This is a genomic window from Martinezella tropici (assembly GCF_003287875.1).
In the GTDB taxonomy this organism is placed as follows: domain Bacteria; phylum Pseudomonadota; class Alphaproteobacteria; order Rhizobiales; family Rhizobiaceae; genus Rhizobium; species Rhizobium tropici_C.
The window spans coordinates 114637-172307 of the sequence record NZ_QMKK01000054.1 but is presented as its reverse complement, the minus strand read 5'-3'; the positions used below and the strand labels follow the sequence as shown (position 1 = coordinate 172307).

Annotated in this window: 51 protein-coding genes (2 of these 51 only partly in view); 29 read left to right on the top strand and 22 right to left on the bottom strand. The window is 60.4% G+C overall.

Going from position 1 to position 57671, the window contains the following annotated elements:
- On the bottom strand, window positions 1-1003 hold the 5' portion of the coding sequence (locus DQ393_RS26105) for an MFS transporter (protein WP_112344604.1). Its footprint begins 317 nt before the window's first position; 1003 of the gene's 1320 nt are visible here — the first part of the coding sequence; it begins with the start codon at window positions 1001-1003; its stop codon lies off the left edge, out of view.
- A gap of 239 nt (window positions 1004-1242) precedes the next feature.
- On the opposite strand from DQ393_RS26105, the gene DQ393_RS26100 reads away from it, so the two are divergent.
- Entirely contained in the window at window positions 1243-2127 is an 885-nt protein-coding gene (locus DQ393_RS26100; RefSeq protein ID WP_112344603.1) for a LysR substrate-binding domain-containing protein, read from the top strand.
- An 80-nt stretch (window positions 2128-2207) separates the two neighbouring features.
- Here DQ393_RS26100 and DQ393_RS26095 read toward each other — a convergent pair whose 3' ends face one another.
- Window positions 2208-2672, bottom strand: coding sequence for an Lrp/AsnC family transcriptional regulator (locus tag DQ393_RS26095; RefSeq protein ID WP_112344602.1), 465 nt, complete (start codon window positions 2670-2672; stop codon window positions 2208-2210).
- Window positions 2673-2796: 124 nt separating this feature from the next.
- Between DQ393_RS26095 and alr the strand changes: the two genes are divergently transcribed.
- Window positions 2797-3927, top strand: coding sequence for an alanine racemase (gene alr, locus DQ393_RS26090; RefSeq protein WP_112344601.1), 1131 nt, complete (start codon window positions 2797-2799; stop codon window positions 3925-3927).
- A gap of 31 nt (window positions 3928-3958) precedes the next feature.
- Entirely contained in the window at window positions 3959-5209 is a 1251-nt protein-coding gene (locus tag DQ393_RS26085) for a D-amino acid dehydrogenase (protein WP_112344600.1), read from the top strand.
- A gap of 61 nt (window positions 5210-5270) precedes the next feature.
- On the opposite strand, the gene DQ393_RS26080 is transcribed toward DQ393_RS26085, so the two are convergent.
- A complete protein-coding gene (locus DQ393_RS26080; RefSeq protein WP_112345175.1) occupies window positions 5271-6467 on the bottom strand; it encodes an MFS transporter in 1197 nt (398 codons plus the stop codon).
- A gap of 119 nt (window positions 6468-6586) precedes the next feature.
- Here DQ393_RS26080 and DQ393_RS26075 point away from each other — a divergent pair, with 119 nt between their 5' ends.
- From DQ393_RS26075 to DQ393_RS26050, 6 genes are all read left to right on the top strand, one after another.
- A complete protein-coding gene (locus DQ393_RS26075; protein WP_112344599.1) occupies window positions 6587-7423 on the top strand; it encodes an AraC family transcriptional regulator in 837 nt (278 codons plus the stop codon).
- A 64-nt stretch (window positions 7424-7487) separates the two neighbouring features.
- Window positions 7488-8264, top strand: coding sequence for a precorrin-6A synthase (deacetylating) (cobF, locus tag DQ393_RS26070; protein WP_112344598.1), 777 nt, complete (start codon window positions 7488-7490; stop codon window positions 8262-8264).
- Window positions 8265-8332: 68 nt separating this feature from the next.
- Entirely contained in the window at window positions 8333-9754 is a 1422-nt protein-coding gene (gene cobG, locus DQ393_RS26065; protein WP_112344597.1) for a precorrin-3B synthase, read from the top strand.
- A gap of 2 nt (window positions 9755-9756) precedes the next feature.
- Entirely contained in the window at window positions 9757-10389 is a 633-nt protein-coding gene (locus DQ393_RS26060) for a precorrin-8X methylmutase (protein ID WP_112344596.1), read from the top strand.
- On the top strand, window positions 10386-11123 hold the full coding sequence (locus DQ393_RS26055) for a precorrin-2 C(20)-methyltransferase (protein ID WP_112344595.1): 738 nt from the start codon (window positions 10386-10388) through the stop codon (window positions 11121-11123). The genes DQ393_RS26060 and DQ393_RS26055 overlap by 4 nt, the downstream gene beginning before the upstream one ends.
- Complete coding sequence (locus DQ393_RS26050; RefSeq protein ID WP_112344594.1) at window positions 11120-11884, top strand: precorrin-3B C(17)-methyltransferase; 765 nt, start codon at window positions 11120-11122, stop codon at window positions 11882-11884. Before DQ393_RS26055 ends, DQ393_RS26050 begins: the two co-directional genes overlap by 4 nt.
- Here DQ393_RS26050 and DQ393_RS26045 read toward each other — a convergent pair.
- Window positions 11848-12618, bottom strand: coding sequence for a cobalt-precorrin-6A reductase (locus DQ393_RS26045; protein ID WP_112344593.1), 771 nt, complete (start codon window positions 12616-12618; stop codon window positions 11848-11850). The genes DQ393_RS26050 and DQ393_RS26045 overlap by 37 nt on opposite strands.
- Between DQ393_RS26045 and cbiE the strand changes: the two genes are divergently transcribed.
- The 3 genes from cbiE (at window position 12617) to nikR (ending at window position 15135) form a co-directional block, all read left to right on the top strand.
- Complete coding sequence (cbiE, locus tag DQ393_RS26040) at window positions 12617-13843, top strand: precorrin-6y C5,15-methyltransferase (decarboxylating) subunit CbiE (RefSeq protein WP_112344592.1); 1227 nt, start codon at window positions 12617-12619, stop codon at window positions 13841-13843. The genes DQ393_RS26045 and cbiE overlap by 2 nt on opposite strands.
- A gap of 19 nt (window positions 13844-13862) precedes the next feature.
- Window positions 13863-14621, top strand: coding sequence for a precorrin-4 C(11)-methyltransferase (gene cobM / locus DQ393_RS26035; protein WP_112344591.1), 759 nt, complete (start codon window positions 13863-13865; stop codon window positions 14619-14621).
- 76 nt (window positions 14622-14697) lie between these two features.
- A complete protein-coding gene (nikR, locus tag DQ393_RS26030; protein ID WP_112344590.1) occupies window positions 14698-15135 on the top strand; it encodes a nickel-responsive transcriptional regulator NikR in 438 nt (145 codons plus the stop codon).
- A 53-nt stretch (window positions 15136-15188) separates the two neighbouring features.
- Here nikR and DQ393_RS26025 read toward each other — a convergent pair whose 3' ends face one another.
- Both DQ393_RS26025 and DQ393_RS26020 read right to left on the bottom strand, forming a co-directional pair.
- Entirely contained in the window at window positions 15189-16001 is an 813-nt protein-coding gene (locus DQ393_RS26025) for a TIM barrel protein (RefSeq protein WP_112344589.1), read from the bottom strand.
- A 159-nt stretch (window positions 16002-16160) separates the two neighbouring features.
- Window positions 16161-17189 (bottom strand): LacI family DNA-binding transcriptional regulator, encoded by a 1029-nt coding sequence (locus DQ393_RS26020; protein ID WP_112344588.1) that lies wholly within the window; start codon window positions 17187-17189, stop codon window positions 16161-16163.
- A gap of 150 nt (window positions 17190-17339) precedes the next feature.
- Here DQ393_RS26020 and DQ393_RS26015 point away from each other — a divergent pair, with 150 nt between their 5' ends.
- The 5 genes from DQ393_RS26015 to DQ393_RS25995 all read left to right on the top strand — a co-directional run bounded on the left by DQ393_RS26015 (window position 17340) and on the right by DQ393_RS25995 (window position 21652).
- A complete protein-coding gene (locus DQ393_RS26015) occupies window positions 17340-18428 on the top strand; it encodes a fatty acid desaturase family protein (protein WP_112344587.1) in 1089 nt (362 codons plus the stop codon).
- Between the two features lie 27 nt (window positions 18429-18455).
- Complete coding sequence (locus DQ393_RS26010; protein ID WP_112344586.1) at window positions 18456-18767, top strand: MocE family 2Fe-2S type ferredoxin; 312 nt, start codon at window positions 18456-18458, stop codon at window positions 18765-18767.
- Window positions 18768-18777: 10 nt separating this feature from the next.
- Window positions 18778-20004 (top strand): NAD(P)/FAD-dependent oxidoreductase, encoded by a 1227-nt coding sequence (locus tag DQ393_RS26005; protein ID WP_112344585.1) that lies wholly within the window; start codon window positions 18778-18780, stop codon window positions 20002-20004.
- Window positions 20005-20075: 71 nt separating this feature from the next.
- A complete protein-coding gene (locus DQ393_RS26000) occupies window positions 20076-20636 on the top strand; it encodes an NADPH-dependent FMN reductase (protein ID WP_112344584.1) in 561 nt (186 codons plus the stop codon).
- A gap of 128 nt (window positions 20637-20764) precedes the next feature.
- Window positions 20765-21652: a DMT family transporter gene (locus DQ393_RS25995; protein ID WP_112344583.1), complete on the top strand. Its 888-nt coding sequence runs from the start codon at window positions 20765-20767 to the stop codon at window positions 21650-21652.
- Window positions 21653-21657: 5 nt separating this feature from the next.
- On the opposite strand, the gene DQ393_RS25990 is transcribed toward DQ393_RS25995, so the two are convergent.
- The 8 genes from DQ393_RS25990 to DQ393_RS25955 form a co-directional block, all read right to left on the bottom strand.
- Complete coding sequence (locus DQ393_RS25990) at window positions 21658-24000, bottom strand: polysaccharide biosynthesis tyrosine autokinase (protein ID WP_112344582.1); 2343 nt, start codon at window positions 23998-24000, stop codon at window positions 21658-21660.
- 83 nt (window positions 24001-24083) lie between these two features.
- Window positions 24084-24989, bottom strand: coding sequence for a UTP--glucose-1-phosphate uridylyltransferase GalU (gene galU / locus DQ393_RS25985; RefSeq protein ID WP_112344581.1), 906 nt, complete (start codon window positions 24987-24989; stop codon window positions 24084-24086).
- Window positions 24990-24993: 4 nt separating this feature from the next.
- A complete protein-coding gene (locus DQ393_RS25980) occupies window positions 24994-26019 on the bottom strand; it encodes a glycosyltransferase family 2 protein (protein ID WP_112344580.1) in 1026 nt (341 codons plus the stop codon).
- Window positions 26016-26954, bottom strand: a complete 939-nt coding sequence (locus DQ393_RS25975; RefSeq protein ID WP_112344579.1) for a glycosyltransferase — start codon at window positions 26952-26954, stop codon at window positions 26016-26018. Before DQ393_RS25975 ends, DQ393_RS25980 begins: the two co-directional genes overlap by 4 nt.
- Entirely contained in the window at window positions 26951-27949 is a 999-nt protein-coding gene (locus tag DQ393_RS25970; protein ID WP_112344578.1) for a glycosyltransferase family 2 protein, read from the bottom strand. The genes DQ393_RS25975 and DQ393_RS25970 overlap by 4 nt, the downstream gene beginning before the upstream one ends.
- Complete coding sequence (locus tag DQ393_RS25965) at window positions 27946-29154, bottom strand: glycosyl transferase family 1 (RefSeq protein WP_112344577.1); 1209 nt, start codon at window positions 29152-29154, stop codon at window positions 27946-27948. Before DQ393_RS25965 ends, DQ393_RS25970 begins: the two co-directional genes overlap by 4 nt.
- A gap of 106 nt (window positions 29155-29260) precedes the next feature.
- On the bottom strand, window positions 29261-30064 hold the full coding sequence (locus DQ393_RS25960) for a glycoside hydrolase family 16 protein (protein WP_112344576.1): 804 nt from the start codon (window positions 30062-30064) through the stop codon (window positions 29261-29263).
- A 4-nt stretch (window positions 30065-30068) separates the two neighbouring features.
- A complete protein-coding gene (locus DQ393_RS25955; protein ID WP_210260442.1) occupies window positions 30069-31154 on the bottom strand; it encodes an acyltransferase family protein in 1086 nt (361 codons plus the stop codon).
- Window positions 31155-31872: 718 nt separating this feature from the next.
- On the opposite strand from DQ393_RS25955, the gene DQ393_RS25950 reads away from it, so the two are divergent.
- Both DQ393_RS25950 and DQ393_RS25945 read left to right on the top strand, forming a co-directional pair.
- Window positions 31873-32832: a glycosyltransferase family 2 protein gene (locus tag DQ393_RS25950; protein ID WP_112344575.1), complete on the top strand. Its 960-nt coding sequence runs from the start codon at window positions 31873-31875 to the stop codon at window positions 32830-32832.
- 87 nt (window positions 32833-32919) lie between these two features.
- The gene (locus DQ393_RS25945) at window positions 32920-33864 is read left to right on the top strand and encodes a polysaccharide pyruvyl transferase family protein (protein ID WP_112344574.1); all 945 of its coding nucleotides are present in this window, start codon (window positions 32920-32922) and stop codon (window positions 33862-33864) included.
- A 117-nt stretch (window positions 33865-33981) separates the two neighbouring features.
- On the opposite strand, the gene DQ393_RS25940 is transcribed toward DQ393_RS25945, so the two are convergent.
- Together DQ393_RS25940 and DQ393_RS25935 are read right to left on the bottom strand one after the other, a co-directional pair.
- Window positions 33982-34992 carry a glycosyltransferase family 2 protein gene (locus tag DQ393_RS25940; RefSeq protein ID WP_112344573.1) on the bottom strand — a complete coding sequence of 337 codons (1011 nt, stop codon included), beginning with the start codon at window positions 34990-34992 and terminating at the stop codon, window positions 33982-33984.
- 113 nt (window positions 34993-35105) lie between these two features.
- Window positions 35106-35327: an exopolysaccharide production repressor protein gene (locus DQ393_RS25935; RefSeq protein WP_432422031.1), complete on the bottom strand. Its 222-nt coding sequence runs from the start codon at window positions 35325-35327 to the stop codon at window positions 35106-35108.
- Between the two features lie 810 nt (window positions 35328-36137).
- Between DQ393_RS25935 and DQ393_RS25930 the strand changes: the two genes are divergently transcribed.
- The 4 genes from DQ393_RS25930 (at window position 36138) to DQ393_RS25915 (ending at window position 40483) form a co-directional block, all read left to right on the top strand.
- Entirely contained in the window at window positions 36138-36818 is a 681-nt protein-coding gene (locus DQ393_RS25930) for a sugar transferase (RefSeq protein WP_112344571.1), read from the top strand.
- A gap of 84 nt (window positions 36819-36902) precedes the next feature.
- Entirely contained in the window at window positions 36903-38177 is a 1275-nt protein-coding gene (locus DQ393_RS25925; protein ID WP_112344570.1) for a polysaccharide biosynthesis/export family protein, read from the top strand.
- Window positions 38178-38186: 9 nt separating this feature from the next.
- A complete protein-coding gene (locus DQ393_RS25920; protein ID WP_112344569.1) occupies window positions 38187-39482 on the top strand; it encodes an O-antigen ligase family protein in 1296 nt (431 codons plus the stop codon).
- On the top strand, window positions 39479-40483 hold the full coding sequence (locus DQ393_RS25915) for an acyltransferase family protein (RefSeq protein ID WP_112344568.1): 1005 nt from the start codon (window positions 39479-39481) through the stop codon (window positions 40481-40483). The genes DQ393_RS25920 and DQ393_RS25915 overlap by 4 nt, the downstream gene beginning before the upstream one ends.
- A 33-nt stretch (window positions 40484-40516) precedes the next feature.
- Here the strand turns inward: DQ393_RS25915 and DQ393_RS25910 are convergent, their stop codons facing one another.
- The 4 genes from DQ393_RS25910 to DQ393_RS25895 form a co-directional block, all read right to left on the bottom strand.
- Window positions 40517-41488: an ABC transporter permease gene (locus tag DQ393_RS25910; RefSeq protein WP_112344567.1), complete on the bottom strand. Its 972-nt coding sequence runs from the start codon at window positions 41486-41488 to the stop codon at window positions 40517-40519.
- 34 nt (window positions 41489-41522) lie between these two features.
- Window positions 41523-43073: a sugar ABC transporter ATP-binding protein gene (locus tag DQ393_RS25905; protein ID WP_112344566.1), complete on the bottom strand. Its 1551-nt coding sequence runs from the start codon at window positions 43071-43073 to the stop codon at window positions 41523-41525.
- 94 nt (window positions 43074-43167) lie between these two features.
- On the bottom strand, window positions 43168-44157 hold the full coding sequence (locus DQ393_RS25900) for an ABC transporter substrate-binding protein (RefSeq protein WP_112344565.1): 990 nt from the start codon (window positions 44155-44157) through the stop codon (window positions 43168-43170).
- Window positions 44158-44330: 173 nt separating this feature from the next.
- Window positions 44331-45350, bottom strand: a complete 1020-nt coding sequence (locus tag DQ393_RS25895; RefSeq protein ID WP_112344564.1) for an aldo/keto reductase — start codon at window positions 45348-45350, stop codon at window positions 44331-44333.
- 246 nt (window positions 45351-45596) lie between these two features.
- Between DQ393_RS25895 and DQ393_RS25890 the strand changes: the two genes are divergently transcribed.
- Window positions 45597-46508: a GntR family transcriptional regulator gene (locus DQ393_RS25890; protein ID WP_112344563.1), complete on the top strand. Its 912-nt coding sequence runs from the start codon at window positions 45597-45599 to the stop codon at window positions 46506-46508.
- Between the two features lie 21 nt (window positions 46509-46529).
- Here DQ393_RS25890 and DQ393_RS25885 read toward each other — a convergent pair whose 3' ends face one another.
- The gene (locus tag DQ393_RS25885; RefSeq protein WP_112344562.1) at window positions 46530-48773 is read right to left on the bottom strand and encodes a glycoside hydrolase family 2 protein; all 2244 of its coding nucleotides are present in this window, start codon (window positions 48771-48773) and stop codon (window positions 46530-46532) included.
- A gap of 196 nt (window positions 48774-48969) precedes the next feature.
- Window positions 48970-49872, bottom strand: coding sequence for a helix-turn-helix transcriptional regulator (locus tag DQ393_RS25880; RefSeq protein ID WP_112344561.1), 903 nt, complete (start codon window positions 49870-49872; stop codon window positions 48970-48972).
- A gap of 211 nt (window positions 49873-50083) precedes the next feature.
- On the opposite strand from DQ393_RS25880, the gene DQ393_RS25875 reads away from it, so the two are divergent.
- The 5 genes from DQ393_RS25875 to DQ393_RS25855 form a co-directional block, all read left to right on the top strand.
- Window positions 50084-51550, top strand: coding sequence for an alpha-glucosidase/alpha-galactosidase (locus DQ393_RS25875; RefSeq protein WP_112345173.1), 1467 nt, complete (start codon window positions 50084-50086; stop codon window positions 51548-51550).
- Between the two features lie 135 nt (window positions 51551-51685).
- Window positions 51686-53773 (top strand): ABC transporter substrate-binding protein, encoded by a 2088-nt coding sequence (locus DQ393_RS25870; protein ID WP_112344560.1) that lies wholly within the window; start codon window positions 51686-51688, stop codon window positions 53771-53773.
- Window positions 53774-53931: 158 nt separating this feature from the next.
- Window positions 53932-54942: an ABC transporter permease gene (locus DQ393_RS25865; protein WP_112344559.1), complete on the top strand. Its 1011-nt coding sequence runs from the start codon at window positions 53932-53934 to the stop codon at window positions 54940-54942.
- The gene (locus DQ393_RS25860; protein ID WP_112344558.1) at window positions 54942-56069 is read left to right on the top strand and encodes an ABC transporter permease; all 1128 of its coding nucleotides are present in this window, start codon (window positions 54942-54944) and stop codon (window positions 56067-56069) included. The genes DQ393_RS25865 and DQ393_RS25860 overlap by 1 nt, the downstream gene beginning before the upstream one ends.
- A 13-nt stretch (window positions 56070-56082) precedes the next feature.
- On the top strand, window positions 56083-57671 hold the 5' portion of the coding sequence (locus tag DQ393_RS25855; RefSeq protein WP_112344557.1) for an ABC transporter ATP-binding protein. Its footprint extends 82 nt past the window's final position; 1589 of the gene's 1671 nt are visible here — the first part of the coding sequence; it begins with the start codon at window positions 56083-56085; its stop codon lies beyond the right edge, outside the window.

Below are 57671 nucleotides of genomic sequence, written 5' to 3'. Positions count from 1 at the left end.
AGCCCATATAGAGCGCGGCCGGAATGCTGAATGCGCCGATCAGAGCCGGAATGCCGATATGCCGCGGCCGAACGCCACGCCTGGAGGCATCGCGGCTCCAGAAGAACAGCGCAACCGCCGCCGGCAGGTAGGGAATGGCCGTGATCAACCCCTTGTCGAAGACATCGAATTTGGTGCCGAACTTCGCCTCGAAACCGGCAATGATGGTCGGCAGGAAGAAGGCCAGCGCATAGAGGCCGTAGATCAGGCCGAAATAGATCACCGACAGCAGCCACACGCGGCCATCCGTCAGGGCGAGACCGGTCATCTTGCCATGAGCGGCCACCTTGGCCTTTTCCTCGCCGGCAAGCTCGCGGTTCAACCAATCCTTTTCCGCCTGCGTCAGCCACTTGGCGTCGTCGGGTCGATCCGCGAGATAGAACCATGCGACGATGCCGATGACGATGGCGGGAACGGCAACGCCGAAGAACATGACGCGCCAGCCTTCCAAGCCGAAGAGACCGTGCATCTGTATGAGCATCGCCGCAAAGGGCGCGCCGATGACCGTTGTCAGCGGCTGGGCGAGATAGAACAATGCCAGGATCTTGTTGCGGTGCTTGGCGGGCACCCACATGCTTAGGAAAAGGATCGCGCCCGGAAAGAAGCCGGCTTCGGCAACGCCGAGGAGGAAACGCAGCACGTAGAGCTCCGTCGCGCTCGATACCCAGGTGAACAAGAGCGCCACGATGCCCCAGCTCACCATGATGCGGGCAAGCCAGCGGCGGGCGCCATATTTGTGAAGCGCCAGATTGCTCGGAATCTCCAGCACGATATAGCCGAAGAAGAAGATGCCCGCCGCGAAGCCGAACTGCGCCGCCGTCAGCGCCAGATCCGTCGTCATGCCGTTCGGGCCGGCAAAGGAAATTGCGGTACGGTCAAGGAAGTTGATGAAGAACATCAAGGCGATGAACGGCACCAGCCGCTTCGATACCTTTGATATGGCCGAGCGTTCGACCTGTGACATTTCCTGATTAGCAGGCTGCAATAGAAATCCTCCCCAGTCCTGAAATTCCTCCGCAGCGCAGCGATCAGCTTGCGTCGCTGACAGAACGGAAACTCCGATTTCCCCTCCAGTCCCTGCCTTCAGCCGCATGCGCCTTCGAATGACCTTGATCTCTAGCGGTATGGACAAGCCGCAAGCAAACGATTTAATCTCCTTGTCATGTGAGTAAAAATCACATCACATTATCGCAGGACTGGACAATGAGCGGCCCTCTTCCATCGTTGAATGCCCTGAAGGCTTTCGAAGCGACCGCGCGGCACAGATCGATGACGCTGGCTGCCGACGAGCTTTGCGTCACGCACGGCGCGATCAGCCGGCACATTCGCGGTCTCGAACAGGCTTTGGGCGTCATTCTCGTCAACCGCCGGGCCCATTCCACCGAGCCGACGCTAGAAGGGCTGCGGCTGGCCGAGGGGCTGGCAAGCGCCTTCGGCTTGATGCAGGCGAGTGTCGAGCGTGTTCGCCCCGGTCCGCTGACGCTTTCCTGCTCCTCATCGATTATGATGGGATGGATCATTCCCCGCATCGGTCAATTCCACGAGCGCCATCCCCACATCGCCCTTCAATTCAACATGAACTACGATCAGGTCGATTTCGTCCGGGACAAGATCAGCCTCGCAATCCGCTCGAGCGTCATCGAACCGCCGAAGGATGCGATCATCCGCGAATTGGGCGGGGAGGCGATCGGCCCGGTCTGCTCGCCGGAGTATCTGAGCCGCTCCGGCATTCTTTGCCCAGGAGACATGGAGAATGCGGCGCTCCTGTCCACGCGCACGCGTCCCCAGGCCTGGAGCGACTGGCAGGCGATTGCGGGCAGAACGGATCTGCGGCTCGTGTCGCAATCCGCCTTCGACCACTTCTACCTACTGATCCAGGCTGCCGCCTGCGGTCTCGGCATTGCCGTCGTCCCGCAGATGCTGGTGCTCGATCAGCTTGCCTCGGGGCGGCTGGTGGCGCCATTCGGTTTCCTGCCTGGACCCCGACGCATGGTGCTCTGGATCGCCCCGCACATTGCAGGCAGGCCAGACGCATTGGCGCTCGAGCGATGGCTGACGGCCGAGATGCATGCAAGGCCGGACACCTGACGGCCTTAGCCTGAAAGACATTGAAACCAGCGGAATTCTGGCGGCCGAGCTGAACGGTCAGGTCAATATCAGCCGCTTCTTCAGCGCGGATTTTTCGGCCGCGTCGCAAGCACATTGCGGATCGAGAAGCTCGAATGGATTCGCAGCACGCCCGGCATGGTCGAAAGAATATCCTTGTGGATGCGCTCGAAATCGCCGGGATTGGCGACCTCGACGCGCAGAAGATAATCGGATCCGCCCGTCATCAGGAAACACTCCTTGATCTCCGGATGCTTGCGCACCGCAGCCTCGAAACGATCGAGGTGATCCTCCGTCTGCCGCTCGAGCGTGATGTTGATGATGACTGCGATCGCGGCTTCCGCCTGGGAGGTATCCACCAGCGCCGTATAGCCTCTGATGACACCAGCCTGCTCCATGAGCTTGATGCGTCTGAGGCAGGCCGACGGCGACAATCCCACCTCTCCCGCCAGCCTTGCATTGCTGACGCGGGCATCGAGCCGAAGCAGGCGGAGAATATTGCGGTCGATCGCATCGAGAGCCGGCATGTGAATTCTTTCAAAAATTCGCAGTTCGTTTCAATATCTACGCAACTACACAATAATCAATCGCTGTTTGATAGGCAATTTCGCGATCATTTCAATAATCTGCACTTGAACAGCGAGGGCGGACATGGACGGCATAACGGATTTGCGGGCGCCAAAATCGGCGATCGACAGCGGGGCTTGTGGTTATCTGACGATTGATCTGGCAGCCCTTTGCCGGAACTACGACAAACTGTCCGCGGCCGTCGCACCGGCGTGCACAGCCGCTGTCGTGAAGGCCGACTCCTATGGGCTCGGCGCCAATCAAGTGTCAAAAGCGCTCTATGCGCGCGGTTGCCGGCATTTCTTCGTCGCCCACTTCATCGAAGCGCTACGGCTGCGTCCGCAACTGCCCGGCGACGCCACAATCTTCGTGCTGAATGGCCTGCTGCCCGGCAACGAGGCAGCATGTGCCGATGGCGGCATCGTACCTGTGATCAATTCGCTCGATCAGCTGCAGCAATGGGGTGGTATCGCATGCGCGCTTCAGCGCAGGCTGCCGGCGGTTCTGCAATTCGATACCGGCATGTCGCGGCTTGGCATACCCCCTGAAGACAGGGCCGCCGTCGCTGCCCATCTGCAGACATCCGACGATCTCGACATCCTGTTCGTCATGAGCCATCTCGCCTCCGCCGACGAAGCCGACAGCCGGCAAAATGCCGATCAGCTTGCCGAAATGCGCCGCGTCGCAGCGGAATTCCCGAGCTACGATATCTCCTTTGCGAATTCCGGCGGCATCTTCCTCGGTGGCGATTTTCACGGCGTGTTGGCACGGCCGGGCATCGCCCTCTACGGCGGTGCGCCGACACGCGGTGTCGCCAATCCTATGGAAGTCGTCGTCCGGCTCGATGTCGCAGTGGTGCAGACCCGAACCGTCCCGGAAGGCGCGCGTGTCGGCTATGGCGGCGTGCATGTCACGAAAGGCCGGACCCGGCTTGCGACGATCGCTGCCGGCTATGCCGACGGCCTGCCGCGCAGCCTCAGCGATCGCGGCGCGGTCTACTATGATGGCGTGCGCCTGCCGATCGTCGGTCGCGTGTCGATGGACAGCACGACAATCGATATCAGCGCCCTGCCCGAAGGCGCGCTCACCTTCGGCAGCATGGTGGAAGTTCTCGGAGATCATCAAACCGTGGATGATCTTGCACACGACGCCGGCTTGATTTCCTATGAGATCCTGACCAGTCTCGGCCATCGCTTCCACCGTCAATATCGCTGACCTTCCCATCTCTCGAGTCTCTGAGGACATCATGAAAGTCGTCGTTCTGGGTGCCGGCATCATCGGCGTGACGTCAGCCTATCAGCTTGCCAAGGCGGGCCACGAAGTCACGGTCATAGACCGACAACAGGGGCCGGCGCTGGAAACGAGTTTTGCCAATGCCGGCGAAGTCTCCTTCGGCTATTGCTCGCCCTGGGCGGCACCCGGCATTCCCGCAAAGGCGATCAAGTGGCTGTTCATGAAACATGCCCCGCTCATTTTGCGACCGAAGGTCGATGCCGCCATGCTCTCCTGGATGGTCAGGATGTTGTCCAACTGCACGTCGGAACGCTACGCGATCAACAAGAGCCGGATGCTGCGCCTTGCCGACTATAGCCGCATCTCGCTGGCTCAGCTTCGCCAGGAGACCGGCATCGCCTATGACGAGCGCATGCAGGGCACGCTGCAGCTGTTCCGCACGCAGCAGCAGCTCGATGCATCGGCCAAGGACGTCAAGGCTCTTGCGGCCGACGGCATTCCCTATGAGGTACTGGATCGCGACGGCTGCGTTCGTGTCGAACCGGCGCTCAAGCACGTTCGCGAGAAGATCGTCGGCGGCCTGCTGACGCCGAAGGACGAGACAGGCGACTGCTTCAAATTCACCAATGCGCTTGCTGCGAAGACGATCGAGCTCGGCGTAAAGTTCCAATACGGCACGATGATCAAGGGGCTCGACGCTGAGGGCGGTCAGGCGCGCGCCGTCATAACCGATCGCGGGCGAGTGGATGCGGATGCGATCGTTGTTGCGCTTGGCAGCTATTCGCCACTCCTGCTGAAACCGCTCGGCATCAGCCTGTCCGTCTATCCGGTCAAGGGCTATTCGCTGACGATCCCGATCACCGATGCCTCGCGCGCACCGGAATCGACCGTCATGGACGAAACCTACAAGATCGCCATCACCCGGCTCGGCGATCGCATCCGCGTCGGCGGCATGGCGGAAATCTCCGGCTATACCAATGATCTTGGCCTTGCGAGGCGCCGGACGCTTGAGCATTCCGTGACCGATCTCTTCCCCGGCGGCGACGTTGCCAAGGCCTCCTTCTGGTCGGGCCTGAGGCCGATGACGCCGGACGGCACGCCGGTCATCGGACCGACGAAGGTCAAGGGGCTTTATCTCAATACAGGTCACGGCACGCTGGGATGGACCATGAGTTCCGGCTCGGCGCGCGTCATCAGCGATCTCGTCAGCGGCCGCAGGCCTGATATCGACGCGACGGACCTCGCCATCAGCCGCTACGCCTGACACGCAGGCTCGCGCATAAGCGCTCCAGAAAAGCGGCGGGCTGATTGCCCGCCGATTTCGATCAATGCCGCGGGATTCGTGGCAGGAAGATCGTGAATAATCCCAACAACGGCAGATACGAGCAGAGCGTATAGACGAAGGGGATGCCATGCGTGTCGGCAAAATCTCCGAGAGCAGCAGCCCCCAGTCCGCCCGCGCCGAAAGCGAAGCCGAAGAATATGCCGCCGATCAGTCCGACACGGCCGGGGATCAGCTCCTGCGCAAAGACGACGATCGCCGGGAAGGCCGAGGCAAGCACGAGGCCGATGACGACAGTGAGGACGCAGGTCCAGAACAGGTTCGCATAGGGCATCAGCAGCGCAAACGGGATGACGCCGAGGATCGAGAACCAGATCACGAAACGCGCGCCCAGACGGTCGCCCACCGGACCGCCCATGATCGTGCCGACGGCGACCGAGCCAAGGAAGAGGAACAGCATCAGCTGCGCATCGCGGACATCGAGATGGAACTTGTCGATGACGTAGAAAGTGAAATAGCTCGAAATGCTCGCCATATAGACGTTCTTCGTCGCCGTCAGCAGGATGAGGATGGCGAGCGCCCACATCGCCCTGTTGCGCGAAATCGGCAGAGCGCGGCTCGGCGCGGGACGCGCCGACTGCTGGCGACGGTGATTGATGAACCAGTTGCCGACCCAGCTCAGAACAATGAAGCCGATGACGGCCAGCACCGAAAGCCAGGCGACACTCTTCTGGCCATGCTGGAGGACGAAGAACGCGGCAATCAGCGGTCCGATGGCCGAGCCGGCATTGCCGCCGAGCTGGAACAGCGATTGCGCCAGGCCGTGGCGCCCGCCCGAAGCGAGACGTGCAACACGCGACGCCTCCGGATGGAAGACGGCCGAACCGAAGCCGATCAGGCTCGCGGCGATCAGGAGCACGCCGAAACTGCCGGCATAGCCGAGCAGCAGCAGACCTGAAAAGGTGCTGACCATACCGACCGGCAGCGAGTAAGGCATCGGCCATTTGTCGGTGACGATGCCGACCACCGGCTGTAGCAGCGAAGCGGTGATCTGGAACATCATCGTCAGCAACCCGATCTGCACGAAATCGAGCGCATAATTCTCTCTGAACATCGGATAGAGCGATGTCAGAAGCGACTGCATCGTATCGTTCAGCAAATGGCAGGTGCTGACCGCCATAACGATCGATATCGTCGTCTTTTCATATCGGGCCTGTGTACCCGAGAATGCCGCAACCATGGGAGATTCCTCGCCTGTGTCGGCTGCCTTGCCGACCATATTGTTTCTTCCGCCTTTAACACGGCTTGCGTGTGTCCTTCTTTCGTGTTCTGGTCCAATAGTTTCTCGATCGGGCCAAAATGGAAAAGCTATCGAAACAGTTGCTGGCAACCCTCGACAATGACCATGTGCAGAACATGCGCTGGATGGAGGAATCGCCCGCGGATGTGCTTGTCCATAGCGCCGAGCCGCCGCAGGGCTATACCGTTCCGTGGCACCATCATCGCCGCACCCAATTGCTGTGCATCTTTGCCGGCGTCGCCCTGATCATGACGGCGCGCGGCCGCTGGATGGTCCCGCCCGGTCATGCCCTTTTCATCCCTGTCGGGCTGGAACATTCGATCGAGATCCTGAGCGATGTCAGCATGAAATCCGTCTACGTGACGCCACGCGGCCAGCCGCCGAAGGATGAGGCACCGCGCGTCGTCGAAGTCACGGATCTCGCCCGCAGCCTGCTGTTGGAAGCTATTCGGCTGCGGGAGGCACCGGTCAGTCATCGAAAGGCAAGGCTGGTCCTGTCTCTGCTCGTCGAGGAAATCGCGACGCTGCCGGAACGGCCCCTCGGTCTCCCCTTCCCGTCCGACCGTCGGATGGCCGCGCTCTGCCGCGACTATCTGTCCAATCCGTCGCCCAACGCCAGACTGGACGATTGGGCCGAGAAGCTTTCGGTGAGCCGCCGGACGTTCACACGGCAGTTTCGCAAGGAAACCGGCATCAGCTTCACCACATGGCGCCAGCAGGCGAGCGTCTTTGCCTGCCTGCCGCAGCTCGCCGAAGGCCAGCCCGTCACCAATGTCGCGCTCGAAGCCGGCTACGAGAGCGTGGCCGCCTTTACCACCATGTTTCGCCGTATGCTCGGCACCTCGCCGCGCAGCTATATGGCCAGCCGCTGGACCTTTGAGCGGCAATCGGCGTGAACGCTTCCCCTTGAAATGATGCTGCGCTTCCGGCAAACAGCGCTGAAGAGCGAGGGCAAAGCATATGCGGCACATCCATATCGTCGGTATCGGCACGGGAAACCCCGAACATCTGACCGTGCAGGCGATCAATGCGCTGAACGCGGCCGATGTTATCCTCATCCCCAGCAAGGGCGCGGCCAAGAGCGAGCTTGCCGACGTCAGACGCGAGATCTGCCAGCGCTATGTCACCAATCCAGCCACGCGTTATGTTAGCTATGACGTGCCCTCGCGCCAGACCGCGGACCGCAGCTATGTGCAGAGCGTCGACGACTGGCATGACGCGATTTCCGCGACCTATGAGCGGCTGTTTCTGGAACACCTGACGGAGAGCCAAAGTGCTGCCTTCCTCGTCTGGGGCGATCCGTGCCTTTATGACAGCACCTTGCGCATTCTCGAGCGCGTGGTCGCACGCGGCAAAGTCGCTCTCGATTACAGCGTTGTACCCGGCATCACCAGCATTCAGGCGCTGACGGCAAGCCATCGCATCCCCCTCAATCTCGTCGGCAAGCCGGTGCAGATCACCACCGGCCGGCGGCTGGCTGAAAGCTTCCCGGGAATTGTCGAAACGGCCGTCGTCATGCTCGACGGCGAGCAGGCCTTCAGCAAGATCGACGACCCCGATGCCTATATCTATTGGGGCGCCTATCTCGGCACGAAGGACGAGATTATCATCGCCGGCAGGCTGGCGGAGGTTTCCGAGCGCATTCTTGCGACCCGTGCCGAAGCCCGCGCGCGGCACGGGTGGATCATGGATATCTACCTCATGCGCAAGGGACAGGATTTCGACGATCGCGACTAAGGTGCGACTAAGAGCCCGTCGCCAAAACGTTTGCCCGCCGATCCGGATTGTGCAAGGAAATGTCCCTTATGAAGGGCAGTTTTATGGTTGCGGCCGATGCTGAGACGATGACGGGTCACACGTGCCTCTCACAGGAGACGGCCGATCATGACCCTTTGGCATCATCACCCCTGCCCTCCATGGTTCGCGGCGCCTGCCCCTCCTTGAGCGCACCGATGCAGACGGGCGACGGGCTGCTCGTGCGCCTGCGGCCATCGACGCCAGGTCTGACGGTTGCCCAGTGTCGCGCTCTGGCCGAGGCCGCTCAAAGGCACGGAAACGGTCTGATCGAAATCACGGCGCGCGGCAATCTTCAGCTGCGCGGAATGACGCCGGACAGCATGGCCGGACTGGCTGCCGATATCGATCGTGCCGACATCGTGCCGGAGAGCGGCATTGCGATCGAAGTTCCGCCGCTCAGCGGCCTCGATCCATCGGAAATCGCTGACGCGCGCTTGCTTGCCGAACGTTTGCGGAGCGCGATTGATTCAATCGATCCCAAGCCGCTCCTGGCTGCCAAGCTTGCCATTATCGTCGATGGCGGCGGCCAGCTGGTTCTCGATGAACTCTCGGCGGATATCAGGCTGAAGGCCGGCGACGGCCGCCAACTGTGGAGGCTCGCGATTGCCGGAACACAGGCGACGGCCACGCCGCTTGCCGACTTGACCGGCGACCAAGCGATTCCCGGTGTCATAACGCTGCTGAAAACCTTGGCCGCAATCGGACCCCGCGCCCGGGGTCGCGATCTGGATGCCGCGTCACTGCAAGCACAATTTCCCCTCTCTCCGGACCTCGCCAGCAGAGAAACCATCCGGCCGGCCCCTGCCGTGGGCGTCATCCCGCTCGATGGCGAACGCTCCGTGCTCGGACTGCGCCCCGCCTTCGGTCAGATCTCCGCACAGTACCTCATTCGCTTTCTTGGCATCGCGGAGGCAGCGGGTGTCCGTGAAATCCGGACGGGACCGGAACACAGCCTGCTGCTGCTTGGCCTTCCACTTGTTCGGATCGAAAGTATCCAGACTGCCGCAGCCGCTTGCGGCTTTCAGACACGCATCGACGATCCGGCTAATTATGCAATTCCCTGTGCCGGCGCCGGCGCATGTGCTTCCGCATATTATGCGACGAGAGAGGCCGCCGCCGATCTGGTCGAAGTGGGGGCGGACCTGCTTGACGGCTCACTCAAGGTGCATTTGTCCGGCTGCGCGAAAGGCTGTGCCCATCCCTCCCCGACAATGCTCACCATCGTCGGGGCTGCGACAGGCTATGCTATTGTCGTAAATGGGTCATCATCATCGGAGCCCGTGGCTTACATCCATAAGGAAGACCTGAAATCGGCGCTGGCTGCGCTCGGGGAACTGGTAAGGGAACACAAAGCTGCTGGCGAATCGGCGCAGCAGTGTCTTAAACGGCTTGGCCGGGACGCAATCGCGACGGCTTTACGACAGGGATAGAAATGCCTGATTATGACTATATCCGCGAAGGGGATGCGATCTATGAACGCTCCTTCGCGATCATCCGCAGCGAAGCCGATCTCCAGCGTTTCCCCGAAGCCGAGGCCGATGTCGCAATCCGCATGATCCATGCCTGCGGACTGGTGGAAGCAGCAGAGCATTTCCTGTTCTCCCCCGATTTCGTCGCATCCGCCCGCAAGGCGTTGTCTGGCGGCGCGCCGATTTTCTGCGATGCGGAGATGGTTGCCCGCGGCGTGACCCGCGCCCGGCTGCCGGCCGCCAACGAGGTGATCTGCACCTTGCAGGATCCGCGCACGGCGGAGATTGCGAAGTCCATCGGCAACACGCGCTCGGCCGCTGCCATGCATCTTTGGACAGACCGTCTTGCCGGCTCGGTTGTCGCCATCGGCAACGCCCCGACCGCCCTTTTCCACCTTCTGGAAATGCTGCGCGATGGCGCGCCCAAACCAGCCGCGATCATCGGCATGCCCGTCGGCTTTGTCGGCGCGGCGGAATCGAAAGATGCACTTGCCGAGAACTCCTACGGCGTTCCTTTTGCCATCGTGCGCGGCCGGCTGGGCGGCAGCGCCATGACGGCAGCCGCCCTTAACGCTCTCGCGAGGCCGGGCCTATGAGCGCACCATCCAATGGAAGCCTGATCGGCGTCGGCACCGGCCCCGGCGATCCCGAACTGCTGACGGTCAAGGCCGTCAAGGCTTTGGAGCGCGCCGATGTCGTCGCCTATTTTGCCAAGCAGGGCAAAGGTGGCAACGGGAAAGCGATCGTCGGCGAGTTTCTGAGAACAGACGTAAAGCTGCTGCCGCTCTACTATCCGGTCACGACCGAGATCGACAAGGACGCGCCGGAATATCTCCGTCAGATTACCGCCTTCTATGACGCCTCAGCCGAAATGGTAGCGGCACACTTGCGGGAAGGAAAGACGGTTGCTGTCCTCAGCGAAGGCGATCCCCTGTTTTACGGCTCCTACATGCATCTGCATGTCCGCCTTGCCGATCGCTTCCCGACCGAGGTCATACCAGGCGTGACGGCGATGTCCGGCTGCTGGTCGCTCGCCGGATTGCCGATGGTGCAGGGAGACGACGTGCTCTCCGTGCTCCCCGGAACCATGGCGGAAGCCGAGCTTGCCCGCCGCCTGGGCGACACGCAGGCCGCCGTCATCATGAAGGTCGGCCGCAACCTGCCGAAGATCCGCCGCGCGCTCGATGCTGCCGGCCGAGTGGAGGAAGCGATCTATGTTGAGCGCGGCACGATGGCGAACGGTGCCATGACGCCTCTTGCCAGCCGCGATGATGCCGAAGCGCCCTATTTCTCCCTTGTGCTGGTTCCCGGCTGGGAAAGCCGGCCATGAGCGGGCGTCTTTATGTGATCGGCACGGGCCCCGGCAATCCCGCGCAGACGACGCCGGAGGCATTGGCGGCCGTTGCCGATGCCCATGAATTCTATGGGTATGGCCCTTATCTCGACCGCCTGACGCTGCGCAGCGACCAGATCCGTCAGGCATCCGACAATCGCGAGGAGCTGGACCGCGCCAAGGTGGCGCTGCAGCGGGCGGCAGCCGGCGTCAATGTCTGCGTTGTTTCCGGTGGCGATCCGGGCGTCTTTGCCATGGCAGCTGCCGTTTGCGAGGCGATCGACCACGGCCCGGCTGACTGGCGTGCGGTGGACCTAATCGTCGTGCCCGGTATCACGGCCATGCTTGCCGTTGCGGCCCGCATCGGCGCGCCGCTCGGGCATGATTTCTGTGCAATTTCGCTATCGGACAATCTGAAGCCTTGGCCGCTGATCGAAACCCGTCTCCGCGCCGTCGCCGAAGCGGGCTTTGTGATCGCGCTCTACAATCCGATCAGCAAGGCGCGGCCCTGGCAACTCGGCACGGCCTTCGAGATTGTGCGGGACATTTTGCCTGCGGACACGCCAGTCATTTTTGGCCGGGCCGCCGGCCGGCCGGACGAGCGCATGACGGTGGTGCGGCTTGGCGATGCCGAGGCGTCGCAGGCGGATATGGCGACTTGCGTCATCATCGGCTCGGCCGAAACCCGCGTCATTGCCCGCGAAGGACGCCCGGATCTGGTCTATACGCCGCGCTTCATCAGGGAAGAGACGAAATGATCGATCCGATCGAGCGCAGCCTCCACTGTTTCGACCACTGGCAAGCCGGCAGTCTCCGCGCGCTCGACCATAATCACCTTGATTCCGAGCTGCCTTGCCGCCTCGATCTTCCCGTAGGTCGCGTCACCGCCGCTGTTCTTGGCGACGACCACCTCGATTGCGTGGCGTCGCAGCATCTCCAGCTCACCCTCCAGGCGGAACGGACCCCGGCTGTGGATGTAGCTGACGTCAGGTACCGTCAGCGGCGGCTCGACGGGATCGACGCTGCGGACCCAGTAATGATGATGCGGCGCCGCATTCGCCTGATGCGCCTCCTGCCGGCCGGTCGCGAGGAAGACACGCAAAGGCTTGGCGCCAAGTGCAGCGATGGCTTGCGAAACGCTATGTACGGAAAGCCAGTCGTCGCCTTCGACCGGCATCCACGCGGGACGGCGCAATGCAAAGGCCGCCACAGCGCATTGAGTGGCCGCCTGGGCAGCATTGGCGGAGATGCGGGCCGCGAAGGGATGGGTGGCATCGACCACCAGATCGATCTTTTCATCGCTGACATAGCGGGCAAGCCCCTCTGCGCCACCGAAACCGCCGCTGCGCACCGGAACGGGCTGCGGCGCCGGATCGGCAGTCCTGCCGGCAAGCGACAGGACAGTGTCGAGATCAGCGCGCGAGGCAAGGGCTGCCGCCAGCGCGCGGGCCTCGGTCGTACCGCCGAGGATCAGAATGCGGGCCTTGCCCATGGCTGAGACACCTTCAATTCAACGCTGGCTCACTCTTATCGGCATCGGCGAAGACGGTCTAGCCGGCATCGGCGACGAGGCCAAACGGCTGATTGCCGCAGCGCCTATCGTCTTCGGCGGAGCGCGTCATCTCGAATTGATGGGTCCTGTCATCACCGGAGAGACCCAGACGTGGCTCTCACCATTCGAAAAATCCGTCGAGACGCTGCTTGCCCGGCGCGGTGAGCCGACCGTGGTTCTTGCCTCCGGCGACCCGTTCTTCTACGGCGTTGGGGCGACGCTTTCACGACGCGTTGCGGCTTCTGAAATGACCGTCATTCCGGCGCCCTCCTCCTTCAGTCTCGCCGCATCGCGCTTCGGGTGGCCCTTGCAGGACACCACGGTTCTGTCACTGCATGGACGGCCCATCGATCTCATCCGGCCGCATCTGAACCCAGGCCGTAAGATCCTGGCGCTGACATCCGATGGCAAAGGTCCTGCCGAATTGGCCGTCCTGTTGCAAAGTTCAGGGTTTGGTCAATCTCGCCTCACGGTTCTGGAGGCGCTGGGCGGCCCGAATGAAAAAATCTCTCGGCAGAGCGCGGCCGAGTTTTCCCTCTCCGGTATCAACGATCTCAATATCTGTGGCATTGAAGTCAAAGCCGACGCCGGCGCGCGGATTTTATCGCTGAGTACGGGCCTCGCCGACGAGCTTTTCGAGCATGACGGGCAGATCACCAAGCGGGAGATACGCGCAATCACGCTATCCGCGCTGGCGCCACGTTATGGTGAGCTGCTCTGGGATATCGGCGCCGGGTCCGGTTCGATCGGCATCGAATGGATGCTGGCCGATCCATCGCTACGCGCCATTGCCATCGAGGCTTCCGTTGAACGCGCCGCTCGAATACGCCGAAACGCAGCGAATTTCGGTGTACCGGGCCTGACCGTTGTCGAAGGCGAGGCGCCGGCTGCTCTTACCGGCCTGCCGGCACCGGATGCGATTTTTATCGGCGGCGGCGGCAGCGATGCCGGCGTGCTGGAGGCCGCCATCGGCCAATTGAAAAGCGGCGGCAGGCTGGTCGCCAATGCCGTCACGACCGAAATGGAAACCCTTCTGCTGACCGAACAGGCACGCCGGGGCGGTTCGCTGATCCGCATCGATATAGCACGCGCCGCGCCCGTCGGCCGCATGACCGGCTGGCGGCCGGCCATGCCAGTGACGCAATGGTCGTGGATCAAGCCATAATTCAGAACGAGGTAGAGCGATGACAGTGCATTTCATTGGCGCAGGCCCAGGAGCCGCCGACCTGATCACGGTGCGCGGCCGCGACCTGATCGGAAAATGCCCGGTCTGCCTCTATGCCGGCTCTATCGTCTCGCCGGAACTGCTGCAGTATTGCCCGCCGGGCGCGCGCATCATCGACACTGCACCGATGTCGCTTGACGAAATCGAGGCGGAGTATCTGAAGGCTGCAGCCGCCGGCGAAGATGTCGCGCGCCTGCATTCCGGCGACCTCTCGGTCTGGAGCGCGGTTGCAGAGCAGATTCGCAGGCTTGAGCGGCATGGCATCGACTATACGCTGACCCCAGGCGTTCCCGCTTTCGCGGCTGCCGCCTCGGCGCTCGGCCGCGAACTGACCATACCAACCGTCGCGCAAAGTCTGGTTCTGACCCGCGTTTCCGGCCGTGCCTCGCCCATGCCGAATAACGAGACGCTGGAAAAATTCGGCGCCACCGGCGCGACGCTCGCGATCCACCTGGCGATCCACGCGCTCAAAGACGTCGTCGAGGATCTGACGCCGCTTTATGGCGCGGACTGCCCGGTTGCGATCGTCGTCAAGGCATCATGGCCCGATGAACGGATCGTTCGAGGCACGCTTGCCACGATCGAGGCAAAGGTCGCCGCCGAACCGATCGAGCGCACCGCGCTGATCTTCGTCGGTCCATCACTTGGCGCCAGCGATTTCCGCGAAAGCTCGCTTTACGACCCGGCCTACCAGCGTCGTTTCCGCGGCCGGCAATAAAGCCGGACACCGTTGCAAATCGCCTCGAAATTTCCTCTAGTCGATACCAACCGCTGCGTGGAACGAGGATCAGGATATGCAACGCATAACCATCACCATCGATGACGATCTTCTGGAGACGATAGACAAGATCAGCGCGCAGCGGGGCTATGCCAGCCGCTCGGAAACCTTGCGCGATCTCGTTCGCGACGCCGTCACGCGCGCGCAGCCGACGGTTGACGGGGAGGCCAGATGCTATGCGACGCTGACCTATGTCTATGAACACGAAACCCGCGACCTGTCGCGCCGGCTGACGACGGCGCAACACCACCACCATGATCTTTCAGTCTCGACGCTTCATGTCCATATCGACGGGCATGATTGCCTCGAAGTTTCCGTGCTGAAGGGCAAGGCGGAAGAGGTAATGACCTTCGCAGACAGTGTGATCACGCAGCGCGGCGTGCGCTTCGGGAACCTGCACATCATCCCAACGGACCATGCCGGGGAGCACTCCGAAACCCATTCGCATGACTGAGCGAGTGGGGCAGTAGTCCGCGGAAATGAGTTGCCCGCGGACCACTGCATCGATCAGAGCCGGCCCGCAATATAGGCCATGCTTTCCTTGAGAGCGGCAATCGGCTCATTCAGAGCATGGACTGTCGGAGCGAAAGGCTCAAAGGATGCCGGGCCGGCATAGCCGGCAGCGATCAACGCGCGCAGCTGACCGACATTGTCGAGGCGATCCCTGGCATCGACGAGAACGCGATGCGGGTCGCGCATATCGGCGACCGAAACATCGGGATCGCTGACGCCGGAAATATGGATGAGCCCCGTCAACTCCGGGAAAATCGCGGCCTCGCCGGCAAGATGATGATGGAAGGTATCGTGAACCAGGCAGAAGGTAGATTTCGCGCCCAGTTCCTCGATCGCGGCGGCCGCCTCGCTCTTCAGGCGCAACGAACAGATCTCGAAGCCGAGCGGTTCGACAAGACCGATGATGCCGGCTGCTTCCAGCATCGGCTTCAGGGCCGACAGCGACTTGCGGAGATTGGCACGCCGCACCTCGGGCTCGCGGCCGCTGCCGTCATTGACCGGAACAAGGACGAGCGCCCTGGCACCGCAATCGCGCGCATAATCGATCAGCCCCGCCGCCTCGCGAGCGCGCTCGTCGTTCCATTCATTGAAGCGCTGCAACGCGTTGATGGAGATGATAGCCACGCCTTCGCGCGCCGCGAGTTCCTTGACAGCCATTGCCGGCGTACCGTCCAGGATCGGGTTTCCGGCGAGATCGTTGCGGATCTCCACCTTATCGATGCCGAGCTCTTTTGCGACGGCAAAGAACGCTTCCAGCGTCAGGGACGGCGCGCACATATGATTGAGCGCGAAGCGAATGGAACTCATGATAAGCACTCCTCCTCAAGACGTCCGGCCGCAAGAAACATTCCTCATCGCCGCGCCTGTTTCTCGAAGGACTAGCGACATTCATGTCTTTCTTCCATCGGGCCTAGCCATCATTCTTGATAGAATTCTCGGCGAAATGATGAAACTCCATCATAAATGCTAGATGTTTTCCGAGACGAAGATTTCAAAGGGCAGAAAGCTCTGTCCAGGCACGGCCGCCTCATCGCTCTCGAGGGACCTGATCATCAGGCTCATCAGCTCCTTGCAGAGTGCCGGCAATGGCGTGCCGATTGCCATGGCGACGACGTCGTCGGCAAGTGCTGCCCTCGATTCCGGCGTCAACTCGTTGACGACGGCGATCAGTTTGCCCGATAGCTGCTCCTCGCGAATGGCGGAAATGGCGCCCTCCATGCCGCCACCGCAGACATAGAAGCCGATGAGATCAGGGTGCTTCTGCAGGAGATCGAGCGTCGCCTCATGAGTGATCTCGGGCGTATCGAGATTGATGAGCGTATCCAGCACCTCGAATTCGGGGGCATTTTCGCGGAAATAGGAGCGAAAGCCGATTTCGCGCAGCTCATGGCCGAGGAAGCGGTGGCTGCCGACGAAGCAGGCGACCTTCCCCGGACGCCGTGCAGAGCGCGCGATGATCCAGGCGGCCGTGCGCCCGACCTTGCGGTTGTCGACACCGATATAGCCCTGGCGCGCCGTCGTGGAGAAATCCGACAGCAGGGAAAAAACCGGAATACCTTTTTCCTTCAGCCCCTCGATAGCCGCCGTGACGGCCGGATAATCCGGCGCGACGAGGGCAACGGCCTGGCTGCGGCCAGCCATCGCCTTCAACTTCTCGACGATCGCCGTCGGTGTCGACGCAGTGACGAAGTCGACCTGCGCGTTAATGCGCGCGGTCGTGACGGCCTGCGCGGATGTGGCGATTTCTTTGGCAAAAGATTGGTAGAAAGCCTGAACCGGCTTCTGCAGGACGAAGCCCAATCGATATTGCGGCAGATCCTCGAAGACCCGCTGACGCAGGAGTCCCACGGCATGATAGCCGATTTCCTGCGCTGCCTCATAGACCCGCCTTGCCGTCTCCTCACGCACGCGATGACGTCCGTTCAGCACGCGATCGATCGTTGCAACGCTGACGCCGGATGCCTTGGCAAGATCCGCTATGGTGGGGCGACGCATGGCTACTCCTGAAATATGTCATCATTCATGACGTCAGAATTTGATATATTTTGATAGATTCCATCATTCATGCATTGAGGCAAGCAAAAAGTCGATCTATCGTTTTCGGCATCAAGGGCGGTGCGCTGTTGCACATCGCGGGAGGCAGGAATGACGACAATAATCAAGCGTGACTACGATCTGCTTGGCGAAAGCGGCAGGCTGGCAGTGGAAACGGGGCTCGCGGCCGCCGAATGGTATCATACGGCTGTGTCACGCAAGGACATGAAGGCGCTGATGCAGCGCTCGGACGCGCCCGCGATCCGCGATACCATCATCTGGCTTGGCAGCATGGTGATATTCGCCGCACTTGGCGTCTACTTCTGGGGATCCTGGATCTCTATCCCCTTCTTCCTGGCCTATGGTGTGCTCTACGGCTCTGCCTCGGACAGCCGCTGGCATGAATGCGGGCATGGTACGGCATTCAAGACGCGCTGGATGAACGACGCGGCCTATCAGATCGCCTGCTTCATGATCATGCGCAATCCGGTCACCTGGCGCTGGAGCCATACGCGCCATCACACCGATACCGTCATCGTCGGCCGCGATCCGGAAATCGCCGTCATGCGGCCGCCGGATCTTCTTCGCCTGGTCCTGAATTTCTTCGGCATCCTCGATGCCTGGCACGCCATCGTCGACATGCTGCGCAATGCTGGCGGTGTCGTCAGCCCTGCGGAAAAGACCTTCATTCCCGAGATGGAGCAGCCGAAGGCGATCCGCATCGCCCGCATCTGGCTTGCCATCTATGTCGCGACCATCGTAGCCGCGATTGCCATGGGCTCGATCCTGCCGCTGATGCTGATCGGGCTGCCGCGGCTTTACGGCGCCTGGCATCATGTTCTGACCGGCCTGCTGCAGCATGGCGGCCTTGCCGACAATGTCATCGACCACAGGCTGAACAGCCGCACGGTCATGATGAACCCGATTAGCCGCTTCATCTACTGGAACATGAACTATCATGTCGAACATCACATGTTCCCGATGGTGCCCTATCACGCGCTGCCGAGGCTGCATGCGATGATCAAACATGATCTGCCGGCAGCCAATCCGTCCATATGGTCCGGCTATCGCGAGATGATCCCGGCATTCCTGCGACAATTGCGCAATGAGGATTATTTCCTGAAGCGCGAGCTGCCGCCGACGGCGCGGCCCTATCGCGAAGAATTCCACGGCGAGCTACCGGCTGCCGCCGCTCAATAAAACCAGACGTGCAAAGGGAGGAAAAACATGAGCAACTGGATCGAAGTCTGCGCCGCCGATGCGATCGACGAAGAGGATGTCATTCGCTTCGATCATGACGGGCGAACCTTCGCCGTCTATCGCAGCCCCGAGGACGATTATTTCGCCACCGACGGCCTGTGCACGCATGAGAAGATCCATCTCGCCGACGGCCTGGTCATGGACAACATCATCGAATGTCCCAAGCACAATGGCCGCTTCGACTACCGCACCGGCGAAGCCAGGGGCGCTCCGGTCTGCGTCAACTTGCAGACCTATCCGGTCAAGGTCGAAAACGGCGCCGTCTTCATCGGGCTCTGAGGAGGCTATCGTGGCGCATTTCGTCATCGTCGGGGCCGGAGAATGCGGTGCGCGCGCCGCCTTCGCGCTTCGTGAAAAGGGATTTGGCGGGAATATCACCCTTATCGGCACCGAACCGCTTGCCCCGTACGAACGCCCGCCCCTTTCGAAAGGCGGATGGGACCCATCCCCCGAACCAAAATTTATCGCCGCGTTGGAGCGTTACCGCGACCAATCGATCGACCTGAGGCTTGACACCACGGTGACGGCGATCGATCCCGCCATAAAGACGATCAGGCTCGCGGGTGGAGAAACGCTAGGCTATGACAAGCTGCTGCTTGCGACAGGAGCCTCGGCGCGCGGCTTTCCCGGTATCGGCGGCGTGTCGCAGCGCATAAGCGTGCTGCGCACTCATGCGGATGCCGTGGCCTTGCATGCCGCTCTTTACCCCGGGCAGCATATTGCCATCATCGGCGGCGGTTTCATCGGCCTTGAGCTGGCGGCAACGGCGCGCATGCGCGGTGCCGACGTCACCGTCATCGAGGGCCTACCGCGCGTCTTGAAGCGCGGCGTGCCCGATGCCATCGCCGAGGCGATTACCGGACGGCATTGCCAGGAAGGCGTAGATATTCGCTGCGGCCAGGTCATCGAAGCCGTGCAGGAGGACGCCGACAAGGCGATCGTTCATCTGGCTAGCGGCGAAGCGATCTTCGCCGATCTGCTGCTCGTCGGCATCGGCGCGCTGCCGAATGTGGCACTGGCTGCAGAAGCCGGCCTTGCGATCGACAACGGCATCGCCGTCAACGAGCGGCTGGAGACCTCCATTGCGGACATTTACGCGGCGGGGGACTGCTGTTCGTTTCCGCTGGCACTTTACGGTGGAAGGCGTGTGCGCCTCGAATCCTGGCGCAATGCGCAGGAACAGGCGAACCTCGCCGCCGCCAACATGCTGGGAGAAGGTGCGGAAATATCGGCCGTCCCCTGGTTCTGGTCCGACCAGTATGACCTGACCTTGCAGATCGCCGGCCTTGCGGATGAGGCGGTCGCCCATGTGCGGCGCGATCTTGATGACGGGGCGTTCATCCTCTTCCATTTGGACGCGGACGGAAGACTGCTCGCCGCCAGCGGCATCGGCCGCGGCAATGTGATAGCGCGCGATATCAGGCTTGCCGAAATGCTGATTGCGGCGCGTGCGCATCCGGATCGCAATGCCCTGGCGGCAAGCTCCGTCAGGCTGAAGTCATTGCTTGCAGCATAAGATCGCCGTCAGACCTTGACGCAGGACGCCGAAGCATAAATGTCTCCCCATCATGGCAAATGGAGGAAGCAATGAAGATACTCGGCATATCAGGCAGCCTGCGTAAAGGCTCCTTCAACACGGCTCTGCTCCATGCTGCCGTCGACCTGGCACCAAGCGGTGTCGAACTGATCGCCCGCACCATCCATGGCGTGCCGCTCTATGACGCCGATCTCGAGGCTGCGGACGGCATTCCGGAAAAAGTCCAGGAGCTCAAGGATCTTGCCATCTCGGTCGACGGGCTGATCCTGTTTACCCCGGAATACAACAACTCGCTTCCAGGCGTGTTCAAGAACGCCATCGACTGGATGAGCCGCCCCTCCTCCGATATCGCCCAGGTTTTCGGCGGCAAGCCGATCGCGGTCCTCGGAGCCTCGCCCGGTAATTTCGGCACCATTCTCAGCCAGAATGCCTGGCTGACGGTCCTGCGCACGCTCGGCGCCGATGCCTGGTTCGGCGGCCGGCTGATGGTGTCGCGGGCCAGCGGCGTCTTTAATGAACAAGGCGAACTCACCGATGAGAAGGTCAAACACAATCTGGCAACCTTCATCGAAGGTTTCAGCGCCTTCGTCGCGGAACGCAAGAAGGGCTGATGCTGCTAGCCGGCGGGGCCGGAAGGCAAATAATGATCCTATGATTGAAACGACGAATAGCCTAAAGTGACCGTGGCGCCGGGTCCCGGCGCCTCCGGGGCCTCGCACATCTTCTTCCTTCGAAAATCATGAAATCCAACAAAGCCGGTTACGCCTTCACGCTGTTGGCCATCAGCATCTTCGCCATACAGGACGGCATATCCAAGCATCTCGTCAGCGCCTATCCGCCGCTCCTGGTGGCGATGATCCGCTATTGGGCCTTCATGCTTTTTGCCATCGCCATGGCCTCGCGCGCTCCGGGCGGCCTGCGACGCAACATCAGGACCAAGCGGCCCGTCCTGCAGATTGCCCGCGGCCTGCTGCTCGCCGCACAGATCGTCGTCGCCATCTCGTCCTTCGTCATCGTCGGCCTTGCCCATACGCAGGCGATCTTTTCATCCGGCCCGCTGATGGTGGCGTTGCTGTCCATACCGATCCTCGGCGAGAAAGTCGGCTGGCGGCGATGGCTGGCGATCTGCTGCGGCTTCGTCGGCGTGCTGCTGATCCTGAAACCGGAAAGCGGCGTCTTCGACGCACGGTTCCTGGTGCCGCTATTCGGTGCGCTGCTGTTTTCGCTCTATGTCGTCCTCACGCGCTATGTCAGCCGCGAAGACGGGGCCATGACCAGCTTTTTCTATACGGGTGTCGTCGGTGCTGTCGCGATGAGCTGCATAGGGCCATTCTTCTGGACGACGCTCGCACCGCATGACTGGATCTTCATGGGTATTCTCTGCCTGACGGGCGTATCGAGCCATTATTTCCTTATTCGCGCCTACGACCTGCTCGACGCCGTGGTGATCCAGCCGCTGACTTATCTGCAGCTTGTTTTCTCCGCCATTATCGGCGTTGCCATATTCGGCGAAAGACTGAGCGCGCCCATGATCCTGGGCGCGCTCATCGTCGTGGCGGCGGGCATATTCACGATCTGGCGTGAACATACCCTGGCAAGGGCTCGGCTCAAGGCCGGCAAGGCATAAGCAGACTACGCGTCCACCTGGGCGCGCGGCTGTACCTCGGTGTAGTAGCTCACATATTTCTGCCGATAACGCTCCGTTCCGCCGAAATCGCTGTAGCGCGGCAGTTCCGACATGTCGGTCTTGTTGAGGATGACGCCAAGAACGCGCGAATTGATCTGCGGCTCCTGCTCCAGCACATTGCGCACCAGATTGGTCGGGGTCGCGCCCCATTCGGTCACCAACAGGAAGGCATCGACCTGCGGGGCAAAGGCCTTCGCATCGATGACGGGACCGAGCGGAGCAAGATCGACGACGATATAGTCGAACATCTTGCGCGCATTCTCCATCAGCTGCTGCATGCCCTGAGAAGACAGAAGCTCGCTGGTATGCAGCAGCTGATCGCGCACCACAACCGGCAGAATGGCAAGCTTGGTGCGCGGATCGACCTTGACCGCATTGGTCCACGGCACTTCACCAAGCACGGCTTCGATCAGGCCGGCCTGTGGCCGAGACTTCAGCGTGCGGCTCAGGCCCGGATTGCGCAAGTCGGCGTCAATCAGCAGCGTGCGCTTGCCGCTGCTGGCAAGCAGGGCGGCGAAATTGGCGGCCGTCGTCGACTTGCCCTCACCCGGCAGCGCCGAGATGACGCCGATCACGCGGTCGGCGCGACCCTGCAGCATGACATCGCTGGCGAGCTTTGCGTTCCTGAGCGTCTCCGCGAAGATCGAGCGCGGCGCTTCGACCGAGATGCGCATCATCCGCTCGAAGGTAACGCCCTGTTCCGCCTCCTCGGCGGTCGCGGGCTCCTGACCGATATTCCCCTTGCGCCGCTTCTTCTTGCCGCTCGCCTGTTGGCCGAGCAGCGGCAGATAGCCAAGGAACTTCAATCCAAGCGCGGAGCGCACGTCGGCTTCGACGCGGAAGAAACGGTCGCGGAACTCCTGGAAAGCGGCCACGCCGCAGCCGACCATCAGGCCGAGGATCACGGAAAGAGCCATGACAAGCGTCTTCTTCGGGCTCGACGGCGCCGTTGGCACGCCGGCAACCGAGATGACGCGCGCCTTGGCGATCGGGAAGGATCGCTGCTGGCTCGCCTGCTCGAAACGGCCAAGGTAGGATTCATAAAGACCCTTCAGCGCCGTCGCCTTCTGGTTCAGCTCATTCAGATGAACCAGCGACTTGTTGGCTTCGGAATTCTTGCCGACGACCTTGTCGATGCTTTCGCGCAGCGATTCCGCCCGCGACTGCGCGACATCAAGCTCGTTCTTGTAGCTGGCGGTGAGCTGCTGAAGGACCTGGTAGATCTGCCGGGTAATGTCCAGCCGCTCGGCCTTGAGCGCCACGGCCTGCGGATGGTCGGCACCGAAATTCTGCGTGACGTCCTGTTCGCGCTTCTGAACAGCGAGGTAACGCGTCTTCAGATCCTGCAGCACCGAATTGTCGGTCGAACTCGACGAGATGGTGGCATTCTTGACGGCGTTATCGGGACCTTGGTCGATGATCGACTTATATTGATTATAACGCGCGGCTGCGCTGGCCGTATCGGCCTGAGCGATGATCAGCTGCTTGTTTAAATCGGAAATCTGCTGTTCCGACATCAGTTCCCCGCCGGTCGAGGTCAGCCCATTGTCGGCCTTGTATTTCTCGACTTCGAGCGAAGCTTCCTGCGCGCGCTGGCGCAGGTCGTTCAGACGTTCCTGCAGCCAGACGGAAGCACGCTCGGTCGCATCGAAATTGGCGTTCAGCTGATCGGTCAGATAGGCGTTTGCATAGGCGCTCGTGACCGTGGCGGCGAGCCGTTTGTCGGTCGAGCTGAAGGAGACGGCAACGACCGAGCTTCGCGTAACGCGCTCGACCTTGAGGCTCTGCTGCAGGACGGCCGCAACTTTCTGGCGCTGGGCCTCGCGTTGCTCTTCAGGCGTCATCGGGGGGCGGGACGGCGTGAAGACGCTGACGATCAGGCCGATACCGGATTTGAGCAGTGCTGCCGGCGACATCGGCGGATTGAGCAGCGTGTTGTTATCGGCTAGACCGGCCGTATCGACGACACGCAGCGCCATCTCATTCGATTTCAGGATTTCGACCGCGCTGGCGATTTCCATATCCGCCTGTTGGCTGCTTGCCGCCGGCGGCTGATCCTCCGCATATTTCGTCATGCTTTCGTCGAGCAATATCTGCGTCATCGAGGTGTAGCTCGCGGTAGCAGTGAGCAGATAGGCGACGGCCAGAATGACGAAAGCGGCCACGGCGAAAATAATGGTGCGGATGCGACGGCCAATGACCGCCATCAACCGATCGAGATCGATGAAGCCATCCTGCGATTCCGCTTGCGGAAGAGCGCTGTGGAAATTGAAGTTCTTCTGATGCATGGCGACCACCTTGTCGGAGAAGCCTGAATGAAAATAAGCCAGGTCCGCGGCCTTCCCGGCCGCAGACCAAGATGTGAACAGGCTTAAGCGGCGGTCATCTGCGCTTCGTGCGAGACGACCAGGTTACGGATCGAGTCATAGACCAGTCCGCCGATATCGGCGCGAGCCAGCGCAAAGGCGACATTGGCTTCGATGAAGCCCTGCTTGGACCCGCAGTCGAAAGTGCGTCCGTTATAGACCTGGGCATGGAAGGACTGCGTCTCGGAAAGGCGCAGCATGCCGTCGGTCAACTGGATCTCGTTGCCGGCACCGCGCTCCTGACGGGCCAGAATGTCGAATATCTCCGGCTGAAGAATATAACGGCCATTGAGGTAAAAGTTTGAAGGCGCTTCGGACGGGTGCGGCTTTTCGACCATTTTGGTCACGGCAAAGCCGTGCCGAACCGCATTGCCCTTGCCGATGATGCCGTATTTCGACGTCTCTTCCGGAGCACATTCCTCGACGGCGACGATGTTGCCGCCAACTTCGTTATAGAGATCCATCAGACCGGCCATGCAGCCGCGCATGCCGTAGCACAGCATGTCGGGCAACAGCAGCGCGAAGGGTTCGTTGCCGATCAGGTCGCGGGCACACCAGACGGCGTGACCGAGACCGAGCGGAGCCTGCTGGCGGGTGAAGCTGACGGCACCCGCGCGCGGCAGAAGGCGCTCCAACTCGGTAACCTGATGGCTCTTGCCAGCCCGCTGCAGTGAGGAAATCAGCTCCGGCGTATCGTCGAAATGATCTTCGATCGCCGACTTGTTGCGGCTGGTGACGAAGACGATATGCTCGATGCCGGCTTCGATGGCTTCATCGACGGCATATTGCACGACCGGACGATCGACGATCGTCAGCATTTCCTTCGGCATTGCCTTGGTGGCGGGCAGGAAGCGTGTTCCGTTGCCGGCAACCGGAATGACTGCTTTTCTCACACGATGCTTGGGGTCCATGGCTCTATCCTTTGTTAGAGTGAGGGCCTGCGCCCATATTGGGCAGGGGCGAGGTAAGTTGAGAGGTGGGCGTTACCTGGCGGCCGCTCCGCAGAGAGGCTGCCAGCCGACGAAAACGGGCAAAGATCGGCATGCTGAGATGGCGCACCGCGCGCGGGTTGAGGCAGGCAATCTTCAGCATGGTCTGCAGCTCGCGTTCCTTGATGCTGTCGACCAGCTTCAGGAATGCGATGACTTCCTTGAGATTGCGCGTGCGCCGCCGCTGCGCGGCAAGAGCCGCCGCACCGAAGGGATGTTCGGCGAAGAACCTGGAATCAGCGGCAAGCATGGCCTCCACATGTTCCTTCTTAAGAACACGGGAGATCGAGCCATCGCGAATATAATAGAGGTAGCCCACCATCGGCTCGACGACACAGGTGCCGCCCCGGGCAAGGGCGGAAGCAAGGAAAATATAATCCTCGCCGATCCGCAGGGTTTCATCGAAGCGCAGGCGATGCTTCTCGATGAAGGCACGATCGAAGACCGGCTTCATATAGCCGAAGTTGTGCTCCGACTGGAAAATCATGTTCGAAGCGATGAACTTGGCCAGCGTCAGTGTCGGCATGCGCGCCAGCATCGCCTCTGGGAACATGGGAAGCGTCGTTCCGACGTCCTCGCGAATGACGTCGAGATTGTCGACGGCGATCTGTGCCTCCGCCTTTTCCGCCCGGGCGATCAGGCGCGCCATACGGTCCGGCCGCAAGGCGTCATCGGAATCGAGCACGGCCACCCAGCGGCCACGGGCCGCATCCAGGCCGGCATTGCGAGCAGCGCCCGGCCCGCCATTGCGGGCCATGGCAACGAGACGAACACGTGGATCGGGATGATTGCCGGCGATCTCCCGCGTTCTATCCGTCGAGCAATCGTCGACGACGATCACTTCCATGCTGACGGCACCTTGCGCCAGCGCGCTGTCGATGGCGCGCTCCAGCGTTTCCTCGGCATTGTAGGCAGCAATGACGAAGCTGACATCGGGGATGAAATCCGTCATTGCGGCGCCTTCTCCAGACTTCCATATTGTTCGATTTCGCGAACTCCGAAGAGGCCGCTGACGACGCCGGCATGCATGATGCCGCGCAGGCCATAGCGATGGCGCTTGATGGGAGAGGCCGCGAGCAATGCGGCAGCGGCAAAGCAATAGGCGGATTTCGTGCCGGCAAGCGCAATCGCGCGCCAGCGCCCGAAGCCATTCGTGGCTTCCAGCAGCATGCGTCCATGCGTCTGGCCCATGCGATAGCGGCGCTTCGACAGCCAGGAAACCGTAGCGCGCTTGTCGGGGACGGGTTCGTAGACCAACGCATCCTCGGCATAGGCGATCCGGCCGCCCGCCTTGTGCATGTGCATGAAAAACTCGGTGTCTTCACCACCGCTGCGGCCGAGCGCGATATTGAAACGCCGGCCGGCAAGCGAAGGCGCGCCGCGGCGCAGCAACACATTGCAGGTGTAACCGGTGACAATCTCTCCCGCGACCCAGACGGGCAAGGTCGAATGGAAATCGCCGCGCCGCATCCAGGCGGGCGCGACATTCGCATAGACCGCCTGAACGGGGCCGAGAACGGCATCGGCACCAGTCGTGTCGGCCATGATGAGCAATTCCGCCAGCCAATCTTCCGACGCCGTCTCGTCGTCATCGATGAAAGCGATGAAATCGCCGCTTGCATGATCCAGGCAGGCATTGCGGGCGATCGAGATGTTCGATGCCGGGCAATGGACATAGACGATTTCAAAGGGTACGGCCGAACGCATGGCGTCGACACGGCCGCGCGCGCTCGGCGTGACATCATTGTCGGCGACGATGATGCGGACAATCGCGCCGGTGGGAATGGCAAGCACGGCAAGCGACAGCAACGTCTGGTCAAGCTCTGCCCGGCGGTAGGTGCAAACAGCGATATCGATCCTGATCGGGCGTCGATGGACTTGTGTCATGACGCGATCCTGCGATTGCGGAAGCTGAAGACTTCCATCCAGAAACCCATCGACCATGCGAAATGCATGACCATGGCCGAGATGGCGGCCAGCGGGCCGTAAGGATTCTTCTGACCGAGAGCGATCCAGAAGCCGTAAGCGATGCAGGCCACGGCCCAGAGGCCGATAGGAATGACCGCAATCCAGTTGAGCACGGCCAGGAAGGCGCCGATGAAGATCGGCACGACTGCCAGCGGCAGCATCTGCCTGAGGCTCGGCATGCTGCGATGCTTGAGGATGTTGCGCGCGCGGCCACGGCCGTAGCCGAGATACTGCTTGAAGAGCGTCGGCACGCTGGCGCGCGGATAATAGGTCATGGCCGTCTTGTCCGTGAGCCAGATCCGGAACCCCGCCTTGTGCAGGCGGTAATCCAGTTCGGCATCTTCGTTGTGGCTGAAGGTCTCGTCATAGCCGCCGACCGACCGGAAGGCCGCGACGCGCATCAGCGCATGGTGCCCATGCTCGGCCCAGTGGCCCTTGGCGCCTTCGCGATGTTTCGAGCCGCCGTTGCCGAGCTTGGAGTTCTGTGCCACGGCCGTTGCCTTCTGGAAGGCGCTGAAGCCCATGGTGCGCATGGCAACGACAACGGAATCCGCGCCTGTGGCGCAGGCTTCCTGAACCAGTGTCTGGCAGTAATCGGCCGGATAATCGCCATGAGCGTCGATACGGATGAAATAGTCATAATCGTCGCCGAAGGTTTCCATGGCGAGATTGATGGCAGCACTCTGCAGCCGCTTGGGATTGTCGAGCAGCAGGATACGCGGATCCTCCGCGGCGATCTCCCTGACGATCTCGCGCGTGCGATCCGTGCTGCCGCCATCAGCCACCACGATCCTGGCATCGAGTTCGTCCAAAGCCTGCCCGAGCTTACCGATCAGCGGCTCGATGTGCTTTTCCTCGTTGAGGCAGGGAATAACGATTATGCAACGCATGTCCCCTGAACTTCCGTTCGTCATTGCAATCCACCTCTATTGCGATGCAGTTGTGGGAGGGCCTTTATTTCGGCGATCTGTTCGTTTGCGCGCGTCAGCGACGCCAGCCGCTGCACCAGACCATGACAATCGGCGCGATCGATCATCCATTGCTTGCGATCCTGCGACGCCACGGCGTCGAAGGCGGCAACGTAACGCTGCTCGTCCATCCCGCCCAAGAGCGCCGCCAGCTGCGCGGCGTCGGCCGCATCGAGCGTAAGCCCGATCTGTCGGCTCGCCAGAAAGCGTGCCGTCTCGGTGCCCTCCATGGCGATGGGAACGGCACCGTAGAGGCCGCCCTCGTAAAGGCGGTTCGGCAGCAGCCAGCTCGAATTCAGGCCCTCTTCGAAGAAGTCGATCGCCCAGGAAAACTGGACATCGTTGTAGATCGCCTGCAGGTCCTCGGGGTTCTTATAGGCGCCGGCAAAGTGCATGAATGGTGCTTTGCGCACGAAGCCATCGAAATCGTCGAATTCCGAGTAAGCAGGCCGGCCCCGCAGCACGATCTCGAAACGTCCCTCCGTCCGGCGGGAAAATTCATCGAGCAGGGTCAACGACTTCCGGCAGCGAAGCGCGCCGAACCAGCCGATCTTCCATGGCTTGCCTGCAGCCGGAGGGCGGATAACCGGCGCGACCGCATTTGCCGCAGGTTCAAGGGCGAGCACCTTGTTTTCGAGCAGCATGACCGGCAGACGCAGGCCGGAGCGCGGCCGGAAGTAGCGCTCGACAAAGGCGGGGGAACTGGTGATGAGCAATGCCGCCTGCGAACCGAAATGGCGCTCGGCGCTGCGAAGCGCACCGCCCACCACATCGTTGCGCAGCAGCAGCCGATGGATATCGAGACATTCATAGACGATCGGCATATCGCCGCCGAACACGGATTTGGCGCGGTTGGCGAGCGTCAGCATCTCCAGATTGCGGCCGATAATGACATCCGGTCTTGCAACGGAACGCAATGCGCTACGCAGCTTCGCCGCCGATCTGGCCACCGCGGCGACACGTTGCGCAAACTGGGCATCCTGCGTCTTGCCGAGCTCGATCGGTTCGATGCCATGGATGGCGGCAAGCGCATTGTCGTCGCGCCGGAAGCCCGCCAGCGTCACGAGCGCCCCGCCGGCCTGCAGCATCAGCACCCGCCTGCGCACAGCCGGATCGGCAAGATCGTGAACGAAATAAAGAATATGCAGCATCAAAGTTTCCGCTTTTGCGCCCGGCCGGGACCGAACGCCTGGTGTGGTTGGTGTTGCATCCTGGCATCACGACCGACCGCGCAAGGCACCGCGCGACCGGTCAGGTTCAATCGATCTTGCAGGTGATCGATTCCGGGAAGAGGCATTTCTCGCCCGCTGCGGTGAAGGCAACGCGCTTGATCTGCATGACTGCCGGCTGGCCGGAATAGGCAAATTTGCCCATCCAGTCGCTCAGCGTGTCCGTGCCCCACAGGCTGAAGAAAATCTTCTGGGCATTGGTAGGTATCTTCGAAGGGTCGGTGACTTCCTGAACCAGCTTGCCGTTCACATAGTAACGCAGGCGGTCCTTTTCCCAGACGAAGGCATAATCGTTGAAACCCTGATCGGCACCGCCGGCAACCGGCACCAGCTTCTCGTTGCCGCCCTTGGCCGAGACATACTGGTTGACCTGGACCTGACCGGGGTTCTTGCCGAGCACTTCGAAATCGATCTCATCATGCGGCTTCTTGTCGGTCGGGCCGATATAGGTGAAGAAGGCGGAGTTGAGGCCAGATCCGGCAGCCGTACGATAGCGTGCCTCGTAGGTGCCGTAGCCATAGCGCTTGGTGGTCTGAATCTCGCCGCAGGCGTAGTTTCGCTGACCGGTCTTGGACTGGAGGAACTGCAGCTGCAGCATTCCGTCGGTGACGGTCACCTGCTTGCGCGACCAGGTGCAATTCTGAAACGGCCCATTGTTCCAGCCGTCCGAGATGTACCAGCGGCTGGTGTCCAGTCGCTCGAAATTGTCGACGAAGGATCCCGCCGTCGGCTTATCATCCTGCGCGGATGCCACCTGAGGCACGAAGCAGGCACCCATAAGGGCGATCGAGACAAGACCAAATCTTTGCACGTAGCTCTTCGATGTCGTCATGGCATCACCTTTGCTCGGAGCGCGCCCGCCGATCTTCGGCGGCGCGGATCTGGACAGCTCGGGCTTCGGCCAGTGGGCGCGTCCGGCTGCCGGTCAGCAGGTTATGGAGGCTTGGCAGGGCGGAACGCGCCATGCCATTCGTCAGAGGCAGCAGCAGCACGGCAAGCGCCGCCGCCAAAAGATAGAAGATCGGATAGAGGTCGCTGCCGCCGCGCTTCCAGAGAACCCAGACACAGAAAAGCAGCGGATAATGGGCACAGAAGATCCAGAAGCTGAGGCTGCCCGTTTCAGCCAGCCTCTGCCCCATGCGGCTGCAGATGAAGATCGACGATAGCGCCCAGAACCCTGGAATGCCGACGATCACCATCAGATTGCGGCAAACCTCGAGCCACAAGGGCAAACCGGGTCCTTCCACATAGGCGGCGGTTGCCAGAAGTGCTGCAAGCGCAATGAAGCCGGGACCGATCAGCGCGACATAGCGATCCATCGCCGTCACATCGACACGGTAGAGGCTGAGATAAATTCCGAAGCTGAAGCTGAAGAGGATCGAGTTCCGCAGCACGATTCCGATCGATACCGGCCAGGCCGCGATGAGAAGCAGGAAAGCCAATGTCAGCAACGGCGCACGGCTGATGAGAAAAGCAAGAATTGGCGACAGCAGGATGCAGACGAAAAGATCGCGTAGAAAGTAAAGCGGCAGATTGATCGGAGCGCCGTCAATCGCGAACAGAAGGGTCGATAGTGTATGCGGAGTAGATTCCGACAAATCAGGCAGATATCCATCACCAATTCCGTAGTACTGGAGGATCAGGACGGATACAAAGAACGCACTGTTCCACAGCATAAAAGGCAGGATGACTGTCTTTGTCTTTCGGCGGATAATCTTCCCATAGTCCAGCGATGTCGTGCCTTGGCGAAACAGCAGGTAACCCGAAATCGCGCTCAGGCAGGGCACGCCGACACGGAACAGGCTGTCACGAAGGAACACCCGCAGCCAGTCGAAAAGGCCATATGCGCCGTTGAACGGGCTGGTACGCGTATCGAACGGTATATGGACAAAGATGATGCCCGAGATGAGCACGATACGCATGAGGTTTATCCGCGAAGACACGTTGGCAGTCACATTCACGATGTCTGTCACCCTTTCTTCGTGCTGCATCCCCCCTTGCAGCTATTTCGTTCAGAGCAGAGCAGAGCTCGCAGACGTAACCTAGGGCGATCTTTGGAAAGGGAATATGGCGGCGCAGCAAAAATGGGCGAAAAGTGATATCCCGCACCGCGTTCGAGCAACCCCTTCGGATTGCTCGAAAGCTTAAACAATTGCATTGCGTAGGAGAAAAATCGTGCAAAAAAAAGGAGTTAAGGAAAATGGAGCACTTTTGCATGCCGACTTCACGCAAGGTTTTCAACGTAGGTAGATTTTTACCGAAGGGTGAGGATTTTTTGCAGCGCAGCAGACTTTTCAGTGCGAAGCATGACCAAAATACGACACTATTGCAATCAATATGGGAATATCGATCGACACCGCTCTTCCCATGGATGCAATGCCGTCCAATCCTGAGAACCAATGTGTCACAATAGATCACCGGAGAGGCATTCGGCATCGCATCCAGCAGGGATAAAGTTTGAGAAATCTCCGCTTTCGACATTGCTCCCTACCGAATGGACGCTACCTGTTGGCGTCGCGGCGGCATCCATCGCCGGGCAAGCAGCCAAAAATTAGCGATGGATAAAGCCGAGAAGCCGATGGTTACGTCCCCGGGGATGAGGCCGAAAATTCTTGGATTGAAAACCGTAAAGGCGGGAATATGGCGTCTCTCACGATTATTATTCCGTTCTATCAGAAGCAACCGGGCGTTCTGCAGCGCGCCTTGAGATCGATATCCCGGCAGACTTTTCAGGATTTCGATATTCTCGTCGTCGATGATGCATCACCGCTTCCGGCTGAAAAAGAGCTGCAATCGCTGGGCGCTGAAGAGCGCGCGCGCATTCGCGTCATTCGCCAGACCAATGCCGGACCGGGCGGGGCGCGTAATACCGGTCTCGACAATGTACCGGCGGCCAGCCGCTTTGTCGCATTCCTCGATTCCGACGATGAGTGGGCGCCCGAGCACCTGAACAACGCATTCGAGGCGCTGACGCGCCATGACGCCGATTGCTATTGGGATTCCATCGACGGAGGCGAAGAGTTCTACTATCATTTCAGCATCGCCGAACTCGCAAAATTAGCCGATATCGTGCGGCTGTCCGATAAACCGGCCATCATCGAGATCCCCAATGTCGCCAGCGTCATGCTGCAGGACTGGAGCTTCCTGCACATGTCCTGCATGGTGATCGGCAGATCTCTCTTCGAAAAGGTACGCTTCGAACCGACGCTGCGGCTGGCTGCGGAAGATGTCCTTTATTTCTGCGACTGTGCCCTGGCGGCCAGACGTGTGCTGTTATGCGAAAATGCCGGCGCACTGCGTGGCGAAGGCGTGAACATATTTCACAGCATCGACAATGATTCCCCGCAATTCCTGCGTCAGCAGTTCAACACCTGGACGGCGCTCGACACGCTGGAACAGAGATTTTCACGCCGGCCTCAGGATGTCGCCGCCATCCGCCTTTACAAAAACCGCGCCCGGCGCCAGGCACTTTGGAGCCAGGCGCGGCAGCTGCGGCAGCGGCGCCTGCCGCAATTCGGATTGCTGGCAAAATGGGCCTTGCGCGACCCTGCAATTTTACAAAGCGTGATGCAGCTTGCCGTGGGCAAACTCGCGCCCTAGATTTTGCACCGCAGCATATGCTGTGCATGCCGCATCCAAGAGCCATCGGCATGTCCCCGTTATCGTTTGGTCAGCAAGGAGTCCTGCATGAAGCCGTTCCACTGGGAATCCACCCATGGCAATTTCGGTGACGATCTCAATCTCTGGCTCTGGGATTTCCTGCTTCCCGGCCTTCGCGACGTTCATGAAGAAACGTTGCTGGTCGGCGTCGGAACCGTTCTCAACACGGAAATCCTGCCGGCCGACGGACGCAAGCTCGTCATCGGCAGCGGCTTCGGCTACGGTTCCCTTCCCGACATGCGCGATAGCTCGCAATGGGACATCCGCAGCGTTCGCGGCCCCCTGACGGCGGAAAAGATCGGCTTGCCAGCCGAAATGGGCATTGTCGATCCCGCCGTGCTGGTGACGGAAATGCCGGAATTCCAGAACATTTCCAAGAACGGCAGACGCACCTTCATACCGCATTGGGAATCGGCTGCCGCCGGCCTCTGGCCCGAGATCTGCAAGACCGTCGGCCTTTCCTATCTCGATCCCCGCGGCGAGGCGAAGGCCGTGATCCGCGAAATAGCAGCCTCCGAGCTGATCGTTGCGGAATCGATGCATGGCGCCATTCTCGCCGACGCCTTCCGCGTTCCGTGGATCGCGGTCAGCTCGTCGCGTTCCATCAACAGCTTCAAATGGAACGATTGGGCACGCTCACTCGGCGTGACATATGCGCCGAAGCACATCCCCGTTTCCACCCGCGCCGAAGCGATCGCCAAGGGCGCCAAGTTCTGGGGCGTCGGCTTCGAACGCAGCAAGCAAGCTGCCGCCGAACTCGAAAAGCAGCGATACGGGGAAAATGTCATGCTTGCCGATCCCGAGCAGACCACGTTCCGGGTCATGGCGAAGCAGGCGCTTGCCGTGCCCTCGGCTCTGGCTCTCTGGCAGGCCAGCAAGGCAAAGCCGCAGCTGAGCAAAGACGCGGCGCTCGCAGCCTGCAAGGAACGCCTGCTCGACGCGATCGAAGGTGTGCGGCGCGATTATCTCTAAAGTAATTTCAGGAAAACTGCGCAGCGGTTTTCCGTCCGGAATTGCGAGAAAACAAAGAGAAGGAGCGGTTCGGCGATTCCGTGAAACGCTGGACCGCTTTCAATTTCCAAACGATCCCTATTCCGGAGCGGCCTGCAGCAGATAGCGCAGACCATTCGCTCCGGAATGGGCAATGGATGCGCCGCCGCGCTTGCGGAAACGCTCCGTCTTGTCCGCCAGGATGCCGCCAGCAATCGCCGGAACGGCGAAGGGATGCGACAGTGCATGGGCCGCAGCCGAGAACAGGCCGGACTGCGATTTGATATCGAGGAAATGCCGCAACTCGTAGCGGTCGCGAATATGCCGCTCGTGGCGGCGGATCACGGCTGCATCCGCCGAAGAAAGGCCGCCCTTGGCAAGGATGGCCCGGTCGGCCTCATAGAGCCGCCGCAGATCCTCTGTCCTGTGCCGGCCGCTCAGGGAATCGCTGCGCACGACCGCGCCATAGCCGCAGCTATGGATGATCTTGTAGCGCGCGGCTTTGGCCAGCGCGCGCACATAAAGATCGTAGTCCTCGCCGAGGCGTAGCGTCTCGTCATAGCGCAGGCCATGCGCATCCAGAAAAGACCGTCGCATCAGGGGCTTGAGGAAGCCGATCTCGCCGCGGCGCACACCCCGCTTGGAAATATTGCCCTCGACGAAGGCAACGAGATCGAGAAAGCGCGGCTTCGCATCGAAGTGATCGAGTCTTGCATGGGCGTCCGGAACCGTGTCGGCATTGACGAAGGCGATATTGTCGGCGACGAAATCCCAATCGTCGGCGGCAAGCAACGAGGCGAAACGCCCCGGAAAGAAGAAATCATCGGCATCGAGAATGCCGATCAGCGGGGCCTTGGATATCTCGATCGCGTGATTGCGCGCGGCGGCCGGACCGCGGTTCTTCTCGAACTTTCGGATGGTCAGCCTGCCGCTGTTATCATCGGCGCTGGCGGCGGCGGCGGCGGTTCCGTCCGTCGAACCGTCGTCGATGACGACGACCTCTGCGACTTCCGGCTCCCGAAGAGCCGAGGCAACAGCCAGCCCGATAGTGTCGCCGGCATTTTTTGCGGCGATGATTACGCAGACGCCTTTTTCTGCACTGTCGGTCACGTCAGCCTCCAATGGTTCTGCCGGAGACTTAGGACATGGCTCCGATCCGGCAACCGCCTGACTGGCAAAAGATCTGCCTGGCAATCCCCACTTAGGGCCGACTCAAGGCCGAGTTAAGGGTTGAACGGCTCGGAACGCTTGAAATTGGACGTGGAGAGGCCGCCGACCTTCGTATCCTCCGGACCTGGCGCGAGCCCCTTGTCTTCGGCCAGGAAGGCAGGGCGCGACCTGCGCTCTTTCCAGACGAGATAGAGCACGCCTAGAAAATAGCCGGTCTGCAGGAGGACGGCACAGATGATCGTCTCGACGAACGTGGTCCAAAGAGAATTCGTCAAAAAGTATGTTGCGGTAGCAAATACGATCAGCGTGCCCAACATGCTGATAAAAACGCGCGGCGCGTACATAATCTTACCTCGCCCGCTGAGCCATCATGTAAAAAGCAATCAAGGTCTTTCCTCCCTTATCAGACCTGAAAGTCAAATATATTTTATGATTCATTGAGATTCAACCAAGTCACAGTGTTCCGTTGCGAATTGAGACGATCCTAACGCTGCGCCTGTTAAAACTACACCTCGATTATAATTACAATTGAATTTGTTCATCTTTCTCATTGCAATTATGTGGATACACGACGCCAATATGCAACTAGGGAGACAGGCGCGACCAGCCAGGCACCTGTGGCTTCCTCGTCAATTCAATCAACTTTTATTACAAAGTCCTGGAAAAGCCGCCCTCAGTATGTGCACCGCAAAATATTGCTGCAGTGCAATATATCCTCTGAAGAAGTGCGCGTAGCGTCAAGATAGCATATAGCTGAGGCTAGAACGACCGAAAGCTTTCGAAACCAATGATAATGAACAACTTACTGTTCACCGCCTATAATATCCTTAGAAACTATCGACTAGGAGGCGGCAGAGCTATCAACCCCGATATTATACGAGGTTTGATACAGTACAACTCATCCATTCCTGATCACTGATTTAAACCAAGTCACCACTGATGCGGTAAATATATACCGCCATGCCATATCGCTACAAAAGTTTGGCTTAAAAAGTCTAATTCCCAGCCTACACTCCGTTCATCCCGGCTCTAATTACGCGTCCGAGAATTTCCGACCAATCGTCAACATGAATGGAGTTTTCTCTATGAAGTCTGCGACGAGATCGGCCACATCGGCTTTTTTCAGCGCCGCGGAAAGCGACGTCTTTCCGCCAACTGGTGGAGTATTGAAACGCGTCTTCGACGTCTCTGCCGCAATGACTGCCCTGGTTCTCATCAGCCCGCTCTTCCTGATGCTGATGCTGCTGGTGAAACTTACGGATCAGGGTCCCGCCTTTTACGGCCATCGCCGCATCGGCCATAATGGCAAGAGCTTCCGCTGCCTGAAGTTCCGCACCATGGTCGTCAACGGCGACAAGGTTCTTCAGGCCTATCTGCAGGCCAATCCGAAGGCAATGGAAGAATGGCGCGCAACCCGCAAGCTGCAGAACGACCCTCGCGTCACCGTCGTCGGCGCGGTGCTGCGCAAGCTCAGCCTCGACGAACTGCCGCAGCTGATCAACATCATCCGCGGCGAAATGAGCATCGTCGGCCCGCGACCGGTCGTGGAGGACGAGCTCGAGCTCTATGAGACCGCTGCGATCTATTATCTGCAGTCCCGCCCCGGCCTGACGGGCCTTTGGCAGGTCAGCGGCCGCAACGACGTCTCCTATGCCAGCCGTGTCGCCTTCGACACGCATTATGTGAAGAACTGGTCGCTCGGCAGCGACATGAAGATCATCGCCAAAACCATTCCTGCGGTCTGCCTCTCGCGCGGCAGCTATTGATGATGACCGGCAGATACCGCGGGCCACCTCCTGCGGTTTCCCGCGCTCGGCGCGGCTGCCAACCACAAACAGGGAAGATCCTGCATGATTGAATTTCGGCCTTTCAAGAGGCTTGTTCGCGTGAATACATCTCTTCGATGCGCAGCTTTCGTCGCTCTCAGCCTTTGCGCAGCGTCCGTCTCGGCTTCGGCTGACAATCTGCCCGGATATCACCTGGGCGTCATGGACAAGCTGCATGTGCGCGTTGCCGAATGGCAGACCGCAGAAGGCGCCGTTCGCGACTGGTCCTCGATTTCCGGCGACTACACAGTCGGCCCTTCGGGCTCGATCTCCGTTCCTTTCATCGGCGACATGCCCGCGCTCGGCAAGACCACGGACCAGATCGCAGAGGCCATCGGCCTCGGGCTGCAGAAGCAGTTCGGCCTGCGTGATCGCCCCTCGGCCTCAGTCGAACTCTCCCAGTTCCGCCCGATCTATCTCTCAGGCGAGGTGCAGAATCCGGGCGAATATCCTTTCGCGCCCAATCTTACCGTGCTCAAGGCCGTCAGCCTGGGAGGCGGCATGCGTCGCGCCGATGCCGGCCAGCGTTTCGCACGGGATTTCATCAATGCCAAGGGCGACGCCGTCGTCTACATGGCGGAACGCGGCCGTCTTCTGATGCGCAAGGCGCGCCTGCTGGCGGAACTGTCCGGCAAGGATGAAATCGAGGTTCCCCCGGAACTCAAGCAAACGCCGCAAGCAGAAAGTATGCTTGCAAGCGAGCGGGCGCTGATGCAGACCCGCAGCGAGCGCATGAGGAACCAGCTGCAGTCCCTGGAAGATTTGAAAACCCTTCTGCAGAACGAAGTCGAAGCCCTTTCGAAAAAGAACGAGACGCAGAGCCGCCAGCTGGAATTGGCAAAGGCCGACCGCGACAAGGTCGAAAGCCTGGCCGAACGGGGGCTTGAGCTCGCCTCCCGCCGGATCTCCGCGGAACAGCGCGCATCCGATCTGGAGGCCACGCTTCTCGATACGGAAACGGCGTCGCTGAAAGCCAAACAGGACATCAACAAGGCCACCCAGGACGAGAATACGGTGCATAACGACTGGCAGAACTCGCTGGCCAAGGATATGCAGGATACCGATACGCAGCTGGAAACCCTGCAGCTGAAGCTCTCGACCAGCCAGTCGCTGATGCAGGAAGCACTTGCCCAATCCTCGGATGCAAGCAACCTCGATCCCAGCGGCCAGAGTGTGAGCGTCACCTACACGATCATCCGCGACGAAAACGGCCAGTCGAAGGAGATCCAGGCCCAGGAGAATACGCAGGTATTGCCCGGTGATCTCATCAAGGTCAGCACCGGTCTTGCCATCCGATAAGGAAAGTCGATGCGGATAGCCAAATCGATCTTTGTCCGTCCAGGCAGCAACGTCACCTATGGCACGGTGGCGATTGCTCTCTCCTTCTTCGTTTTCGCCTACTCCTCGCGTTTCGGCCAGCCTTCGATCCTGCTCTACTACGCGCTCTGGTTCCCGCTGGTCATGATCGACTATCGCAATGTGCTCGGCAGCTATCAGAAGCAGCTCTGGCTTTTCGCCTTCGGCGTCTTCACCTGCCTGTCGATCTTCTGGTCGGTCGTTCCCTCCGTGTCGGCGCGCGCGGCGATCCAATATATGACGCATATCTTCTGCGCCCTGGTCGCCATGCGCACGCTCGATATCCGCACGCTGGCACGCGGTGCGATCGCCGGCACCGGCATCGTGCTCATCTATTCGATATTGTTCGGCTATTATGCCTATGATCCGATCGATGGAACCTACAGCTTCGTCGGCGCCTTCGACTCTAAGAATCAGCTCGGCTTCTATGCCTCGATCGGCATCTATTTCGCCTTTACCGCCGTCTTCGTTCTTGGCGAACGGCGAATCTGGATGCTGGGCGCGGGAATTGCCGGCCTGCTATCCGCTTATTGCCTGCTTGCCTCGCAATCGGCGACCTCGGTGCTGACGACCGGGCTGGTGGTAGTCCTATGCGCGAGCCTGCGCGTCATCCTTTACCTGTCGCCCAAGCAGCGCAAAAGGCTGTTTGTGACCGCGGCCGTCTCCGGCGTCGTGCTCGTAGTTGCCGGCGTCTATGGCGGCGCGGTCGACGTTGTGCTCGGCGCCTTCGGCAAGGATTCCACGCTCACCGGGCGTACCTATCTTTGGCAGCAGGGCATCGCCGCCGCGCAGCAGAACCTCTTCTTCGGAGTAGGCTACCAGGCTTACTGGGTTCAGGGCTTCTCCGAGCCCGAGCGACTATGGGATGAGTTTTTTATCGCTTCCCGAGCCGGTTTCCATTTCCATAATACCTATATCGAAACTGCGGTGGAAAACGGGCTCATCGGCGTATTCCTGCTCGCCTCGATCCTGTTGACGGCCTTCATCGGCCATATCAGCCGTTTCCTGAGCGACATAAGAAACGATGAATCCTACATCCTTCTAGGCGTTGCCACCCTTCTGCTGATCCGCTCTTTCGTGGAGATCGATATTCTAAATCCGTACCACGTCGGCTCCTTCCTGTTCTATTTCACGGCAGGAAAACTCTCCATGCGAGCGCGAGCGCGCGTAAACGCATCACTGCCCGCCAGCGATGACCGGATACAATTTGCGACGCCTGTGAACTGGGAGCCGCGGACGGGCCAATGAAGACACTCTACGGCATTCAGTATCTTCGTGCTTTTGCTGCGCTCGCCGTGGTGTTCTTTCACGCTGCCGAGCGCAGCGGCGGCCATTTTCGCATCGGGGCCGCCGGCGTGGACGTCTTTTTCGTTATCAGCGGCTTCATCATGTGGACCATGAGCGAACGCCGTCCCGTCACGCCGCTGCGCTTCGTGCTGGATCGGCTGCAGCGCATCGTGCCGTCCTATTGGATCGTCACGGCCATCATGATCGGTGGGGCAATCGTCGGCCTGTTTCCGAACCTGAAGCTGACGGCAAGCCATATCCTTGGTTCGCTGCTGTTCATTCCGCTCCGCTCGCCAAACGATAGCAACGAGATCTGGCCGGTCCTGGTTCAGGGATGGACCTTGAATTTCGAGATGTTCTTCTACGTCATCTTCGCAGCCTGCCTGTTCCTGCCGCAACGCCTGCGTCTCGGCAGCCTGATCGGCGTCTTTGTCGCCTTCGTCATCGCCGGCGCGATCATCCATCCACAATCGCCGTTGCTTGTTACCTATACGAGGCCGATCATTCTCGAATTCGTGGCGGGTGCGGTTCTGGGCCAGCTCTGGCTGAAGGGAAACATCCCGGGATTTGGCCTCGGCCTTACGCTCATGGTCGCGGCAATTGGCGGTTTTGCTGCCATTGAAATTCTCGGCCTGGAATTCAACGAGATAACATGCGGCCCGCTCGCCATAGCGCTGGTACTGGGCATGGTCTCGGTCGAGCGCAGCGGCAGGCTGCCGCAGATTGTGCCGCTCACCTACCTCGGCAACGGCTCCTACTCCATCTATCTGTGGCATACGCTGGCAATCTCGGTCGTGGTAAAGTTCGGGACATCGACACAGATCCCTTCCGATGTGGTCGCCTTCCTCGGCGCTATTGCAGGCACCGTGCTCGGAATATTTGCCTATGAGCTGGTCGAAAAGCCGCTGCGCAACCTATTGCGAAACTTCAGCTGGCGAAGGACTCGTCCCTCGCCAGCCTGATAGCGGACCGGCCTCTGGATCGGCGGCACCGGATTAAAGCCGCCGGCGACGCAGCTGATCGAAATAGACAATGACGATGATCAGTACGCCGGTGATGATGCGCTGCCAGAAGGAATTCAGGTTCAAGAGATTGGCACCGTTGTTGATCGTCGCCAGGATGAATGCGCCGATCAGCGGGCCGTAGACCGAGCCGACCGCGCCGAACAGGCTCGTTCCGCCGATCACCGACGAGGCAATCGCCTGCAGCTCCCAGCCATCGGCCTGGGTGGCATTGCCGATCGCGATGCGCGAGGCAAGCAGAATACCGACGAAGGCGGCGCAGGTTCCCGAGAGGATGTAGGCGAGATAGATCATCCAGTTGACATTGACGCCGGAAAGGCGGGCTGCTTCGCGGTTTGAGCCGACGGCGAAGAGATAACGGCCCCAGCGGCTCAGATGCAGGAAAATGACGGCTGGAATTGCCACCAGGATCACCATCCAGAACAGGCTTGGAATCCCCAGGAAATCCGAAACGGCGAAATTGGTGAAATCGTCATTGACGATATTGATCGTCGAGCCGTTGGTAATCAGCAGGCCGATGCCTCGTAGCGACGTCAGTGTCGCCAGCGTGATGATGAAGGGCGGCAAGCCCATGCGCACGATGCCGAAGCCGTGGAACGCCCCGATCAGAACCCCGAACAGCAGGGTGATGAGAATGGCGGCCCATACTGGAAATCCAGCCTGAAGCAGCCAGGCGATGATGACCGTGCAAAAGCCGACGATCGCGCCGACGGAGAGGTCGATACCCGCCGTGATGATGACGAAGGTCTGGCCGAGCGCAAGAATGGCGGTCATCGACCCCTGACGCATCAGATTGGTGATGTTGAGCGGCGTCCAGAACTTGTCGGTCCAGAAGCCCAGGAGGATCCAGAGCGCCAGCAGCAGCAGGATCAGCGTCAAGCTGAAGAGGATGTTCATCTTGCGCCGCGGCGCAACCGCTGGGCCTTCTGTCGTATTCGCGGCCATTTTCTTGTTCTCCCTCTTTCGACTTGTTTGTTGTTCAGACGCCGATCGCTTCGCCGAGGACTTCCTCATGCGTTGCCGCATGGAAATCATGGCTGGCGACCAGCTGGCCTTGGCGGAAAACGTGCAGGCGATCGGCGAGCTCGTAGACCTCGGGCAGATAGGATGAGATGACGATGATGCCGGCGCCGTCGCGAAGCAGCTTGGCGAATAGCCGATAGATTTCAGCCTTTGTCCCGACATCGACGCCGACCGTCGGCTCATCGAAAATAAAGAGCTTGGCACCATGGCTCAACCATTTGCCGATGACCACCTTCTGCTGGTTGCCGCCGGACATGGCGGAGACCAGAACCCGCCGGCTCGGCGTCTTGATGCTGAGATCACGGATCTGCTTGTCGGCGTTGGTGGATTCGCCTTTCCTGTCGATGATCGGGCCGCGGCTTAACCGCTTGAATACGGGCAGATTGATGTTGAGTCCAATCGGCAGGTTGAGGCAAAGCCCCTGATCGCGCCGGCTTTCAGGCGCCAGCGCTATGCCGAGTTCCATCGCGTCACGTTCGTTGCGGATTTCGACCTTGCGGCCCTGCCAATAAATTTCCCCGGCAGAGAGCGGCTGACGCCCGTAAAGACCGAGAGCGAATTCGCTGCGGCCGGCGCCGATCAGTCCGTAAAGGCCGACGATCTCGCCGGCACGAACGCTCAGCGAAACATTCTCGAAGCCGGGCCCGGAAAGACCGCGCGTCTCGAGGATGGTATCGCCGATCGGAACCTCTTCCTTGTGATAGATCTGTTCGATGGAACGATTGATCATCAGCTTGATCAACTCGTCCTCGTTGGTTTCGGCGATCGTGCGGGTGCCGACATGCGTGCCGTCGCGCAGTACAGAAACCCGGTCGGCGAGTTCGAACACCTCTTCCATGCGATGGCTGATATAGACGATCGTCACACCCTCGCCCTGCAGGCGGCGGATCAGCTTGAACAGCTGCGCCGATTCCTGGCGGGTGAGATAGGCGGTCGGCTCGTCGAAAATCAGGAACTGCGTGCCGCGCATCGCGGCTCTCGCAGTCGCGACCAGCTGCTGCTGACCGATCGTCAGCGATCCCAACAGTTCGCCGGCCGGCAGCCCGAAGCCGAGATCGTCGAGCACGGTCTGCGCCATGGCCACCATCTGCTTCTTGCGCATCAGGCCGAAACGATTGACCTCGTCGCCAAGGAAAAGATTGGCGGCCACCGTGAGGTGCGGGCAGAGCACCACTTCCTGATGCACGGCATTGATGCCGCGGGCGATCGCCTCATTGGGCGTTGCGAGCGCAACCGGATGGCCGCACCAGAAGATTTCGCCCGCCGTCCTGGTGATGACGCCGGTCAAGAGCTTGATGAGTGTCGATTTGCCGGCACCGTTCTCGCCGACGATCGCGTGAATCTCGCCGGCCAGAAACGTGACGGTCGCAGGTTTCAGCGCCTCGACGAAGCCATAGCGCTTCTGCAGGCCCTTGAGCTCAAGAATGGGCGAGCCCGCCGGAATGCGGTTTGCTTCCGTTTTGACAGTGTCATCGTGCCGATGGCTGATTTCTTCAAGGCTCGTCATGACGTCTCCTCCCTCTCACATCTCCGCACGGCCGCCTCGGGGGACGCGGCCAGGCGAAAGGCCGCGCCCGATGCTTCGGGCGCGGCCTCAAGTCTTACTTGACCTTCGGGTTCAAGAGCGCATCGATTTTCGGATCGCTCATATTCGCCTTGGTGACGAGGTTGGCGCCGGTATCGACGTTGGCCGGAACTTTTTCCTTCTTCGAAGCGGCGAGCGCCGTCTTGATGCCGTCATAACCCATGCGATAGGGATCCTGCACCACGAGACCGGCAAGAACGCCCGATTTCAGGAAACCGACGGTCTTGTCGTCATTGTCGAAGCCGATCACCTTGATCTTGTCGCCGAGCTTGTTTTCGGCGATGGCCTGGCCGACGCCCTGAGCCATGATCAGGTTGGAGGCGAAGACGCCGACGAGCTTCGGGTTGGCCGTGATCAGGTCGGTCATGATGTTGAGGCCGGTTGTTGCCTGACCATCGGCATACTTGTCAGCAACGACCTTGAGGCCCGGATATTTGCTCTTGACCTCCTCCAGGAACCCCTGGCGGCGCTGATCGAGGGAACCGACGCCCGGCAGGCTGGTGATGATGGCGATCTCACCCTCTTCCTTGCCGGTCATGCCCTTGATTGCGGCGGCAAGACCATCGGCGGCGATGCGGCCGCCCTGGACGTTGTCGGTGGTCAGGAACGAGACGAAGGATTTGGAATCGGCGCCGGAGTCGATGCCGACGACCGGCACGGACTTGGCGGCTTCATCCACGGGCTTGCCGAGCGCCTTGAACTCGGTCGGCGAGATGACCACCGCCGCCGGCTTGCCGGCAACGGCGTTTTCGAGAATGCTGATCTGGCCGTTAATGTCGGATTCCGATTGAGCGCCGAGCTCCGGCACCTTCACACCGAGATCCTTGCCTGCCTGGCGAGCGCCGGCAAGAACGATCTGCCAGTAGAAGGATGTGGTATCCTTGACGATGATCGGGATGGTCACGTCGGCCGCGAAGGACTGCATGGGCATCGCCATGGCGATGACGGCAGCACCGGCGAGGCCGGCAAAGCTGCGGCGGGACAAAAGTGACTTGGCAATTTTCATCTGCTTCTCCTCTCAACGCGCTCTCTCTCCTGCACACCTGCCGCTGAACGCTTACGGCTGGTATCGCGACGCCTTGCGGCGTCACGCATCGCGCGGCGGAAAAGCCACCGACGCCAAAACAGGCTTTCCTCCTCTACGAAGCCATCTCTCCGACGGCTCGAAGCTCCAATCTGCTAGACCCGGACCGCCTCGTCTCCCAACGGCGGCGCCACGAGGGTCAACCCTTCGAACTCCGCATAGAAACTGTCGGGGAGCCGGGGCTCCACCAGCTGCATATTGCGGACAAGACTTTCCGGCTTCGCCGTGCCGATCAGCACCGAGGCCACGCAGGGACTGCGCAGCGGGAACTGAAGCGCAGGCTGGGCAAGCGGTACACCATGCTTGCGGGCGATCTCTTCCATAGCCCCAACCTTGGCCAGGATATCCGGCGTTGCCGGCAGATAATCGAAATGCGCGCCGGGCACGGGACCAGTCGCCAGAATGCCGGAGTTGAAGACACCGCCGACGACCAGCGATGTTCCTTTCTTCTCGCAAAGCGGCACCAGCTCGGCAACGGCCGAGCGGTCCAACAGCGTATAGCGACCGGCGAGCAGAATGCAGTCGATATCGGCCGCATGCATGACGTCCAGGCAGACCGGCACCTCATTGACCCCAAGGCCATAGGCCTTAATCGTGCCGGATGATTTCAGCTCCTCCAGAGCCTTTAACCCGGATCCCAGAAGCTGCCCCAGGTAACGTTCGTTGAGTGCCTTGCCGTGGGTATAGCCGCCGATATCGTGGACATAGAGAATATCGATGCGATTGAGACCGAGGCGTGCATAGCTGAACTCAACCGAGCGCATGATGCCGTCATAGGAATAATCGTAGTCGGCATCGAAAGGCAGGGGATCGACATAGCCGTAATTCGGCACCTTGTCGCTCGGCACCGGCCGCATGAGGCGACCGACTTTGGTCGACAGCACGTAACTGTCTTCCGGCTGATCGCGCAGGAAATCGCCGACATGGCGCTCGCCAAGGCCGAAGCCATACCAGGGTGCCACGTCGAAATAGCGGATGCCGCTATCCCAGGCCGCCTGCAAGGTCTTCATCGCCTGATCGCGAGGGCAGGCACGATAGAGGCCGCCCAGCGCCGCAGCGCCGAAGCTGATCTCCGTGACCTCAAGGCCCGTCCTGCCGATTGTTCTTCTCTGCATCACCTCTCCCTTGTGATGACGATCATTTCAATTTCGGTGGCGTTAACGGACGCTCTCGGCGTCCATCGCCATTGATTTTGTTTTTTATCTACAATAAACATTTTGGTGTCAACGAGGAAATCATAGGGACCGTCACGGGAGACGACGGAAACAGCGGTTTCGACATAACTCCTGCAATTGACTGCCATCGGAACATGGTTCAGACAGCGCCGCCAGCAAAGAGCGGTGACGATACGCGAGGGGGAAATGGCAAGGCAAAACACGCTCTTCAAGGAAGCCTACAATCGCTATGCAGCCCGCCTGAAGCTCGATACCGAACTGCCGAGCGAGCCTGAAATCGCAGCCGAGCTCGGCGTCAGCCGCAGCACGGCGCGGGCGATCCTGATGCGTCTCAGCGACGCCGGCATCATTCTCTGGAACAAGCGGCAGAAGGTTGTACTGCGCCAGCCGACCGAGGCCGATTTCTTTCCCAAGGAGGAAACCGATTCACTGCACGATATCATCGAGCGCAGCTTCATGGTGCGCATCATGTCCGATGAAGCCCAGCCCGGCATGCAGATCAACGAGCTGGAACTGGCGCGCGAAATCGGCACTGGCACGTCGGTCGTTCGTGAATTTCTCATCCGATTCAGCCGCTTCGGCCTGATCGAGAAACGGCCGAACAGCCACTGGATTCTCAAGGGCTTCACCAGCGAATTCGCGCTCGAACTTGCTGACGTGCGGGAAATGTTCGAGCTGCATTCCGCAGCCGAGTTCGGCCGCTTGCCTGCCAATCATCACGCCTGGGAGGATCTCAAGGCGATCGAGCAGGAACACCACGAGCTGCTCAAAGATTTCGACGCGCATTACCGCGATTTCTCGCGCCTCGACGAAAAATTTCACCTTCTCATCCATCGCGCCTCGAAGAATCGCTTCATCACCGAGTTCTACGACGTCATCGCCATCATTTTTCACTATCACTATCAGTGGAACAAGGCTTTCGCACGCGAGCGCAATGCCCGCGCCATAGTGGAGCATCTCGACTATATCGAAGCGCTGCAATCGCGCGACCAGCAGAGGATCGACGCTGCCTGCCGTCAGCATCTTGCTTCGGCACGACAGACGCTGCTGCAGTCGATCCCGCAGGTTCCGGGAGAAATTGCCGGCTCCGCCGCGTGACGACGGGAGCCGGCCGTTCGCTTATTTCGCCGTGAAGCTCAGGCTTTGGCTGGCAAAGCGCGGAGACGAGACTTCCAGCCTGATCGCACCGGCTTCTCCGATTGCCTGCAGCCAGAAACCTGTGGTCCCGCCCTGGAATGCCACCGTTTCCGGCCCGATAACCTTCGCCGGACCTTCGACCTTGATCGTGACGGCCTCATTGAGGAAAGGCAGACGCGAGCCGGCCTGATCGAGCGCACGCACGATGACGCGCACCGCATCGCGCTCGCCTGCGCGCAAGGTATCGGCATCGGCTTCGACCTGAAGCGACGCCGGCAGCGGATTGGCGACCATATGCTGCTCGACAACCTTTCTGCCGCCGATATAGCCGGTGAAATGCACGTCTTCCCATTCCATTCCCCATACGCCGAGCTCGTCCGGAGTGAAGGAACGGTGATCGAAGACGACGGGAGGATGCGGTAGGTGCGGGAAAGTCTCCCGGTCCGGGCCGAGACGCTTGGTCAGCGAGCCGTAACGCAGCTCGACCTCATCGCAATTGGTCAGAACGATCAACGGCAGCGCGCCGCCGATATTGCGCTCGCCGCGCGCCCAGATCGTCACCGGCTTCATGACGATCTCTTCGGCGGGCTCGCACTGGCTGGCATAGACATAAGCGGCGAATTTCGGCTCGCGGAACATGTCCATCACGCCGTGATAGCAGATGCGATCGCCCGAGCCGAAATCGCTATGGGTATTGTAGTCGAACATGCACCAGCCAATGGCGCCTGATATCGAGGGGTCGCCATAGGCGGCGTTCAGCACTTCCAGATGCCGGCGGACATGCTCGGCCTGGCGCTGCTCCTGATCGTAGATCTTCGTCGGATACATATGGCCGCCGAATTCGGTGATCAGATAGGGCACATCCTTGGAAAGGCCGGTATTTTCCTGCTGCGGCCTGAGCGGCGTGCGCGGCCGGTTGGCACCCGGCAACTCCTCGTTGCCGAGGATGAAATCATTCATGGTGTAGACGTCCTCGAGCATCTCGCTCTCGGTGATGTAACGCACGCCGCCGGTCTGACGTGTCGGATCGAGCTCGCGCGCCAAGCGGTTCGTCTCGGTGTAGAAATCATGCGAATCCTGGGACTCGTTGATGCGCACGCCCCAGATGACGATCGATGGGTGATTCCAGTCGCGTTCGATCATTCGGCGCACGTTGCGGATCGATTCCTGCTGCCATTCCTTATCGCCGATATGCTGCCAACCGGGGATTTCCTCGAAGACCAGCAGGCCGATGCGGTCGCAATGATCGAGGAACCACTTCGATTGCGGATAGTGCGAGGTGCGCACGATGTTGCATTTCAGGGTGCGCTTCATGATTTCAGCGTCGCGCTCCTGGGCAGAGCGGCCCATCGCATAGCCGACATAGGGAAAGGCCTGATGGCGGTTGAGCCCGCGCAGCTTCAGCTTCTTGCCGTTCAGCAGGAAGCCTTCCGCTGTGAAGCCTGCCGTGCGGAAGCCAAAGGCCGCGGCATGACGGTCCGCGCCGTGATCGCTCGCAAGCTCCACTTCGGCCGAATAAAGAACCGGATCGTCGAGTTCCCAAAGCGAAAGGCCGGAAAGCCCGGCAAAGCTGAGCTTCACGCTTTCACCGGATGTGTCAGCCTCACCGGAAGCGATGGTTGCTCCGTCCACAGAGCGTAGAGTAACGGTCACCGTCCCCTTAAAAGCGAGATTTTGCGGATTGGAGATGTCGCAGCGCACCGTCGCGGATTTGCGGTCGGAAAGGACATCGGCGGTTTCGATCTTGATATTGGCAACCGAGACCGGATCGGTCAGCTTCAACCAGACATCACGATAGATGCCGGCATAGGTCAGGTAATCGATCCGACCGCCGAAAGGCGGTATCTCCCGGTTCTCGCTGCCATCGATCTTGACCGTGATGAGGTTTTTGCCCTGACGCAGGCGGCCGGTCAGGCGCGCCTCGAAGGGCGTATAGCCATCTTTATGAGCAACAACCTCCTCGCCGTTCAGATAAACAACGGCGTCGGCCATGGCCGCATCAAAGATCAGCGATATCTCCCGCCCGGCGAATGTGTCGTCCCACTCCATTATTTTCTGATAGGTGAAGGCGCGCTGATAGGATTTCTCGTCGAAATAGTTGAAAGGCAGTTCGACGGCCGTATGCGGCAGAGTGACCTGCTGTCCGTCCTGCGGGCGGCCGACATCCCTGGGCGAAAATCCTTCGCGAAACGTCCAGGATTCGTTGAAGGCGACAACAGAACGCATATTCAATCCTATCGATTAAGCCCGTCGCGGCGGGGACGAACAGATGTTGCTGGGAAGTCAGGCGCGCGGCGAGGCAGGCGGGACGCCGCGGGGCAATATCTATACAGGCTCGCCGCCGTTGTGCAATGCGACCGGTTGGCGGATTTCCATTTTCAAGACAAGCAAGCGATGGCAAGAATGCCGACCTATCACGGATCTATCGGCTCCGTGCATTCTTCGTCTCCTCGACCGGACTGCGCACCGCGGCATACATGCCCGTCGTGCGGAACTCCGTCGGATTGATGCCGTAGATGCGGCGAAACACCTTGGAGAAATAATTGGCATCGTCGAAGCCCGACATGATCGCGACTTCCTTGACCGGGATGAAGGCGGCCTTCGTCAGCAGCTTCGCCGCGCGCTGCATGCGCTGCTGCAAAACGAATTCCGCCGGCGGCACGCCTTCGCTCTCGGCGAAGACGCGCGAAAAATGCGCGCGGCTGAGGCCGCCCACCTTCGCCAGCTCTTCGACTGGCAGCGGCTTGTCGAGATTGGCATTGATGTAGTCGATGACGATCTGCATGACAGAGCGGTCGGCGGCAAAGGCATGCGAGCCGAAGACGTCGTCATAGAGCGCCATGGCCGCCTCATAGGCGATGGCCGAAGCCGAAGCCGGCGTCGTGGCGCCCTTTACGAGCCGAAGGCTGCAATCGGCAAGATGATCGATGGTCGCCTGCTGTAGCTTCAACACCGGACCGGCTGCGGCGAGAATCAGGCGATGGATGCGCAACGCTTCCTCGCCGTTCATGGAAATCCAGAAATATTCCCAACGCTCCCCCTTCTCCAGCCAATAGCGGTGATTATGCGGTACGAGAACGAGCAGTGTGTCGCCGGCATTGACGCGATAATTGCGGCTTTCATAACGCATGCGCCCCGTGCCGCTGATCGTGTGCTGCAGCACGGTGAACGGTGTCAGGCCGCGCCGCCGTCCATCCCAATCATAGGGTTCATCATAGCGCACTTCATATCCCGCACTGGTTGGCATGGCGTGCAATCGGTGGCGTCCACGCGGCAGTGAAACCGTCCGCATGACCTGTCCGTTATCGATCAATTCCTGCAGCACAAAATTACCCTCAAAAGCATAATAGTTCTCTGTTCGCCTCGGCGATTATAGGCATAATCCCGCCAGAAAACAGCGCATGCTCGCCGGCGAGGAACGGCGATCGGAGGAAAAATCTCGATTTCGGCCCGTTCCGCAACCGATGCGACAATGGACAAAAACGCTGTCGATTTCCCCTGCCGCTGCTTGTTCGATCGACTTGAAGGTGAGGATCATGAGTTTCAAAATCGCTATTATCGGCGCCGGCAGCGTCGGCTTCACGAAAAAGCTGTTCACCGACATTCTCTGCGTCCCGGAATTCCGCGATGTCGAGTTCGCGCTGACGGATCTGAGTGAGCACAATCTGACGATGATCAAGGCGATCCTCGACCGGATCGTTGAATCCAACAGGCTGCCGACGCGCGTCACCGCCACCACGGATCGCCGCAAGGCGCTGGAAGGCGCACGCTATGTCATCAGCTGCGTGCGGGTCGGCGGCTTGGAGGCTTACGCCGAAGATATCCGTATTCCGCTGAAATACGGTATCGATCAGTGCGTCGGCGACACGATCTGCGCCGGCGGCATTCTTTACGGCCAGCGCAACATCCCGGTCATCCTTGATTTCTGCAAGGATATCCGCGAGGTCGCCGAGAGCGGCGCCAAATTCTTGAACTATGCCAACCCGATGGCGATGAACACCTGGGCGGCGATCGAATACGGCAAGGTCGATACGATCGGCCTTTGCCACGGCGTCCAGCATGGCGCCGAACAGATCGCCGAGGTGCTCGGCGCCAAGGACAAGCGCGAGCTCGACTATATCTGCTCGGGCATCAACCACCAGACCTGGTTCGTCGACCTGCGCCTCAACGGCCGCAAGATCGGCAAGGACGAGCTGATCGCCGCCTTCGAGGCGCATCCGGTCTATTCACAGCAGGAAAAGCTGCGTATCGATGTGCTGAAGCGTTTCGGCGTCTATTCGACGGAGAGCAACGGACACCTGTCGGAATACCTGCCGTGGTATCGCAAGCGCCCCGACGAGATCAACAAATGGATCGACATGTCGGACTGGATCCATGGCGAGACCGGCGGCTATCTGCGTCACTCCACCGAAACGCGCAACTGGTTCGAGACGGAATTCCAGCAGATCCTCGACAGCGCCTCGCAGCCGATCGACCCGACACGGCGCTCCAACGAGCATGCCAGCCATATTCTCGAAGCGCTGGAAACCAATCGCGTCTATCGCGGCCATTTCAACGTCAAGAACAATGGCGTCATCACCAACCTGCCAAGCGACGCCATCATCGAGTCGCCCGGCTTCGTCGATCGCTTCGGCATCAACATGGTGGCGGGCATCACCCTGCCCGAGGCGTGCGCTGCCACCTGCATTTCTTCGATCAACGTTCAGCGCATGTCGGTCCATGCCGCCATCGGCGGCGACATCGATCTCTTGAAACTCGCCGTATTGCACGACCCGCTGGTGGGCGCCGTCGCCACACCGGAGGAGGTTTGGCAGATGGTCGACGAAATGGTCGTCGCGGAAGCGCGCTGGCTGCCGCAATATGCGCATGCCGTGGATGAGGCGAAGGAGCGCCTGTCGCGCGGCAAGGTCAAGACACGCGACTGGAAGGGCGCGGCGAGCCGCAACGTTCGCTCGATCGAGGAGTTGCGCGCAGAGAAAGCAGCCTTGAAACAGGCTGGCTGACGAACAGGCAGGCCGGGAGGTGAAGGTTGAGGCGGGATCTTAAGGGGATGTCCCGCTTCAACCAGCCATCTTTCGTTTCAAAGGAGGAAAGCGAGGTCTCGAACGGAACGCTCGCGATTTAGGGAGAGAGAAAAGATGAGACATTTTCGACCGATCGGCCTTCTGGCTGCGTTGACGATTGCCACATCCGCAATCGCGATCAGCGCCCATGCGGCCGAACCGACTGTGCCACCCGTTCCACCGGTCTTCCCGGCGGAAGGAAAGATCAAATATGTCGAGCGCAACTCCATTCTGGAGTTCAAGGCGCTGCCGGAATATCACGAGCCTGCCTGGGTGACGGAGAAGTTCGTCAAGACCGGCAAACTGCCGCCCGTCAAGGATCGTCTGCCGAAAGAGCCGCTCGTGTTCAAAACCGGCAACATGCCCGACGGCATCGGTGTCTATGGCGACACGCTGCGTCATGTCATCGGCGGCCGGCCGGAGGGCTGGAACTACGGCGCCGGCCAGACGCAGGGCTGGGGCGGCATCGACATCGGCCTTTCGGAGTGCCTGACGCGCACGGCTCCCCTGTTTCAGGTCGAGGCGAAGGATACCGAACCACTACCGAACCTCGCCAAGAGCTGGGAATGGTCCCCCGATGGCCATAAGCTCACCATGCACCTCATCGAGGGCGCGAAATGGTCCGATGGCGCGCCCTTCAACGCCGACGACATCATGTTCTACTGGGATGACGAGGTCATCGATCCGAATGTCTCGCCGCTTGGCGGCGGCGCATCGCCGGAAGCGTTCGGCGAGGGAACGACGCTGAAGAAAATCGACGATTACACGATCGAGTGGACCTTCAAGGATGCCTTCCCGAAACAGTATCTCTACACGATGGCCTACCCCAGCTTCTGCCCGGGCCCATCACATATCCTCAAGCCGCAGCACCCGAAATATTCCAAGAATACCTACGACCAGTTCAAGAACGCCTTCCCGCCGGAATATATGAACATGCCGGTCATGGGTGGCTGGGTGCCGGTCGAATATCGTTCCGACGACATCATCGTCATGCGCCGCAATCCCTATTACTGGAAGGTCGACGAAAAGGGCAATCAGCTGCCTTACCTCAACGAGTTGCACTACAAGCTCTCGACCTGGGCAGACCGCGACGTGCAGGCGGTTGCCGGCTCCGGCGATCTGTCGAACCTCGAGCAGCCGGAAAACTTCGTCGCCTCTCTGAAGCGCGCCGCACAGCCGGATGCTCCGGCCCGTCTCGCCTTCGGTCCCCGCCTCATCGGCTATAACCTGCAGATGAATTTCTCCGCCAATGGCTGGGGCAATCCGGACGCGCGTGCACAGGCGGTACGTGACTTGAACCGCAACGAGGATTTCCGCAAGGCCGTCACCATGGCGCTCGATCGCAAAGCGCTCGGGGAGTCGCTGGTCAAGGGACCGTTCACGGCGATCTATCCGGGTGGCCTATCCTCCGGCAGCAGCTTCTATGATCGCAATTCCACCGTCTATTACCCGTTCGATCTCGCTGCTGCGAAGGCCGAGCTGGCAAAGGCCGGACTGAAGGATACTGATGGCGACGGTATCGTCAACTTCCCAGCCGGCGTCAACGGCGGCAAGGATGTGGAGATCACCCTGCTGGTCAGCAGCGACTACACCACCGACAAGAGCCTTGCCGAGGGCGTCGTCAGCCAGATGGAAAAGCTCGGGCTACGCGTCATCATCAATGCGCTGGTCGGTCCTAAGCGCGACGATGCCAACTACAGCGGCCGCTTCGACTGGATGGTGCGTCGCAACACCACGGAGCTTGCCTCGGTCGTGCAGAACACCGAGCAGCTGGCACCGGTCGGCCCGCGCACAAGCTGGAACCACCGCGCCCCGGAAAGCGGACAGCTGGATCTGATGCCCTTCGAAAAGGACATGGTCGATGTCGTCAACAAGTTCATCACGTCGAAGGACAATGACGAACGCGTGGCGTTGATGAAGCAGTTCCAGAAGATCTCGACGGAGCATCTCTACAATATCGGCCTGACCGAATATCCGGGAGCTCTCATCATCAACAAGCGCTTCTCCAACGTTCCTCCGGGCACACCGATCTTCCTGTTCAACTGGGCTGAAGATTCCATCATCCGTGAACGCCTCTGGGTAGCGGCAGACAAACAGGGCAAATACGAGCTGTTCCCCGAGGAACTGCCGGGCGCCCCGGGCGGCGCCGGCCCGATCAAATAAGGTTCCAAACGACCCCATGGCAGCCGGCATGACGCCGGCTGTCGTGGAAATCCGAAGCATTCCAGCGATCAGCATCGCCGGACAAACATGAACCGCTGGCGCATATCGTCCTCACCGGATCGCGATTGTCGACAGCATCAAGAGAAGCGAACCGTCCGATGTTACGATTCCTGCTCGTTCGCATAGCGTCCGCCGTTCCCGTGCTCCTGATCCTGAGCGTGGTGACCTTCGCCATCATCCAAGCCCCGCCGGGCGATTATGCCGATTACATCCGCTCGCAACTGATAAACCAGGGCGGTGCGTCCTTCGAGCAGGCCGATGCCCAGGCGCAGGCCTATCGCAAGGAACATGGCTTGGACAAGCCGATGATCGTCCAGTATTTCAACTGGATCGGCGGCATCGTCACCAGGGGCGATTTCGGCTACAGCATGGTCTACAACAAGCCGGTGGCCGATGTCGTCGGCGAGCGCCTGCCGCGCACCCTGGCCTTGGCGCTGGTGTGCCACATCCTGGCATCGATTCTCGGCATCGGCTTCGGCATATGGGCGGCGACGCGGCAATATAGCTGGATCGACAATCTGCTTGCCGGCATCTCCTTCCTCGGCATGACGGTGCCGCGCTTCCTGATGGCGCTGATCATCGTCTATCTCCTCGTCTTCCAGCTCAACGTCTCGGAGATCGGCAGCTTCTTCTCGCCGCAATATGGCGGCGCGCCCTGGTCCTGGGCCAAATTCGTCGATCTCGTCAAGCATGTCTGGCCGGTCGTCGCGATCGCCACCTTCGGCGGCCTCGCCTACAATATGCGCATCATGCGCGGCAACCTGCTCGATACGCTGAATGCCCAATATGTCGAGACGGCGCGCGCCAAAGGCCTTTCCGGCGGCGCCGTCGTCATGCGCCATGCCGTACCGAATGCGCTGCATCCTCTGATCATGTATCAGGGCGTGGTTCTGCCCTATATGCTGACCGGCGAGATCGAGACCGCGATCATCTTCACGCTGCCGACGGTCGGGCCGGCGATCGTCGGCTCGATGGCGGTCGGCGACGTCTACGTGACCGCAACCTTCATGATGGTGCTTTCGGCAACCCTCATCGTCGGCAACATCATCGCCGACGTGTTGCTTGCCCTGCTCGATCCACGTGTGCGCCAACAGGGAGGGATCCACTGATGCTGGCCTTCAGCAACGCCCCGCCGCCGCCCGAAGAGAAGATCAAGCAGAAGAGCGGCAACGAGAGCTACATCGCGCTGGTCTGGCGTCGCCTGAAGCGCTCCTGGACCGGCATGGGCGGCCTTACCCTCGTCGTCCTGCTCCTGCTGATGGCGATCTTCGCCGAATTCATCGCACCGCTCGACCCGAAGGCGACCGATACCGGCTTCGCGCCGCCGCAGGTCATCAGCTTTCACGACAAGGATGGCAACTTCGTCCTCCAGCCTCGGGTCTACGCGCTTGCCGAGACCAGCGATCTCGATCCGGTCACATTCCAGCCGATCGTCGGACCGGATTACGATCACCCTCGCCTGCTTGGTCTCTTCGTCAAGGGCGACCCCTACCATCTCTTCGGCCTTATCCCCGGTGACCGGCATCTCTTCGGCGCCACCGATGGCGGCCCCGTCCATTTCCTCGGCACGGACAAATTCGGCCGGGATGTGCTGTCCCGCGCCATTTACGGTTCGCGCATCTCCTTGATGATCGCCTTGACGGTGGTTGCCATCGTCACCGTCGTCGGCACTGCTGTCGGCATGATATCCGGCTATTTCGGCGGCACGCTCGATGCCTGGATCCAGCGTTTCGTCGAAGTGGTACTGGCTTTCCCGCAGCTGCCGCTCTACCTGGCACTGACCTCGCTGATCCCAGTGACGGCTCCGACCAACGTCTTCCTCGCCTTCGTCATCATCGTCATGTCGGCGCTCGGCTGGGCGCAGATGTCGCGCGAGGTGCGCGGCAAGACGCTGGCTCTGGCGCGCATCGATTATGTCCGGGCGGCCATGGCGGTCGGCGCGACCGATCGGCGCATCATCCTGCAGCATATTTTCCCGAACGTCATGAGCCACGTGATCGTGACCGTGACGCTCGCGATCCCGAGTGTCGTGCTGCTGGAATCCTTCCTCGGCTTCCTCGGCTTTGCCGTCAAACCGCCGCTGATCTCCTGGGGTCTGATGCTGCAGGATACGTCGACCTATTCGGTCATCGGCTCCTATCCCTGGATCCTCACGCCCGTCGCTTTCGTTCTCGTTACCGTCTTCGCCTTCAATGCCCTTGGCGACGGCCTGCGCGACGCGATCGATCCCTATTGAGAGGAGAATGGATATGGCTCTTGCACTCGTCAATTCCTTCGCTCCCGACACGCGGCTCGATGCCGCGAACAAGACAGCCGCGCCCGTCATCGACGCCCGCAACATTGCCGTCAAGTTCAAGGTCGAGGACGGCATGGTCGATGCTGTCAAGGACATCACCTTCCAGCTTTATCGCGGCGAGACCATCGCCATCGTCGGCGAATCCGGCTCGGGAAAATCGGTGACCGCCCGCACCCTCATGGGCCTGCTGACCAAGCGCGCCGTCGTCTCCGACAAGTCCGCCGTGCATTATGATGGCAAGAACGTGCTGAAATTCTCCGAGCGTGCGCGCCGGCAACTGCGCGGCGACCGCATCTCGATGATCTTCCAGGAGCCGATGAGCTCACTCAATCCGATCTACACCATCGGCAGCCAGATCGTCGAAGCGATACGAGTCCACCGCAAGGTCAGCCGCCGCGACGCCGAGAAGCGGGCACTCGATCTCCTGAAGCAGGTGCAGATCCCCGATCCGGAAGCGCGGCTGAAGCAATATCCGCACCAACTCTCGGGTGGGCAGCGCCAGCGCGTGATGATCGCCATGGCGCTCGCCAACGACCCGGACGTACTGATTGCCGACGAACCGACGACGGCGCTCGACGTCACCGTGCAGGCGCAGATTCTGAACCTCATCCGCAACCTGCAGAAGCAGCTCGGCATGGCCGTGATCCTGATCACCCACGACCTGACGGTCGTGCGCCAGTTCTCCGACTATGTCTATGTGATGCAGCATGGCGAAATGCGCGAGCACAATACGACGGAGGCACTCTTTGCGCGCCCGCAGCATCCCTATACACAGCACCTGCTGACTTCGGAGCCGCGCGGACAGGCAAAGCCGCTGCCGCCGAACTGCGACACGATTCTCGAAGGCAAGGCCGTCAAGGTGGCGTTCATGCTGCGGCACGGCAGCTTCTTCAAGCCCGACATGCGCGAACTCGTCGCCGTCGACAGCCTCAATATCGAGCTGCGCCGCCACGAGACGCTCGGCCTTGTCGGCGAATCCGGCTCGGGCAAGACCACCTTCGGCCAGGCGCTGCTGCGGCTGATCGATGCCGATGGCGGCGAGATTTTCTTCGACAGGCAGCCGATCCATGGCCGGTCTCGCGCCGAGATGCGGCCTTTACGCTCGCGCATGCAGATCGTCTTTCAGGATCCTTTCTCGTCACTCAATCCACGCATGACCATCGGCCAGATCATTTGCGAGGGGCTGGTGGTCAACAATCTCGGCGCCAACAAGGCCGAGCGCCTGGAGCGCGTTAAGGAAGCGCTCGTCAGCGCCGGCATGCCGGCCAACATTCTCTCGCGCTTCCCGCATGAATTTTCCGGCGGCCAGCGCCAGCGCATCGCAATTGCCCGCGCCATCGCGCTCGAGCCGGAATTCATCCTTCTCGACGAGCCGACCTCGGCGCTCGACCTTTCCGTTCAGGCCCAGATCATCGACCTCCTGCGAAAGCTGCAGGATGAGAAAGGTCTGAGCTATCTCTTCATTTCCCACGACCTCAAGGTCGTCCGCGCCCTTTGCCACCGCGTCATTGTCATGCAGCACGGCAAGATCATGGAGGAAGG

Bases quoted from the DNA above. Each gene is read 5' to 3' on its own strand.
- DQ393_RS25970 (WP_112344578.1), bottom strand. From the start codon at position 27,949: ATGACGAACGGAAGTTCAGGGGACATGCGTTGCATAATCGTTATTCCC.
- DQ393_RS25860 (WP_112344558.1), top strand. From the start codon at position 54,942: ATGCTGGCCTTCAGCAACGCCCCGCCGCCGCCCGAAGAGAAGATCAAG.
- DQ393_RS25960 (WP_112344576.1), bottom strand. From the start codon at position 30,064: ATGACGACATCGAAGAGCTACGTGCAAAGATTTGGTCTTGTCTCGATC.
- DQ393_RS26085 (WP_112344600.1), top strand. From the start codon at position 3,959: ATGAAAGTCGTCGTTCTGGGTGCCGGCATCATCGGCGTGACGTCAGCC.
- DQ393_RS26020 (WP_112344588.1), bottom strand. From the start codon at position 17,189: ATGCGTCGCCCCACCATAGCGGATCTTGCCAAGGCATCCGGCGTCAGC.
- DQ393_RS25910 (WP_112344567.1), bottom strand. From the start codon at position 41,488: ATGGCCGCGAATACGACAGAAGGCCCAGCGGTTGCGCCGCGGCGCAAG.
- DQ393_RS25955 (WP_210260442.1), bottom strand. From the start codon at position 31,154: ATGCGTATCGTGCTCATCTCGGGCATCATCTTTGTCCATATACCGTTC.
- cobM (WP_112344591.1), top strand. From the start codon at position 13,863: ATGACAGTGCATTTCATTGGCGCAGGCCCAGGAGCCGCCGACCTGATC.
- DQ393_RS25885 (WP_112344562.1), bottom strand. From the start codon at position 48,773: ATGCGTTCTGTTGTCGCCTTCAACGAATCCTGGACGTTTCGCGAAGGA.
- DQ393_RS26010 (WP_112344586.1), top strand. From the start codon at position 18,456: ATGAGCAACTGGATCGAAGTCTGCGCCGCCGATGCGATCGACGAAGAG.
- DQ393_RS26095 (WP_112344602.1), bottom strand. From the start codon at position 2,672: ATGCCGGCTCTCGATGCGATCGACCGCAATATTCTCCGCCTGCTTCGG.
- cbiE (WP_112344592.1), top strand. From the start codon at position 12,617: ATGGCTGAGACACCTTCAATTCAACGCTGGCTCACTCTTATCGGCATC.
- DQ393_RS25865 (WP_112344559.1), top strand. From the start codon at position 53,932: ATGTTACGATTCCTGCTCGTTCGCATAGCGTCCGCCGTTCCCGTGCTC.
- DQ393_RS25890 (WP_112344563.1), top strand. From the start codon at position 45,597: ATGGCAAGGCAAAACACGCTCTTCAAGGAAGCCTACAATCGCTATGCA.
- DQ393_RS25930 (WP_112344571.1), top strand. From the start codon at position 36,138: ATGAAGTCTGCGACGAGATCGGCCACATCGGCTTTTTTCAGCGCCGCG.
- DQ393_RS26015 (WP_112344587.1), top strand. From the start codon at position 17,340: ATGACGACAATAATCAAGCGTGACTACGATCTGCTTGGCGAAAGCGGC.
- DQ393_RS26025 (WP_112344589.1), bottom strand. From the start codon at position 16,001: ATGAGTTCCATTCGCTTCGCGCTCAATCATATGTGCGCGCCGTCCCTG.
- DQ393_RS25900 (WP_112344565.1), bottom strand. From the start codon at position 44,157: ATGAAAATTGCCAAGTCACTTTTGTCCCGCCGCAGCTTTGCCGGCCTC.
- cobG (WP_112344597.1), top strand. From the start codon at position 8,333: ATGAAGGGCAGTTTTATGGTTGCGGCCGATGCTGAGACGATGACGGGT.
- DQ393_RS25915 (WP_112344568.1), top strand. From the start codon at position 39,479: ATGAAGACACTCTACGGCATTCAGTATCTTCGTGCTTTTGCTGCGCTC.
- DQ393_RS25870 (WP_112344560.1), top strand. From the start codon at position 51,686: ATGAGACATTTTCGACCGATCGGCCTTCTGGCTGCGTTGACGATTGCC.
- DQ393_RS25975 (WP_112344579.1), bottom strand. From the start codon at position 26,954: ATGACACAAGTCCATCGACGCCCGATCAGGATCGATATCGCTGTTTGC.
- DQ393_RS25920 (WP_112344569.1), top strand. From the start codon at position 38,187: ATGCGGATAGCCAAATCGATCTTTGTCCGTCCAGGCAGCAACGTCACC.
- DQ393_RS25905 (WP_112344566.1), bottom strand. From the start codon at position 43,073: ATGACGAGCCTTGAAGAAATCAGCCATCGGCACGATGACACTGTCAAA.
- alr (WP_112344601.1), top strand. From the start codon at position 2,797: ATGGACGGCATAACGGATTTGCGGGCGCCAAAATCGGCGATCGACAGC.
- DQ393_RS26100 (WP_112344603.1), top strand. From the start codon at position 1,243: ATGAGCGGCCCTCTTCCATCGTTGAATGCCCTGAAGGCTTTCGAAGCG.
- DQ393_RS26060 (WP_112344596.1), top strand. From the start codon at position 9,757: ATGCCTGATTATGACTATATCCGCGAAGGGGATGCGATCTATGAACGC.
- DQ393_RS25990 (WP_112344582.1), bottom strand. From the start codon at position 24,000: ATGCATCAGAAGAACTTCAATTTCCACAGCGCTCTTCCGCAAGCGGAA.
- DQ393_RS26080 (WP_112345175.1), bottom strand. From the start codon at position 6,467: ATGGTTGCGGCATTCTCGGGTACACAGGCCCGATATGAAAAGACGACG.
- DQ393_RS25995 (WP_112344583.1), top strand. From the start codon at position 20,765: ATGAAATCCAACAAAGCCGGTTACGCCTTCACGCTGTTGGCCATCAGC.
- DQ393_RS26050 (WP_112344594.1), top strand. From the start codon at position 11,120: ATGAGCGGGCGTCTTTATGTGATCGGCACGGGCCCCGGCAATCCCGCG.
- DQ393_RS25980 (WP_112344580.1), bottom strand. From the start codon at position 26,019: ATGACGGATTTCATCCCCGATGTCAGCTTCGTCATTGCTGCCTACAAT.
- DQ393_RS26075 (WP_112344599.1), top strand. From the start codon at position 6,587: ATGGAAAAGCTATCGAAACAGTTGCTGGCAACCCTCGACAATGACCAT.
- DQ393_RS25945 (WP_112344574.1), top strand. From the start codon at position 32,920: ATGAAGCCGTTCCACTGGGAATCCACCCATGGCAATTTCGGTGACGAT.
- DQ393_RS26045 (WP_112344593.1), bottom strand. From the start codon at position 12,618: ATGGGCAAGGCCCGCATTCTGATCCTCGGCGGTACGACCGAGGCCCGC.
- nikR (WP_112344590.1), top strand. From the start codon at position 14,698: ATGCAACGCATAACCATCACCATCGATGACGATCTTCTGGAGACGATA.
- DQ393_RS26055 (WP_112344595.1), top strand. From the start codon at position 10,386: ATGAGCGCACCATCCAATGGAAGCCTGATCGGCGTCGGCACCGGCCCC.
- DQ393_RS25965 (WP_112344577.1), bottom strand. From the start codon at position 29,154: ATGCTGCATATTCTTTATTTCGTTCACGATCTTGCCGATCCGGCTGTG.
- DQ393_RS26000 (WP_112344584.1), top strand. From the start codon at position 20,076: ATGAAGATACTCGGCATATCAGGCAGCCTGCGTAAAGGCTCCTTCAAC.
- cobF (WP_112344598.1), top strand. From the start codon at position 7,488: ATGCGGCACATCCATATCGTCGGTATCGGCACGGGAAACCCCGAACAT.
- galU (WP_112344581.1), bottom strand. From the start codon at position 24,989: ATGGACCCCAAGCATCGTGTGAGAAAAGCAGTCATTCCGGTTGCCGGC.
- DQ393_RS25950 (WP_112344575.1), top strand. From the start codon at position 31,873: ATGGCGTCTCTCACGATTATTATTCCGTTCTATCAGAAGCAACCGGGC.
- DQ393_RS25925 (WP_112344570.1), top strand. From the start codon at position 36,903: ATGATTGAATTTCGGCCTTTCAAGAGGCTTGTTCGCGTGAATACATCT.
- DQ393_RS25895 (WP_112344564.1), bottom strand. From the start codon at position 45,350: ATGCAGAGAAGAACAATCGGCAGGACGGGCCTTGAGGTCACGGAGATC.
- DQ393_RS25875 (WP_112345173.1), top strand. From the start codon at position 50,084: ATGAGTTTCAAAATCGCTATTATCGGCGCCGGCAGCGTCGGCTTCACG.